At 57.4% G+C, this 57,333-nt stretch carries 58 protein-coding genes (1 of these 58 only partly in view); 34 read left to right on the top strand and 24 right to left on the bottom strand.

Translation table 11 applies throughout. From position 1 onward, the window contains the following. Positions 1-1,189, top strand: the 3' portion of a protein-coding gene (gene hutI, locus K9L28_00750; protein ID MCF7934862.1) for an imidazolonepropionase. The gene continues 59 nt to the left of window position 1, outside the view; the window shows 1,189 of its 1,248 coding nt (coding positions 60-1,248); its start codon lies off the left edge, out of view; the stop codon is at positions 1,187-1,189. A gap of 196 nt (positions 1,190-1,385) precedes the next feature. Next, positions 1,386-2,231 carry a hypothetical protein gene (locus K9L28_00745; protein ID MCF7934861.1) on the top strand — a complete coding sequence of 282 codons (846 nt, stop codon included), beginning with the start codon at positions 1,386-1,388 and terminating at the stop codon, positions 2,229-2,231. Between the two features lie 3 nt (positions 2,232-2,234). On the opposite strand, the gene K9L28_00740 is transcribed toward K9L28_00745, so the two are convergent. After that, entirely contained in the window at positions 2,235-2,960 is a 726-nt protein-coding gene (locus K9L28_00740) for a biotin--[acetyl-CoA-carboxylase] ligase (protein ID MCF7934860.1), read from the bottom strand. 54 nt (positions 2,961-3,014) lie between these two features. On the opposite strand from K9L28_00740, the gene K9L28_00735 reads away from it, so the two are divergent. From K9L28_00735 to glpX, 15 genes are all read left to right on the top strand, one after another. Then, positions 3,015-3,251, top strand: a complete 237-nt coding sequence (locus K9L28_00735; GenBank protein MCF7934859.1) for a hypothetical protein — start codon at positions 3,015-3,017, stop codon at positions 3,249-3,251. A 125-nt stretch (positions 3,252-3,376) separates the two neighbouring features. Then, positions 3,377-4,478 (top strand): peptide chain release factor 2 gene (gene prfB / locus K9L28_00730; GenBank protein MCF7934858.1). Its coding sequence is split into 2 segments (ribosomal slippage): positions 3,377-3,448 and positions 3,450-4,478, totalling 1,101 coding nucleotides; the frame shifts between segments, so codons are not numbered across the junction. A gap of 60 nt (positions 4,479-4,538) precedes the next feature. Next, complete coding sequence (locus K9L28_00725; GenBank protein MCF7934857.1) at positions 4,539-6,320, top strand: peptidase S55; 1,782 nt, start codon at positions 4,539-4,541, stop codon at positions 6,318-6,320. A gap of 26 nt (positions 6,321-6,346) precedes the next feature. Next, the gene (locus K9L28_00720; GenBank protein ID MCF7934856.1) at positions 6,347-7,135 is read left to right on the top strand and encodes an ABC transporter permease; all 789 of its coding nucleotides are present in this window, start codon (positions 6,347-6,349) and stop codon (positions 7,133-7,135) included. Continuing rightward, positions 7,135-7,911, top strand: coding sequence for an ATP-binding cassette domain-containing protein (locus tag K9L28_00715; protein ID MCF7934855.1), 777 nt, complete (start codon positions 7,135-7,137; stop codon positions 7,909-7,911). The genes K9L28_00720 and K9L28_00715 overlap by 1 nt, the downstream gene beginning before the upstream one ends. Further along, a complete protein-coding gene (locus K9L28_00710; GenBank protein ID MCF7934854.1) occupies positions 7,901-9,250 on the top strand; it encodes an MlaD family protein in 1,350 nt (449 codons plus the stop codon). Before K9L28_00715 ends, K9L28_00710 begins: the two co-directional genes overlap by 11 nt. A gap of 8 nt (positions 9,251-9,258) precedes the next feature. Further along, positions 9,259-9,906: a dTMP kinase gene (gene tmk / locus K9L28_00705; protein ID MCF7934853.1), complete on the top strand. Its 648-nt coding sequence runs from the start codon at positions 9,259-9,261 to the stop codon at positions 9,904-9,906. Beyond that, on the top strand, positions 9,903-10,334 hold the full coding sequence (locus K9L28_00700) for a DUF327 family protein (protein ID MCF7934852.1): 432 nt from the start codon (positions 9,903-9,905) through the stop codon (positions 10,332-10,334). The genes tmk and K9L28_00700 overlap by 4 nt, the downstream gene beginning before the upstream one ends. Further along, entirely contained in the window at positions 10,310-11,068 is a 759-nt protein-coding gene (locus tag K9L28_00695) for a hypothetical protein (protein MCF7934851.1), read from the top strand. The genes K9L28_00700 and K9L28_00695 overlap by 25 nt, the downstream gene beginning before the upstream one ends. 10 nt (positions 11,069-11,078) lie before the next feature. Continuing rightward, entirely contained in the window at positions 11,079-12,443 is a 1,365-nt protein-coding gene (locus tag K9L28_00690; protein MCF7934850.1) for a hypothetical protein, read from the top strand. A 6-nt stretch (positions 12,444-12,449) separates the two neighbouring features. Then, positions 12,450-13,397, top strand: coding sequence for a signal recognition particle-docking protein FtsY (gene ftsY, locus K9L28_00685; GenBank protein ID MCF7934849.1), 948 nt, complete (start codon positions 12,450-12,452; stop codon positions 13,395-13,397). After that, on the top strand, positions 13,375-14,166 hold the full coding sequence (locus tag K9L28_00680; protein MCF7934848.1) for a hypothetical protein: 792 nt from the start codon (positions 13,375-13,377) through the stop codon (positions 14,164-14,166). The genes ftsY and K9L28_00680 overlap by 23 nt, the downstream gene beginning before the upstream one ends. Then, the gene (locus K9L28_00675) at positions 14,153-14,671 is read left to right on the top strand and encodes a DUF4416 family protein (protein ID MCF7934847.1); all 519 of its coding nucleotides are present in this window, start codon (positions 14,153-14,155) and stop codon (positions 14,669-14,671) included. The genes K9L28_00680 and K9L28_00675 overlap by 14 nt, the downstream gene beginning before the upstream one ends. After that, positions 14,668-15,966: an adenylosuccinate lyase gene (gene purB / locus K9L28_00670; protein ID MCF7934846.1), complete on the top strand. Its 1,299-nt coding sequence runs from the start codon at positions 14,668-14,670 to the stop codon at positions 15,964-15,966. Before K9L28_00675 ends, purB begins: the two co-directional genes overlap by 4 nt. Positions 15,967-16,037: 71 nt before the next feature. After that, on the top strand, positions 16,038-17,033 hold the full coding sequence (gene glpX / locus K9L28_00665; protein MCF7934845.1) for a class II fructose-bisphosphatase: 996 nt from the start codon (positions 16,038-16,040) through the stop codon (positions 17,031-17,033). Positions 17,034-17,107: 74 nt separating this feature from the next. Here glpX and hypF read toward each other — a convergent pair whose 3' ends face one another. Then, positions 17,108-19,399: a carbamoyltransferase HypF gene (hypF, locus tag K9L28_00660; protein ID MCF7934844.1), complete on the bottom strand. Its 2,292-nt coding sequence runs from the start codon at positions 19,397-19,399 to the stop codon at positions 17,108-17,110. A 64-nt stretch (positions 19,400-19,463) separates the two neighbouring features. On the opposite strand from hypF, the gene K9L28_00655 reads away from it, so the two are divergent. The 3 genes from K9L28_00655 to K9L28_00645 are packed head-to-tail and all read left to right on the top strand — an operon-like array spanning position 19,464 to position 23,471. Beyond that, positions 19,464-19,994, top strand: coding sequence for a cob(I)yrinic acid a,c-diamide adenosyltransferase (locus K9L28_00655; protein MCF7934843.1), 531 nt, complete (start codon positions 19,464-19,466; stop codon positions 19,992-19,994). Then, the gene (mnmA, locus tag K9L28_00650; protein MCF7934842.1) at positions 19,994-21,064 is read left to right on the top strand and encodes a tRNA 2-thiouridine(34) synthase MnmA; all 1,071 of its coding nucleotides are present in this window, start codon (positions 19,994-19,996) and stop codon (positions 21,062-21,064) included. The genes K9L28_00655 and mnmA overlap by 1 nt, the downstream gene beginning before the upstream one ends. Further along, entirely contained in the window at positions 21,030-23,471 is a 2,442-nt protein-coding gene (locus K9L28_00645) for an AAA family ATPase (GenBank protein MCF7934841.1), read from the top strand. The genes mnmA and K9L28_00645 overlap by 35 nt, the downstream gene beginning before the upstream one ends. 101 nt (positions 23,472-23,572) lie before the next feature. Here K9L28_00645 and K9L28_00640 read toward each other — a convergent pair whose 3' ends face one another. The 3 genes from K9L28_00640 to K9L28_00630 form a co-directional block, all read right to left on the bottom strand. Further along, on the bottom strand, positions 23,573-23,872 hold the full coding sequence (locus tag K9L28_00640; GenBank protein ID MCF7934840.1) for a helix-turn-helix domain-containing protein: 300 nt from the start codon (positions 23,870-23,872) through the stop codon (positions 23,573-23,575). Between the two features lie 143 nt (positions 23,873-24,015). Further along, the gene (locus tag K9L28_00635; GenBank protein MCF7934839.1) at positions 24,016-25,092 is read right to left on the bottom strand and encodes a histidinol-phosphate aminotransferase family protein; all 1,077 of its coding nucleotides are present in this window, start codon (positions 25,090-25,092) and stop codon (positions 24,016-24,018) included. Between the two features lie 199 nt (positions 25,093-25,291). Then, positions 25,292-26,113, bottom strand: a complete 822-nt coding sequence (locus tag K9L28_00630; GenBank protein ID MCF7934838.1) for a hypothetical protein — start codon at positions 26,111-26,113, stop codon at positions 25,292-25,294. Between the two features lie 394 nt (positions 26,114-26,507). Here K9L28_00630 and K9L28_00625 point away from each other — a divergent pair, with 394 nt between their 5' ends. The 14 genes from K9L28_00625 (at position 26,508) to rsfS (ending at position 36,705) form a co-directional block, all read left to right on the top strand. After that, positions 26,508-27,716 carry an ATP phosphoribosyltransferase regulatory subunit gene (locus tag K9L28_00625; protein MCF7934837.1) on the top strand — a complete coding sequence of 403 codons (1,209 nt, stop codon included), beginning with the start codon at positions 26,508-26,510 and terminating at the stop codon, positions 27,714-27,716. Then, positions 27,710-28,357 carry an ATP phosphoribosyltransferase gene (gene hisG, locus K9L28_00620; GenBank protein ID MCF7934836.1) on the top strand — a complete coding sequence of 216 codons (648 nt, stop codon included), beginning with the start codon at positions 27,710-27,712 and terminating at the stop codon, positions 28,355-28,357. Before K9L28_00625 ends, hisG begins: the two co-directional genes overlap by 7 nt. Next, positions 28,335-28,919, top strand: a complete 585-nt coding sequence (locus K9L28_00615) for an imidazoleglycerol-phosphate dehydratase (protein MCF7934835.1) — start codon at positions 28,335-28,337, stop codon at positions 28,917-28,919. Before hisG ends, K9L28_00615 begins: the two co-directional genes overlap by 23 nt. Next, positions 28,916-29,548 (top strand): imidazole glycerol phosphate synthase subunit HisH, encoded by a 633-nt coding sequence (hisH, locus tag K9L28_00610; protein MCF7934834.1) that lies wholly within the window; start codon positions 28,916-28,918, stop codon positions 29,546-29,548. The genes K9L28_00615 and hisH overlap by 4 nt, the downstream gene beginning before the upstream one ends. A gap of 4 nt (positions 29,549-29,552) precedes the next feature. After that, on the top strand, positions 29,553-30,275 hold the full coding sequence (locus tag K9L28_00605; protein ID MCF7934833.1) for a 1-(5-phosphoribosyl)-5-[(5-phosphoribosylamino)methylideneamino] imidazole-4-carboxamide isomerase: 723 nt from the start codon (positions 29,553-29,555) through the stop codon (positions 30,273-30,275). Then, complete coding sequence (hisF, locus tag K9L28_00600) at positions 30,265-31,041, top strand: imidazole glycerol phosphate synthase subunit HisF (protein MCF7934832.1); 777 nt, start codon at positions 30,265-30,267, stop codon at positions 31,039-31,041. The genes K9L28_00605 and hisF overlap by 11 nt, the downstream gene beginning before the upstream one ends. Then, entirely contained in the window at positions 31,034-31,666 is a 633-nt protein-coding gene (gene hisIE / locus K9L28_00595) for a bifunctional phosphoribosyl-AMP cyclohydrolase/phosphoribosyl-ATP diphosphatase HisIE (protein ID MCF7934831.1), read from the top strand. The genes hisF and hisIE overlap by 8 nt, the downstream gene beginning before the upstream one ends. Positions 31,667-31,848: 182 nt before the next feature. Then, a complete protein-coding gene (gene rplU, locus K9L28_00590; protein MCF7934830.1) occupies positions 31,849-32,160 on the top strand; it encodes a 50S ribosomal protein L21 in 312 nt (103 codons plus the stop codon). Between the two features lie 27 nt (positions 32,161-32,187). Then, positions 32,188-32,508, top strand: a complete 321-nt coding sequence (locus K9L28_00585; GenBank protein ID MCF7934829.1) for a ribosomal-processing cysteine protease Prp — start codon at positions 32,188-32,190, stop codon at positions 32,506-32,508. Then, the gene (gene rpmA, locus K9L28_00580) at positions 32,505-32,783 is read left to right on the top strand and encodes a 50S ribosomal protein L27 (GenBank protein ID MCF7934828.1); all 279 of its coding nucleotides are present in this window, start codon (positions 32,505-32,507) and stop codon (positions 32,781-32,783) included. Before K9L28_00585 ends, rpmA begins: the two co-directional genes overlap by 4 nt. 86 nt (positions 32,784-32,869) lie before the next feature. Beyond that, positions 32,870-34,198, top strand: a complete 1,329-nt coding sequence (obgE, locus tag K9L28_00575) for a GTPase ObgE (GenBank protein ID MCF7934827.1) — start codon at positions 32,870-32,872, stop codon at positions 34,196-34,198. A gap of 102 nt (positions 34,199-34,300) precedes the next feature. Continuing rightward, positions 34,301-34,915 carry a nicotinate-nucleotide adenylyltransferase gene (nadD, locus tag K9L28_00570; protein MCF7934826.1) on the top strand — a complete coding sequence of 205 codons (615 nt, stop codon included), beginning with the start codon at positions 34,301-34,303 and terminating at the stop codon, positions 34,913-34,915. A gap of 39 nt (positions 34,916-34,954) precedes the next feature. After that, the gene (locus tag K9L28_00565) at positions 34,955-36,223 is read left to right on the top strand and encodes an LCP family protein (GenBank protein MCF7934825.1); all 1,269 of its coding nucleotides are present in this window, start codon (positions 34,955-34,957) and stop codon (positions 36,221-36,223) included. 50 nt (positions 36,224-36,273) lie between these two features. Next, positions 36,274-36,705, top strand: a complete 432-nt coding sequence (gene rsfS, locus K9L28_00560; GenBank protein MCF7934824.1) for a ribosome silencing factor — start codon at positions 36,274-36,276, stop codon at positions 36,703-36,705. A 437-nt stretch (positions 36,706-37,142) separates the two neighbouring features. On the opposite strand, the gene tpiA is transcribed toward rsfS, so the two are convergent. From tpiA to K9L28_00465, 19 genes are all read right to left on the bottom strand, one after another. After that, entirely contained in the window at positions 37,143-37,943 is an 801-nt protein-coding gene (tpiA, locus tag K9L28_00555) for a triose-phosphate isomerase (GenBank protein ID MCF7934823.1), read from the bottom strand. Positions 37,944-38,170: 227 nt separating this feature from the next. After that, positions 38,171-39,367 carry a phosphoglycerate kinase gene (locus K9L28_00550; GenBank protein MCF7934822.1) on the bottom strand — a complete coding sequence of 399 codons (1,197 nt, stop codon included), beginning with the start codon at positions 39,365-39,367 and terminating at the stop codon, positions 38,171-38,173. 6 nt (positions 39,368-39,373) lie between these two features. Beyond that, complete coding sequence (gene gap / locus K9L28_00545; GenBank protein ID MCF7934821.1) at positions 39,374-40,396, bottom strand: type I glyceraldehyde-3-phosphate dehydrogenase; 1,023 nt, start codon at positions 40,394-40,396, stop codon at positions 39,374-39,376. A 41-nt stretch (positions 40,397-40,437) separates the two neighbouring features. After that, positions 40,438-41,394, bottom strand: coding sequence for a DNA-binding protein WhiA (gene whiA / locus K9L28_00540; GenBank protein MCF7934820.1), 957 nt, complete (start codon positions 41,392-41,394; stop codon positions 40,438-40,440). A gap of 6 nt (positions 41,395-41,400) precedes the next feature. After that, positions 41,401-42,513: a uridine diphosphate-N-acetylglucosamine-binding protein YvcK gene (yvcK, locus tag K9L28_00535; protein MCF7934819.1), complete on the bottom strand. Its 1,113-nt coding sequence runs from the start codon at positions 42,511-42,513 to the stop codon at positions 41,401-41,403. A 62-nt stretch (positions 42,514-42,575) separates the two neighbouring features. After that, a complete protein-coding gene (locus tag K9L28_00530) occupies positions 42,576-43,403 on the bottom strand; it encodes a MogA/MoaB family molybdenum cofactor biosynthesis protein (GenBank protein ID MCF7934818.1) in 828 nt (275 codons plus the stop codon). A 2-nt stretch (positions 43,404-43,405) separates the two neighbouring features. Next, positions 43,406-43,903, bottom strand: coding sequence for a cyclic pyranopterin monophosphate synthase MoaC (gene moaC, locus K9L28_00525; GenBank protein ID MCF7934817.1), 498 nt, complete (start codon positions 43,901-43,903; stop codon positions 43,406-43,408). A 2-nt stretch (positions 43,904-43,905) separates the two neighbouring features. Continuing rightward, positions 43,906-44,886, bottom strand: coding sequence for a GTP 3',8-cyclase MoaA (gene moaA, locus K9L28_00520; protein ID MCF7934816.1), 981 nt, complete (start codon positions 44,884-44,886; stop codon positions 43,906-43,908). Then, positions 44,874-46,793: a molybdopterin biosynthesis protein MoeA gene (locus tag K9L28_00515; protein ID MCF7934815.1), complete on the bottom strand. Its 1,920-nt coding sequence runs from the start codon at positions 46,791-46,793 to the stop codon at positions 44,874-44,876. Before K9L28_00515 ends, moaA begins: the two co-directional genes overlap by 13 nt. Further along, the gene (locus K9L28_00510) at positions 46,787-48,028 is read right to left on the bottom strand and encodes a molybdopterin molybdotransferase MoeA (protein MCF7934814.1); all 1,242 of its coding nucleotides are present in this window, start codon (positions 48,026-48,028) and stop codon (positions 46,787-46,789) included. The genes K9L28_00515 and K9L28_00510 overlap by 7 nt, the downstream gene beginning before the upstream one ends. A 126-nt stretch (positions 48,029-48,154) precedes the next feature. Next, positions 48,155-48,805 carry an SPOR domain-containing protein gene (locus K9L28_00505; GenBank protein ID MCF7934813.1) on the bottom strand — a complete coding sequence of 217 codons (651 nt, stop codon included), beginning with the start codon at positions 48,803-48,805 and terminating at the stop codon, positions 48,155-48,157. Positions 48,806-48,938: 133 nt separating this feature from the next. Beyond that, positions 48,939-50,084 (bottom strand): cell division protein FtsZ, encoded by a 1,146-nt coding sequence (gene ftsZ, locus K9L28_00500; protein MCF7934812.1) that lies wholly within the window; start codon positions 50,082-50,084, stop codon positions 48,939-48,941. Positions 50,085-50,118: 34 nt separating this feature from the next. Then, positions 50,119-51,441 carry a cell division protein FtsA gene (gene ftsA, locus K9L28_00495; protein ID MCF7934811.1) on the bottom strand — a complete coding sequence of 441 codons (1,323 nt, stop codon included), beginning with the start codon at positions 51,439-51,441 and terminating at the stop codon, positions 50,119-50,121. Between the two features lie 82 nt (positions 51,442-51,523). After that, positions 51,524-52,303 (bottom strand): hypothetical protein, encoded by a 780-nt coding sequence (locus tag K9L28_00490; protein ID MCF7934810.1) that lies wholly within the window; start codon positions 52,301-52,303, stop codon positions 51,524-51,526. Further along, on the bottom strand, positions 52,287-53,204 hold the full coding sequence (gene murB, locus K9L28_00485; protein MCF7934809.1) for a UDP-N-acetylmuramate dehydrogenase: 918 nt from the start codon (positions 53,202-53,204) through the stop codon (positions 52,287-52,289). The genes K9L28_00490 and murB overlap by 17 nt, the downstream gene beginning before the upstream one ends. Continuing rightward, positions 53,182-54,621, bottom strand: coding sequence for a UDP-N-acetylmuramate--L-alanine ligase (gene murC, locus K9L28_00480; GenBank protein MCF7934808.1), 1,440 nt, complete (start codon positions 54,619-54,621; stop codon positions 53,182-53,184). The genes murB and murC overlap by 23 nt, the downstream gene beginning before the upstream one ends. Continuing rightward, complete coding sequence (locus K9L28_00475; GenBank protein MCF7934807.1) at positions 54,602-55,699, bottom strand: UDP-N-acetylglucosamine--N-acetylmuramyl-(pentapeptide) pyrophosphoryl-undecaprenol N-acetylglucosamine transferase; 1,098 nt, start codon at positions 55,697-55,699, stop codon at positions 54,602-54,604. The genes murC and K9L28_00475 overlap by 20 nt, the downstream gene beginning before the upstream one ends. A gap of 3 nt (positions 55,700-55,702) precedes the next feature. Then, a complete protein-coding gene (locus K9L28_00470) occupies positions 55,703-56,821 on the bottom strand; it encodes a putative lipid II flippase FtsW (protein MCF7934806.1) in 1,119 nt (372 codons plus the stop codon). Positions 56,822-56,837: 16 nt separating this feature from the next. Continuing rightward, positions 56,838-57,333, bottom strand: a 496-nt coding sequence (locus tag K9L28_00465; protein ID MCF7934805.1) for a UDP-N-acetylmuramoyl-L-alanine--D-glutamate ligase, incomplete at its 5' end; no start/stop codon positions are given.

Below are 57,333 nucleotides of genomic sequence, written 5' to 3'. Positions count from 1 at the left end.
TTCAGGCAGCGCCCAGAAGAACATCAGGCAATACCCAAAGGGTGCACTGCTTGTACATAATGGAGTCATTTCACAGATCGGCAACGAAGAGGAGCTCCGAAAGGAGATCGTCCGGAACGAGACAATCATCGATCAGGAGATCGACTGTTCGGGACGCTGTCTGATCCCCGGCTTTGTCGATCCCCATACGCACATGTGTTTTGCCAGGCGCCGGGAAGAGGAGTTCGCCCGGCGGCTCGGCGGTGCCTCCTACCTCGAGATCCTCGAAAAGGGCGGCGGCATCCTTTCCTCCGTCCGGTCGGTGCAAGAGGCGACGGACCGGGAGCTCATCGACAACACCGTCAGCCATGCTCTCTCCGCGCTCTCCTATGGCACCACAACAGTGGAGATGAAAAGCGGCTACGGGCTGGATGCCGATCAGGAGCTCCGGATGCTTGCGGTCATCAGTCAGGTGGCAAAGACCACCCCTCTGACTGTGGTTCCCACATTCATGGGCGCCCACGCCATCCCGCAGGAAGACAAAGAGAATCCGGACCGGTTCGTGGACAGGGTAGTGCGGGAGATGCTCCCCCAGGTAGCATCGCAAGGGATCGCCCGTTTCTGTGATGTCTTCTGCGAACAGGGGGTCTTTTCCATAGAGCAGAGCCGACGGGTTCTTGCAGCGGCCCGGGAACACGGTCTGGGACTGAAGATCCACGCCGACGAGGTCCATGATCTCGGTGGCGCCGGGCTCGCGGCGGAGATGGAAGCGACCTCCGCCGAGCATCTCCTGGCGGCCGGCGAAGAGAACCTCCGACAGATGGCCGCCAAGGGTGTGATCGGGGTGATCCTCCCGGCTACGGCATACAGTCTCAAGAAGCCCTACGCCCCGGTGCGGAAGATGATCGAGATGGATGTCCCGGTCGCCCTGGCCACAGACTGCAACCCGGGATCCAGCTACACGGAATCCATGCCCTTTATCTTTGGGCTTGCCGTAATGAACATGGATATGGATGTGGAGGAAGCACTGACTGCAGCGACACTCAATGCCGCCTATGCAATCGGAGAGGAACGCCGAAGCGGAAGCCTCGATGCGGGGAAAAATGCCGATTTCCTGCTTCTCGACGGAGCAACCCCGGCGATTCTTGCCTATCACGCCGGTGTCCCCTCGGTGCAGGCGGTCTACAAACTGGGCGAAAGGGTCGTCTAGGTCCCATCTCTGGGAAAAGAAGACTCCCCTGAGACGATTCACCCCGGGCTACGCAGCCCGGGGTCCGAAGAGAGGTTCCCATGACAGAACATCCACAGGATCGCGAGGCTCCTCAGTGAACAGGATAGGCCGTTCGGTGCTGTTCGGCTTGTTCGCAGCGTTCTTCTTCTGGATCAGTGGCTGTGGGGTCGGAGGCGTGACAACGCAGCAAAGCCCCACAGCCACAGCTGCGGAGAAGTATGCTGTCTGTGTTGCTTCCCCGTGGCTTGCCACGATGTGTTCCTTCCTCGGCGGGGTCTATATCGACACCCTGCCGCTCCGTATCGTGAACGCCAGCGGGGACATTGTGGCGAACCCCCAGGTCGATCCCGGCACGGTACGCTGCGATCTCGCGCTTGCGCTGGACAGAGAGGAACTGAAAGGGTTGGAGAAATCCCTCGGTGCGGGGAAACCCGGCCGAACCGAGGTGCTCTTTGAAGAAATGCCCTACATGAAAGGGAAAGAAGGGGTTGCCTACTACTTCGATCCCGCCTCGATGCCCTTCGTCGGTCAACGTCTTCTTGGGGCTCTTGCGTCATCCATCCCCGACAGGTACAGCTATTTCCAGCGACGTCTCGCCGAGTTCCAGTCCCGCATCCTGGGAACCGTCAATGTGGGGCGACGACTGATCGGGGCGGTCCCTCTTTTCGATGTGACCTGCTACTATCGATACTGGCTTCAGGCGGCAGCGGAGCGATACAGTGGCCCGCCCTGGAAACTGGTGGAAGCCTGGGGACGGGGGGAACAGCAGGTCTATCTGGACAAGGCCCTTGAGACCTGCCGCAAAAAGGAATGGATCGTCCTGTATAGTGTCGCCACCCCAGCCCCCCTGCGGGAGCGTCTTCAGACCCTCCCCTATGCCATGGAGCTGCCGCCTCCCCGAATCGAGAACGATGAGGGGCTCTTTCTCTTCTTTTACGACATCTATCTCTCTATCTGGAATTTCCGGAAGCACGGCGATGCGACACTCCTGGAACTGCCGACGATTGAGGAGGAGCCATGATGGTCACGTTCCGCTCTGGATTGCAGGGGCCTCCCTGATCTGAAAGACCTCCTCGGAGCGGAGGACAAGGGTTTCGCCGTTACGGTCGACAAGCAACGAGCCGTCGGGCCCGATACCCGCACCCCAGGCTTCAAAGGTCTCCGAAGCCGAACGGACCCGCAATCGCTGCCCAACGGAGCAGCAGTGCCTGGCGAAGGTCTCGAGCAGCTGTTCTCTTCCTCCCTCCTGCTGCTGCCGTTCCAGATATTGCAACAGGGAACAGAGCAGATGCACGACAATCCGTTCCCTGCAAAGGGAGGCAGTGTTCAATTCGTCCAGTGAGGCCGCCGGCAGGGCCCCCTGTTTTGGGATTCCTTCAAAGACCGCGAGGGGCCCCGTGTTCACACCGATACCAAGCAGCAGATATTGCACGGTGGACCCTGCAGTGCGGGCCTCACTCAGGATGCCGCAGAGCTTCCTTCCGTTGTAGAGCACATCGTTGGGCCACTTCAACGCAAGGGAGATCCCGCTTTCCTCCTGCAGCGACTCCCGTACGGCGAGACCGGCCGCAAGGTTCAGCAGTGGCATCAGGGCCCCGGAATCCCCCTGTCTGAGGACCACCGTGAGATAGAGGCCACCCCTCCGAGGGGAACACCAGCGGTTCCCGCGCCGGCCACGCCCCTCCGTCTGCTCTCCAGCTACGACAATCGTACCGTGCGGCGCCCCTCTGTCGGCAAGCCTCCTTGCCATCCGCTGGGTGGACGTGAGGCAATCCCAGTACAAAACCGGGGCCGAGTACCCTTTATGGAGCAGCTGGAGGGCGATCCAGCTTGGTGCAAGCGGTTCGAAAGGCTTCTCATGGACAGGGATCATCCGAACCCGCCCACCCTCCAACTGCACGAGGCCCTCTTCAGCCAGCTGCCGAAGCGACGGCACAACGACCCCACGCATCAGGCCCTCTCCTACCGCAGCGACAGGGAGGATCTCCGTTCTGCGGTCCGCCCCCAGCAAGGAGAGACGCTCCAGGACGGTGCATTTTAATGAGGATGAACCAACCACATGGGACATATGCGGCCCTCCCGTTTCTGTAGCGCTGCTTGCATGATAGAATGCATTTGTTCAGAAGACAACCCACTGATATCTTGCACTATGGAGGAGAGAGGACAATGGAACCTACAGCACAACTGAACGAATTGGAAGAACTGCGCTCGCTGGCAAACGAGCTGCAGGACAGTCTTTGACCTGCCTGCACTGGAACAGAAATCGAAAGAACTCCTAGAACTCACCGGGCAACCGGACTTCTGGTCACGCAAGGATGCGCAGGAGCTCACCAGACAGCTCTCCGCCATCGACGAAAAGAGGCAGACCTGGCAGCAAATCCGCGACGAACTGGAGGAGCTGGAAACAATCATCGAAATGCTCCAGGAGAACGAGGACCGGGAGCTCGAAGGGGAATTCGCCGAACGAGCGGCCCGGTTACGCAAAATGATAGACGAAAAACAGTTCGTCCTTCTCATGAACGATGAATACGATAACCATAATGCTATCCTCACAATACATCCAGGTGCCGGGGGGCTGGATTCCCAGGACTGGGCGGAGATGCTCCACCGTCTCTATCTCCGCTGGATGGAGAACAGCGGCTTTACCGCACGCATCCTCGAATTGGCACAGGATGAAGAAGCGGGTATCAAAAGCGCCACAACCCTGGTCCAGGGGGACTATGCCTACGGTTATCTGAAGGCGGAGCGAGGCATCCATCGTCTGGTCCGCATCTCTCCTTTCGATACAGCGAAGCGGAGACACACCAGCTTCGCTTCGGTGGAGGTAACCCCTGAGATCCCCGAGAACGAAGAGGTCGACATCAAACAGGAAGACCTGCGGATCGACACCTTCCGGGCGAGCGGAGCCGGGGGGCAGTACGTCAACATGACAGATTCCGCCGTCCGCATCACCCATCTTCCTACAGGCATGGTGGTCAGCTGCCAGAACGAGCGATCGCAACACATGAACCGCCAGATGGCGATGCAGGTCCTCCGCTCCAGGCTTTTCGAAAAGGCGAGAGAAGAACGCCAGGAACACATCGATACCCTCAAAGGGGAAATGAAGGAGATCGGGTGGGGCAATCAGATCCGCTCCTACGTTCTCCACCCGTACACCCTTGTGAAAGACCACAGAACAGGCATGGAAAAGGGGAATGTCCAAGCGGTGCTGGACGGAGACATCCAGCCGTTTATTATGGCCTTTCTTCGAGGAGAGGGGTCTGCCTGACCCGTCGGTGTATCCGTGATCGGTACGGACAACCCCCCGGAGATGGAGGAGGAACAATCGATGGCACGACACAAGCAGATCCTATGGGCCGCACTTGCTGCAATGATCCTGAGTACACTCTGGCAGGGCTATTCATTCGCCGCCCCTTCTTCATTTCCGATCAACCACGACATACTGCCTCTTGACAAAATAGAGCGAGGCATGGAGGGCAACGCCAGGACAGTATTCCAGGGGAACACCGTGGAATCCTTCCCCGTCACAGTCCTCAGTGTGCTGGAGCGCAAGAAGGCGCCGCACCACCTCATCCTGATCCGTGCTTCCGGTCCGCGGATCGAGAAGGCAGGAGGCATCGCCTCAGGGATGAGCGGAACACCGGTCTATATTCGGGGAAAACTGATCGGAGCCATTGGATACGGCTGGAACTTCAGCGACCACAAACTCGGGCTCGTGACCCCGATCAGCGAAATGTTCAATGTCTGGGAGGAACACGACAGAGAGTGGACCCTCCCCACCGTTACGATTACCGGGGATAGCGTTTCCGGGGATAGCGATCCATCGGAGACGGAGGCTGTATCAAAGGATGTCTCTATCGAACTGGAACCCCTGACCGAATCGATTGTGGTCTCGGGAGTCAGCCGCAGAGCCGCCCGGGCCCTTGAGGAGGCTCTGGGCGTAGAGGTCGTCGATACCGGAGGAAGCGGATTCGGCGAGGTGCCCTACCGCTATGATACGGCTCTCCAACCCGGGGCCGCCATCAGCTCGCTTCTCGCCTGGGGCGATGTCTCCATAGGGGCAACGGGCACCGTCACCTGCAGCAGCGAGAACGGACGCTTCCTCGCCTTTGCGCATCCGTTTCTGAATAGAGGGGCTGTCTCCTTTCCGGCGGCATCCGCCTGGGTGCATCATATTGTTCCCAGCATCAAAAGCCCCTTCAAACTAGGGACACCGCAGCAAGTCATCGGTTGCGTCACCCAGGACCGTTCCCAGGGGATCGGAGGCCGTTTCGGCTTCTTTCCCCCCGCCATCGATGTCAGTCTGTCCTTTGAAAACATGGACACGGGAACGACGAGTACCCGGAGGTTCCACCTCGCCCAGGCGCCGTTCATGCTCGAACAGCTCCTTCCCCGTGTGGTGCTGGGGCTGGTTGACAGAGAGTGGGGCCGTATCGGAGAGGGGACAGCCTTTGTCACCACCACCATTGAAGGCGGGGGGATGCCCGAGGGATGGACCTGGGAAAATGCCTTTTTTTCCAGCGAAGATGTGGTAAAGAAAGCCTTCGAAGAGACAAAAAACATTGCTGCGGTCTTTGCCGTTAACGAATTCCAGCGCATCTTTCCTTTGGGCATCCACATCGACGTCCGGATCACGCGCAGACCCCAGGTGCTGTTTGTCGAGGGAATAGAGGTATCACCGGACCGGGCGCCGCCCGGGACATCGCTCGACATCGGGGTGACATTGCGTCCCTATCGTGAGGAAACGGAGACCCACCACGTTACCCTTCAGGTGCCTGAGAATGCAGAGGGTGTCTGTGAGGTGCTGGTGCGCGGAGGAGGGATCGCCGAACCGGAGCAGAAGTCCCTGCAACAGGGATGGCGGGCCATCCAGAGTCTCAAGCAGTTTCGAGAGGAGCTGAGCGCCCGGGAAGCCAACAGTCAGCTGATTGTGGAGCTTCTCTGCAACGGGAAGCAGCCCGAAAAGGATGGGCCACCCGGTCCCCCGGAACAGCTGCTGAGCGAAATCAAGCAAAAAAGGAAGGAAGCCGGGATGCTCAAGGAATTCGGAACCGGATATTATGTTGAAGGGTTGCTCCGGGCCCTGGTGCACGTCCGCGGCAGGCAGTAACACCCGGCACACAGAGGAGAGTATCCATGCGCCTTGTCTGGTTCCTCGGGAAAATCACCATTGCGCTCAGCGAACGGCTGGGGCGTTTCGCCCTTTTCGGGGTGAAGCTGTTCCGTGCCGTTTTTTCGGGCGCATGGTGCCGGGCCAACCTCTTCGAACAGATGGAGAAAATCGGTACGGGATCGCTCTTTATGGTCCTCATCACCAGCGTCTTTGCCGGCATGGTGATGGCGGTACAGACCTTCGACCAGTTTGTCCGATTCGGTGCAACAGGCTATATTGGTGGTGTCATAGCGCTTACCATGACGCGGGAGCTTTCACCGGTCTTGACGGGACTCGTCGTTACGGGGAGAGTGGGGTCGGCGATGGCCGCCGAAATCGGCACCATGAAGGTATCAGAGCAGCTGGAGGCCCTCCGGGCTTTCGGGATCAGCGAGGTAGGATTCGTAGGCGGCCCCCGGTTGCTGGCATGCACGGTGATGCTGCCGGTATTGATCATTTTTTCCATTGCGATCAGCATCCTCGGAGGGTTTGTCTACGTGGCGAGCCAGGGTGTGCCGATGCAGCTGTTCAAACGCTCCGTCATCGAACTGGTGACGGTCAAGGATCTGCTGGGCGGACTGACCAAGGGGCTGACCTTCGGCATGATCATGGCCGTGGTCTCCTGTTCCGAGGGATTCAACGCAAAACAGGGGGCCAAGGGTGTGGGCAGAGCGACCACCAGCGCCGTCATCTGGAGCAATATGCTTATACTGATAACAAACTTCTTTCTTTCTTTTATATTTTTTGGAGGGCTCCAGCGAGGGAATATGTGATGTCTGAGGAGGCGCTTTTTCTCAACAACACGAGTCTCACCTTTGGGCACAACCTGATACTGCGCAAGGTCAGCCTCTGCATCTTCAGGGGGGAAATCGTTTCACTGATGGGACCCTCCGGGTGCGGCAAAACGACCCTGCTCCGAGTGGTGGCCGGCCTTGCGGAGGCAAAGGAAGGCGAAGGACGGCTTTTCGGGCAAACCGTGTTCCGGAACACCACCCTCCACTACACCAGGGATATCAGAAACAGGATCGGGATCGTATTCCAGGGAGGGGCACTCTTCGACTCCCTTTCGGTGGAGCAGAATGTGGCCTTCCCACTGCGGCACTGTTTCCACCAGCACTGGAAGGAGCAGGAGATCGCAGAACGAGTGCGTATCATGCTGGAACAGGTCGGCCTGGCCGGCACAGGGGAGCGGCTCCCGGAGGAGCTTTCAGGCGGTATGCGCAAGAGGGTGGCTCTGGCACGATCTCTTGTCCATCGTCCCGACTTTCTCCTGCTCGATGAACCCACAACGGGCCTGGATCCCGTAACCGCACGCCAGGTGGATGCGCTCATTGTGAAACTGGCTGAGACCTACGGAACCACCGTCCTCTCTGTAACCCATGATGTGGTCTCCGCTCTCGGCATCTCCGACCGGATGCTTCTCATGGCAGAAGGACGTATGCTCTGGGAAGGAACGGGTGAGGAATGGGAGCTTTCGTCGAACAGGCATGTACGTTCATTCAAAAGGGGCGTGGAGCCTGTGGTGGGAGGCGATCCCCTTGAGTCGTGAACTCCGCGTCGGCTTTGTCATCCTCGCCGCTCTCTGTGTATTGGGGGGGACCCTTCTCTTTGTGTCCAGCGATATCTTCCCCTGGAAGGGATACCGAATCACCGCAAGCTTCCCGGAGATCCGGGGGCTCACCAAGGGCGCCCGCGTGTATGTCTCAGGCGTCACCAGCGGGATCGTCGAGCAGATCGAGCTGACTCCGGATTCGGTGCATCTCCTGATTCGTCTGCAATCCCACATCCGTATCCCTGTGGACAGCCGTTTCGTGATTGGTTCCGAGGGGCTGCTGGGGGAACCGATTATCCGTGTTATACGCGGGAAAAGCGAACGGATGCTCAACAGTGGCGAGCAGGTTTCCGGAGAGATCGTCCCTTCACTGGATACTGTGATTGCGGAGCTGCGCAGCAACCTCGATCAGATCCATCGAACATTCGGCTACGTCAACGACATCCTTGGACCACCGGAACGCAGGGAAGAACTTGGCATGGCTCTGGAGCGTATCCCCCAGCTTTTCCGTAAGGGGGAAGACACCATAGAGGAGATAGAGATGACGGCCCAGGAGCTGCGGGAGCTTGTGGCTCAAGGCAAAGAGCGGATTACCGGTGTCTCCGAACGGATGGAACGCACCCTGGAAACAGGCGATGCCATTCTCAGGGAGAATCGCGATAGAGTGCAGGAGTCCATGCAGACGCTCAACGATATCTTGAACCGCATCGACACCTTCCTCGCAGCCTTTGACGAAGATCAGCTGGCCGGAGAGGATCTGCGGAGCACCGTAGTGGAAATCGGGCAGGCGGCTGAGGAGATCAAGCGACTCACGGCCACCGCAGACCAGGAACTCTTCCAGAGCGGCGACAATGGTCTGCCGGCAACGGTCCGGAAAATCCAGACGTTGACAGAACGGGCCGACGCGGTCTACCGTCAGGTATCGGATATAAAGATTGAAGGAGAACTGAACGCCACAGCCCCCTTGGCTGACAGGTCCGACAAGGAGCTGCTGCTGGACAGCTCGTTCTGGATAACGCCTTCCGGAGGGCGGAAGGGGGTACGGCTTGCCTTCCGAGGGGTCCCCACTGCAAATCGTGTTACCCTGGCACCCGGCATCTCGACAGCCTGGGGCCGCGTATGGGGAGGAATCGTCATGGGCCGTACGGGGATAGGTGTGCAACTGGGGAAAGCGAACAATCCCTTCCGGCTCACCACATCCTGGTGGGACGAGCAGGGCGGAGCCTGGTACACACAGGGGAACATCGCCTTGAACAAGCGGATGGGCCTCTTCTTTCGATACGGCGAAACCGGCGCTACACCTCAGCGTTCCGTCGGATTGAGTTACACCTTTTGATAGCTGGGATGGGACGGATCAGACCATTGCTGATAACCTTTGAAGGTATCGACGGCTCCGGGAAAACCACCGTGGCACGTGCGACACAGGAGCGGATGCGTACCGTCTTTCCGGAACTGGAGGTTCTCCGCACACGAGAACCAGGAGGATGGGACAATGGCGGGGCCATGGTTCGAAGGCTGCTTCTGCAGCATGACCCTCTGCAGAGCGCTACAGAGCTCTTCCTGTTTCTGGCGGACAGGACCGAACATGTCCATCGTGTCATCAAACCGGCTCTGAAGAGGAAGGCCCTGGTCCTGTGTGAACGATACAGCGACTCCACAAGGGCCTATCAGATCTGGGGACGCGGCTGCCCCCGGTCCTTCCTGGAGCAGGCCTACGACACCGCAGCCTTTCCCATACCGGATGTCACCTTTTTGCTTGATATCCCGCTGGAGTGTGCAATCGAACGGATACGCAAACGGGGGAGCCCTGACCGGATGGAACAGGAAAGAGCGTTCCTTGACCGTGTCCGGCAGGGATATCAAAGCCTAGCCAGGGAGTACCCGGAGCGGATTGTCGTTCTTGATGGAACCCAGCCGACACCAACGACAGTCGGTGTCGTCGAAGAGAGGCTCGTTTCGCTCACTGCAGAGGACGCGAAAGGATTGCCATGAGAGTCACGAAAAAACAGAGTGAACAAGCCGCACGAAAACAGAGCATTTTTTCGGGGCATAAAACAAGCGGTAAGGCGGCACCGCAGAAGCAACCTGGTTTTGAGGCCTCTTTGGAAGGACAAGAGGTACAGCTTCTGCTGAGCGAGATGGATGAGATCGCCGAACAGCTCTTCCGTTTCCCCTCGCGGAAGCTTCTACAGCACTACCGGCTTCTCACCGGCAAGATCATGTACCTGGCAGAGCAGAAATACCATATCAACAGAAAGTTCAACTGGAAGCGCGGCGGGAACACCGTTATGGTTACCATAGAAAAAACAGAGTCCCTTCTCGACGAGCTCGAGGTCATCCTGACTCGCGAAGGAGAACGGACACGGCTGTACGAGGTTCTGGAGGAAATCAAAGGATGCGTGATCTCCCTTTTTCTTTAGAGGAGCACAACAGCTGGAAAGAGATGCGCACCATGGCGGCACAGGGGAGGCTTCCGCAATCCCTGGGAGTGCTTACTGTGGAAAGCTGCTTCGTCCCCCTGGCCGAACGATTCGGGCAGATCTACCTGTCCGGACGACAGGATGCCGCCACACAAGAGGACAGCGAAGCGAACCATCCAGACCTCCTGTTCGCCGCCGAACCCGGGAAGCCACCAGGCATCCGCCAGTGCCGTCAACTGGCGGCCGAGCTCACCCTCCAGCCCGTTGCCACCTCCTGCAGGGTAGGTGTTATCTTCCACGCCGACCGGCTTTCTCCGGCTGCGGCCAACAGCCTTCTCAAGCTGCTTGAAGAACCCCCTCCCAAGGCCCGTCTGCTTCTTTTCATGGAGACAGAAGCAACGCTACCGACGATCATCAGTCGCCTGTGGACTCTGCGCATCAAGCCGGAGATACACCGAAACCGTTCATCGCTTCCTCAAAACGATCATGAGTGGGTTGAGTGGTTTCGGGGAATGGCGCAGAGCACCAAAGAGGATGCAAGGCTTTCTACTGAACTGGACGGCCTTGTGACGGCCTCCATCGCCTGCCGACGCTATGAGACCGCACGGCGCCTCGAGACGCTGCGGCGCCTCGCGGAGAACGGCAGGCTTTCGCAATCCATGCTTATGGATCTGGCCTGTCTTGCTGTCAAGGAGGAATACCCTATTGAACACGTATTTGACAATTTTTGGTAAACCCCGCTATATGGGGGTACTCGAAACAGAGGAAACCACATTCCAGCGGGGCATATGGATACTTGCCAAGACCTCACGCGGCGAAGAACTGGCCCTTGTGGCCGGTCCTCTCAACAATGAACAGATAGAAAAATACAAAAAAAAGAACAAAGAAGAACAAAAAAACGGATCATCCCGCGGCAACGATCCTCAATTGCAAGATGTAGAGTTTGTACGCCTGGCCGACGAGCATGACTTGGACATCCGCAGCTCTACCGCCGCCGAGGAAGACGAAGCCCTGTTGAAGGCCCGGGAGATTCTCCGTTCTCACAACCTGGACATGAAACTGGTGGACGTAGAGTTCCTCTTTCACAAGAAAAAGATGTTTCTTTACTTCACCTCCGAACAACGGGTGGATTTCCGTTCCTACGTACGCGATCTCGCAAGGGAATTCCGGACACGTATCGAATTGCGCCAGATTGGCGTACGGGACGAGGCGAAGGTCGGCGGCGGTCTCGGCCCCTGCGGAATGCCCTGCTGCTGCAGCTATTGGCTCAATCGCTTCTCACCCATTTGTATCCGAATGGTGAAAGAACAGAATCTTGCCTTAAATCCCACAAAGATTTCGGGCATATGCGGTCGGCTTATGTGCTGTATGGGATTCGAACACGACATGTACCATCGTCTCTGGGAGCAGCTTCCCAACCCGGGATCGAAAGTACGGGGACCGCAGAAAACCTATGTACTCGCCGGTGTGGACATCCATACACACACCGTCCGGATCGTCAGCAACGAAGGGAAACACCTCGAGCTCCCCATCACCTCCTTCGAGGAGTTCAGGGAGGCCGTGAAAAACGGTACCGACGATGCCTTTCTGGACCGACTGGCCCCCGCCTCCCTCCCTTCGTCATCGGAACGGAACGTGGAGCAGGCGATGCATCCATCGCCTTCGCCCCCGAGAGGAACAGCACAACAGAAGGAACAGGGCGGGAGAAAAGATTCGAAACGGAATCAGCGCGATTCCAGGAGTGCAAAGGATACAGGCGCCTCCTCAAAAGAATCGAAGAGCCAGGAGGAACAGCGGAACCAGACAAGCACAAAAAAGAAATCCAAAAAACGACGCCGTCGGCGCCCGAAAAAGAAGCAGGGGAGCGAGACAACCGGTGGCGCCGCCAACACACAAGAGAAGGCAAAACAGGGCAGCTCCAACAAGGACAATAAAGAGAAGAAGGATCAATCCCAGCAGAAAGGCTCCGCGAAAAACCAAAGCAATGCCCCATCGAAACGAAAAAAACGGCGTGGCAGCGGTTCTTCCCGGGGGGGCAGGACCAATCAGGCACCCCGGCAAAACACTGCTGATAAGACATCCTCTTCAGCAAGCCACGGAAAGGAATGAACGCACATGTCGCTGGTTCGCTCCCTGCAGGAGAAACTCAAAGGTGTGACAAGAAGCTGGAGCGGTGGCATCACCCGAATCTTCAGCGGCGGCCCCCTGGATGACACGTTTTGGGAGGAGCTGGAGGAGCAGCTGATCTCCGGCGATGTGGGTGTTGACCTCAGCGAGGAGCTTCTGGAAAGGCTGAACGAAACAGCAAACCGAAAAAGGATCAAGACCAGAGAAGAGCTCTATCAGGTATTTTCCGAGATGCTTGTAGACATGCTGACAGCCCTTGAGGTGCCTCCAGAACAAAGAATCACAGCCGATCCACCTTCAGCGGTCCTTCTCGTGGGCGTCAACGGCAGCGGGAAGACCACCACCGCAGGGAAGCTTGCGCAAAGGATGCAGAATAACGGCAAGAGCGCACTGCTTGCTGCAGGAGACACCTACCGGGCTGCAGCCATTGAACAGCTGCAGCTCTGGGGCAAACGGGCGAATGTCAGGGTCGTTTCGCAAGCCCCGGGAAGCGACGCCGCTGCGGTACTCTACGATGCGCTGCACGCTGCAATCTCGACGCAGACCGATTGTGTCCTGGCAGATACGGCGGGAAGACTGCACACACGACACAACCTTATGCAGGAACTCCACAAGGTGTACCGTGTTGCGTGCAGGGAGGTCGGAGAGGATGCGGTGGAGGTGTGGCTCGTTCTGGATACCGTTATGGGCCAGAACGGGCTCCAGCAGGCAAAACGTTTCAACGAAACACTCCCGATCTCCGGTCTGGTATTGACAAAATACGACAACACGGCAAAGGGGGGCATCCTCCTCGCCATTGCGCAAGAGCTCCATCTCCCCGTTCAGTATATCGGCATCGGAGAACAGGTCGACGACCTGCAGCCCTTTGTGGCGAGGCCCTTTGTAGAAGCATTACTCGGGAGGGAAACAGCGCATGGAGAAACAGCAGAGAACTAGTACCCTGAACCTCGATTCGTCTTTGCAGGAAGCACTCCGGCAGATGTTTCTACATAAAGCGGAAGCTGTTTTCTTTCATTCAGAAGGTCTCTTTGTCTGCAAAGAACACCTGATCGCCATGCTTGAAAAGGGATGGGGCTCCCTGACACTGCGCAATCTGCCGCGACAGTACCGTTCCCTCTATGACATCGGCAACGGCGCCGTCGCCCCTCCCTCCGGAACCGTCATCAGCCTCCATGAATACGGAAGCACCATCGGAACGGGTGAAAAAAGCCTCCGGGAAGCCGTCGAACCACCCCCCTGGTGGCAGGTCCCGCTCCCCCTGCTCAGCCTCCGCGGAGAATCGGTGTCGCTGAATCGGGAAGCCGCCCGCATCACCGGAGAGATATCGATGACCGTCCGGCAGATTCGGAATGCCCTGAAAACACACAATGGCTGCCTCACACTCGCCACAGGCAAGCATCCTCAGATGTTTCTGCTCACGGAACTGGAGCGGGATATCTATCTCCTTGAAGATGTCAGTCAGGAGGCTACCGTTGCCGAAGATGTGCTCGCATGGGCGGCAATCGGCAAAGGACTGCGGAAATTCCTCCTCGACCACGGCTTTGAGCTTTCCTTTACCGCAGAGGGGGATCATGCCGCAGCATCTCAGCCGGAACGGGGAGACACAACTCTTGTCTGCTGCTGGGAGGAGACGCCGGTGGGCAGGATCACCTTGAACTATCCCGAATCGTGGGAAACAGAACAGGACAGCGATGATCCCTGTTAAACTCTTCGTGGCCACACTCACCCCAAGCGAACCCTGGTGGCAGTGGGCTTTGGAGAGAATGCGCGAACGCTGGGGGCCACCGGAACAGATCAGCGAGGCCTATTCGTTCCAGTGGACCCGCTACTACGACGCTATCGGTACCGAACTGACCAGGCGCCTTCTTTCTTTCCAGGGCCTCTGGGACGGTGAACAGCTTGCCCAATGGAAAACCACCGCCGTCGCCATCGAGGAGGAAAGCGGCGCAACACAGCGGAGGGTCAACATCGACCCCGGTTTTATCGATGGAGCCCGCCTTATACTTGCCTCCACAAAGGACAGAGCGCAACGTATTCCGATAGGTAACGGGCTGTTTGCAGAGGTGACGCTGCGGTACCGCTCGGGGAAGTGGGCGCCCTTTGACTACACCTTCCCGGATTTCGCCTCCGGGATCTACGCACCCTTTCTTTCCGAGATACGCGCAAGGTGGGTACGCAAACACCGGCAAAACGGAGGTCATGCACCGTGATAGAACGTTACGAGACAGAAGCGATGGCGGCAATATGGTCCGAAACGCAGAAATACATGTCCTGGCTCGACGTAGAGCTGGCAGCCTGTGAAGCATGGAATGAGGAAGGGGTCCTCCCCGATGAGACCCTTTCGGTGATCAAGGAACGGGCGGGGTTTACCGTTGAACGGATCAGGGAAATCGAAGAGAACACCCATCACGATGTGATCGCCTTCGTTTCCTGTGTTGCCGAGACAATCGGTCCCGAAGGCCGCTATATCCACCTGGGGCTGACCAGCAGCGACATTCTGGATACCGCCAGCTCCCTGCGTATCAATACGTCGATGGAGATCCTCCTCGGCTCCCTGGCTGCGCTGAAAAAAAGCCTTCTGCACCAGGCGCAAAGATACCGTTATACCCCCTGCGTAGGAAGAACCCACGGCATCCACGCCGAACCGATGACCTTCGGCTTGAAACTGCTGAACTGGTACGACCAGCTACATCGTGACACACGACGACTGGAAGACGCTAAAGAGGCATGTCGAATCGGCAAGATATCCGGTGCCGTGGGGACCTACGCCCACTGCCCTCCCTCTGTCGAAAAGCGGGTATGCCAATTGCTGGGACTGCGTCCCGCCAGGATCTCCACCCAGGTGATCCCAAGGGATATCCATGCTCAGCTCGTAACGGCGCTCTCTCTTTTCGGAGCGGGGATAGAGCGCATTGCCACAGAGATACGGCACCTCCAGCGGACGGAAGTACTGGAAGCCCTGGAGCCCTTCGGCAACAAACAGAAAGGATCTTCGGCCATGCCTCACAAGAAAAACCCGATCATTGCCGAACGCCTCTGTGGGATGGCCCGACTGCTCCGCGGCTATACGGTGACAGCAACAGAAAACATCGCTCTCTGGCACGAGCGGGATATCAGCCACTCATCGGCGGAGCGCATCATATGGCCCGATGCCTTTCATCTTGCCCATTACATGATAGAAAAAACGCACGCCCTGACAGCGGACCTCACCGTCAACGAGGATGCCATGCTCGCCAATCTCGATCTCACAAAGGGACTGGTGTACAGCCAGAGAGTGCTCCTGGCACTTGTGGAGGATGCGGGTATGCCCCGCGATGACGCCTACAGGGCGGTCCAGAGTGCGGCCATGCGATGCTGGAACGGCAACGGGACATTCCAGCAGATGCTCGAGCAGGAGGAAACGGTCCAGAGGGCCCTTTCCACAGAGACTCTGCAGTCCCTGTTCCACCCCGATTACTATTTTCGTTTTGTAGACGAAATATTCTCCCGATTCGATGAGGAGTAATGGTGTTAAGATGTGGGCAGAGATGTGTCGCAGCAGGTGCGTTGCATAGAATAACCTAGGAGGTGCAGTGCATGAATGTCCCTGACAGAAACATGGCTCTCGAGTTGGTGCGTTCCACCGAGGCAGCGGCGATGGCAGGCGGACGCTGGTTGGGAAGAGGCAACAAAAACGGCGCCGATGGGGCCGCCGTCAACGCAATGCGCTATCTTCTCAATACGGTCTGTATGGACGGTCTGGTGGTTATCGGTGAAGGGGAGAAAGACCAGGCCCCGATGCTGTACAACGGAGAACACCTTGGGTCCGGGGATCCTCCCCAGGTGGACATCGCTGTCGACCCGATCGACGGCACCACACTCACTGCCAAGGGGCGCCTGAACGCCATCTCCGTGGTTGCCGTTGCAGAACGAGACAGCATGTATAACCCTCACCATATCTTCTATATGAACAAGATTGCCAGCGGCCCGGAAGCAGCCCCGTTTATCGACATCAATGCACCTGTATCGGAAAACATCCGTCGCGTAGCCAAGGCTAAAGGTCTGGCCACCGATGATGTGACCGTTGTCGTCCTCGACAGACCGCGCCACGACGATCTCGTTTCCCAAATCCGTCAAACCGGCGCACGGATCCGGCTGATACCGGACGGCGACGTAGGTGGGGCCCTCATGACCTGCCGTGCCGAAAGCGGCATCGACCTGCTGATGGGGATCGGAGGATCGCCTGAAGCGGTGATCTCCGCCTGCGCCCTCAAATGCGTCGGCGGAGGGTTTCAGTGCAAGCTGTGGCCACGGAACGACGAAGAACGCAACAAGTGTACGGAGCAGGGCATGGACCTGGAACAGGTGCTGGAAATCAACGATCTGGTGGGCGGGGACAATGTCTTCTTCTCCGCCACCGGCGTGAGCGATGGAGAGCTTCTCAAGGGCGTCAGGTATTCCGGCGACAAGATCACCACGCAATCAATGGTGATGCGTTCGAAGAGCGGAACCATCCGGTACGTGGAAGGGGTACACAGCCTCAAAAAGCTCCAGAACCTGAGCACTAACGTCGATTACGGCCGGCGTCCATAGTCCTTAGACGGAGGTGAAACCGCATAACCGAGGCCCGGGGAGCAGGAGGACGGCCGTCCCCCCCGGGACCTCGGTTACGCGTAGGCCCCCTTCTTTTCCAGATACCTTGCGCCGATGACCGCCTGCCCGACAGCGACACATTCGTCGTTCGGAGGCAATCGCTTGTGGAGGAGCGGAGTCCATCCCTTCTCGCGTATGCCCTCCGCTACCTCGTCCGAAAGCAGACGATTCTGCCATACCCCCCCTGAAAGCACCACCGTCGACAGGCCGCAACGACAGTGGAGCAGTGCAACCGCCTGGACCAGAGCCGCCGCCAGACCCCGGTGGAACGCCGCTGCACTGCGGGAAAGGGTGTCGTTCCTATGGCTCACAAGCCAACGGACAGCTGGTTTCCAGTCCAGGGAAATCAGTCCTTCGCTGTCGTGGTATACCAGAAATGGCATGATGGCATCACAGGATTCATCAACAGCCCCTTCAAGGAGCATCGGGGCCTCCCCGTCGAAACTGACCGTTGCGCAGCATCCAAGAAGCGCCGCCACACCGTCAAAGAGTCTCCCACAGGAGGTGGTGACCGGAAACAGATGGTAGGCGTCAAACAGCTGTTCGACGGTCTCGGTCCTCTGGGGCCACAATTCCTTCGCTATGCTGCGGGCTCCATCCCACCCCAGGGCTTCAACGAGCAGGGAAAGCGCCGATCTCCAGGGTTCCGCAACGGCTCTGTCGCCGCCCACAAGGCGAAAGGGCGCGAGATGCCCCTCCCGCCTGTAGCCATCGACATCTCCTACCAGCAATTCGCCCCCCCAAATGGTGCCGTCCGCGCCGTAACCTGTCCCATCCAGGATCAGTCCGATCGCCGGCCCATCCTTCTCGTGTTCGGCAAGACAGGCGGCAAGGTGGGCGTGATGGTGCTGAACCGCCAGTTCCTCCAGCCGGCCTTCTGTCTCCTCCCTGGCTGTGGCCGTGGAAAGAAACTGGGGGTGCATATCGCACACCAGAAAGGCGGGATCGATACGAAACAGGAACCGGTAGTGCCGAAGCGCCTCCTTGTACAGCCCCACCGTCGCGATATCCTTGAGGTCACCGAGATACTGGCTGGGGAAGATACACCGCCCCTGGGTCAGCGCAAAGGTTGATTTCATCTCGGCACCGGCAGCCAGCAGCTCCGGCAGCTCCTGCGGTACAAAGAGAGGAGACGGAACAAACCCGCGGGCGCGGCGCACCATGATCGGCCCTTCCGAAGCGTCGATCGCAACCGAGTCGTCAATGCGGCGAAAGATCGGCCGGTTATGCCGAAGGAAGGCATCGGCGATCCCTCCAAGCTTCTCCAGTGCCTCCCGATCATCTGCAATCAGGGGTTCGTCGCTCAGGTTGGCGCTGGTCATGACCAGGACCTCGAAGTGTTCCATCAAAAGCCAGTGCAGCGGGGTATAGGGCAGCATGACACCGATGCTGTTCTGACCGGGGGCTACCGAGGGGGCAAGACAGGGTCTCCTGGTCTTGCCGATACAGATAGGTGCTCGGGGTGATTGGAGAAAATCCATGGATTCCTCCGAAAGAACGAGCAGCCGCTCCGCCTGCTCCCGGTCTGCCACCATTACAGCAAAGGGCTTCATGGGCCTCATCTTGCGTTCCCGCAGACGCGAAACAGACGTTTCGTTGAAGGCATCACAGGCCAGATGATATCCCCCGAGCCCTTTGATGGCCACGATCTCTCCTCCCTGCAGGGATTCCACCGCTTTCTGAAGGGCCTCCTCGCCGTACCAGGAGGCATCAGCGCTCTCCCGTGCCGTAATGAATTCCAATTGTGGACCGCACAGGGGACAGGCAATGGGCTGTGCGTGGTACCGTCTGTCAAAGGGATCTTCATATTCCTTTTGACAAGCGTCACACATCGCAAAGGAATGCATCGTCGTGAAGGGACGATCGTAGGGCAGCCGCTCGATAATGGAGTATCTTGGACCACAGTTTGTACAATTGGTGAAGGGATAGCGGTAGCGTCGTTCCCCGGGGGTTCGCACCTCTTCGAGGCACTCCGGACAGGTCGCCACATCAGGGGGGATCAGCACACGCTGTCTACGCTGCGTGAGGCTTTTTTCTATCGTAAACGAGCCGGAGGGAGCCCTGACCTGCCCCACAGACTCCACCTGGATATCACTCACCACAGCAAGTGGGGGATGTTCCCTGGAGAGAAGCTCCATATAGGATTCGATAAGGTGAGCAGGCCCCTCCAGCGTGATGCGCACTCCTTCGGAGGTATTCTGTACAGAACCGCTCAGATCGAGTCGTTTGGCAAGCCGGGCACAGAAGGGGCGAAATCCTACGCCCTGAACGATACCGGTGACAAGAAGCTTGAATTGTGAAACCATAGAGACCTCCCATGGCCCTTGGGGGGCGGAATAGTAGACACCGATTCGGCGAGGAGGAAAAGAGATGCATCTGCACGAACAGGGTATCGTACATGTCTATACGGGAAATGGCAAGGGAAAAACGACGGCGGCGCTTGGAATGGTCCTCCGAACCGCGGGACACGGCGGCAGCTCTGCAGTCATCCAATTCTGCAAAGGCTGGGAACACTATGGCGAGATCAAGACGGTTTCCTCCCTTCCACAGGTGACCTTCCTGCAAACCGGGACCCCCGATTTCGTCGATCCCCGACAGCCCTATCCCATTGATTTCGAGGAAGCACAACGAGGACTCCAAAGCGCCCGCAGCATCCTCAATGACGGCGAGATCGACCTGCTGGTGCTCGACGAGATCAACATCGCCATTGCCTTCGGTCTGCTTGCCTGGAATGACGTCAAGCAGCTGCTCCAGAACCGCCCCCCTTACATTGAGGTGGTCATGACGGGACGCAACGCCCCCGAAGCCGTGATCTCCTTCGCCGACCTGGTGACGGAATTCCGGGAGATACGACACCCCTTCCAGCAAGGATTCCAGCCGCAACGGGGTCGGGAGTACTGATGCCGCAACCGACCATCCTTATTGGTATCAGCGGAGGCCTGGACAGCGCGGTCTCGGCTCTTCTCCTGCAGCGACGGGGCTTTGCCGTCACGGCGCTGATGCTTGCGATGCATGGCGGCAAGAAGGAGAAAGAGAGCTACCACAGGGCCCGGTCGGTATGTACGCAGCTCGGCATCCCTCTCTGGTATCATGATATTCGAGACAAATTTCACACCAGGATAAAACAGTACAGTCAACAGGAACTTCTCATGGGACGCACGCCAAACCCCTGCATTCGCTGTAACGAAACAATCAAATTCCGAAGGCTTCTGTCGTTCGCAAGGTACCGCGGCATCGGCACAATAGCTACCGGGCACTACGCGTGCACCGGCCGACAGCAGGGCAGGGCAGGGCTGTGGAAGGCAGCCGACAGAAGAAAAGACCAAAGCTATGTTCTCTACCGTCTCGGCCCCTTCGTTCTGACACGTGCCATCCTCCCCCTCTGCCGGTACACGAAAGAGGAGGTGGAACAGCTGGGGAAGGAATCCTTCCCCGGCCTCTTCGAGGGGATACCCTCCTCGCAGGACCTCTGTTTCTCCCGGCACATCCATGGCACTGCCGGCAGTGGAGACTTTCGCGACAAGCAAGGGAGGTTGCTCGGTAGACACGGCGGGTTTTTTCAGTTTACCATAGGCCAACGGAAAGGCCTGGGGCTTCCAGACGGTCCGTGGTACGTCACCGACATCCATCCCGCCACAAATACGGTGGTAGTCGGATCACGGGAGGAGGTCTCGGCACATCGCATCCTGTGCAGGGATGCCGTGGTGTACGGCACAAACCACCTTGAGGGAGCCGAGCTCTCGGCGCTGATCCGGTACAGGGCACGGCCCGTAACCGTACGGATAGAAGAGCTCCACCGGGAGGACCGCCGTTTTACCGTCCATGCCGATGAGCCCTTTACGGCGCCCACACCGGGACAGTCGCTTGTTCTGTACGATGGTACAATGGTTGTCGGCGGTGGGATCATCGCAAACACAGAGAGGAGAATGTCTGCTGATGACAGCACAGAATACGAAGGAACTCCAGATTGAGCAGCTCCGACGGATAACGGAGCCATCCATACTCGGTTTTGAAACGACAGAGGAATGCTGCGCTCTCGAAGGACTGATCGGACAGGAACGAGCCAACCGTTCCATGAAATTCGGTCTCGGTGTACGGAGCCGCGGATACAACATCTTTGTCGTCGGCAACCCGGGTAGCGGGCGCACCACCTACACCCTCCAGCAGCTGCACAGGGAAGCGGAACAGCAAGAAGCCCCGGATGACTGGATCTATGTCTACAATTTTAACGACCCAAGCCGCCCACTGGCTATCAATCTCCCGGCCGGCAACGGGGAAAAACTCTCCGAAAAACTCGCCGAGTTGGTAGAGGACCTGAAGATCATCCTGAATAAAGCCTTTGAGGACAGCAATTACGAGGATCAGAAAGCGCAAATGGTGAAGGAATTTCAGGAAAAGGTCAACGAATTGATGGAACAGATCAGGGCGGAAGCCGCGGAAAAGGGATTCGCAGTCAAACGCACTCCCCAGGGTTTTGTCAACATCCCCATGAAAGAAGAGGAAAACGAAGAGGGGGAAATCGAAAAGCGGGAGATGCAGCAGGAGGAATTCGAGCAACTGGATGAAGAGCAGCAGAAGCAGATGAAAGACCGGTCGGAACAGATTTCCCAGCAAACATTGGCTGTACTGCGCAAAATCCGTTCGCTGGAAAAAGAGCTGAAGGACCAAATCAAGGAGCTGGAGGCCGAAATCAGCCGTAACGCCATCACCCCTGCCCTGGATGAGCTGCGCGGCAGCTTTGGCGAAGGAGACAAGCTCAGTGAATGGATCAACTCGTTGACAGAGGACATCATCGCCAACGCCAACATGTTCGTCGCCGCCGCCAGGGACGAAAACGCCGAAATCGACTTTTCCCGCTATAACGTCAATATATTTGTCAGTAACGACCCGGAAGATGGGGCTCCGGTCATCTTTGAAACCAACCCCAACTATTACAACACAGTGGGGAAAGTGGAGTACGAAAGCAAACAGGGCTATCTCTCTACGGATTTCCAGAAGATCCAGGCCGGCGCGATGCACAAAGCCAACGGCGGATACCTGCTCTTACAGGCCGAGGATCTGTTCAGGCAATTCATGTCCTGGGAAGCGATCAAAAGAGTGCTGAAAACAGGCGAGATAGCCATTGAAAACCTGGGTGAGCAACTGGGGTTGGTCCCCGTCTCCTCACTGCGCCCGGAACCGGTTCCCATTAAGCTCAAAGTGGTGATCATCGGCACACGCTGGATCTACTATCTTCTCCATATGTACGACCACGAATTCCCCAAGTTCTTCAAGATCAAGGCCGACTTCGACGTGGATATGCGACGCGACGCAGATTCCGAGCGGGATCTTGGCAAGTTCGTCGCCGGTTTCACACAGAAAGAAAGCCTCCTGCCCTTCTCCAGCGGAGCGGTGGCGGAAATCATCGAATGGTCCTCCCGACTCTCCGGTAACAGAAACAAGATGTCGACACAATTCAACAAGATCTCGGAGATTCTGGTAGAAGCCTCCTCCTGGGCACGGATGGACGATCTCCAGACGGTTTCGAGAGAAAGCATCCGCAAGGCTATCGACGAGAAACAGTACCGCACAAACCTGATCGAAGAACGCATCCAGGACCTCTTTGCCGAGGGGACACTGCACATCGCCACCAGAGGCCGGGAGATTGGCCAGGTGAATGGCTTGACTGTGCTGGATACCAGGGATCACGTCTTCGGCAAACCGGTACGGATCACCGCCAATGTATTCATGGGTCGGGAAGGGGTGGTCAATCTCGAGCGGGAGGTGAAGATGACAGGTCCGATCCACAATAAAGGCCTCCTCACCCTGGAAAGCTACCTGGGCCGAACCTACGCCAAGGATCTCCCGCTTTCGCTTTCCGCCAAGATCGCCTTCGAGCAAACCTACGAAGAGATTGAAGGAGACAGCGCCTCTTCCACCGAGCTCTACTGTCTTCTTTCGGCTCTGGCGGAACGCCCTCTCCGACAGGATATCGCCGTCACGGGTTCCGTCGATCAATTCGGCAATATCCAGCCCATCGGGGGCGTGAACGAGAAGATCGAAGGGTACTTCAAATACTGCAAGCTCGCCGGCCTCACCGGCGATCAGGGTGTTCTGGTGCCCTCGGCGAATATGGTCAATCTCATGCTGCACCACGAGGTCCTGGACGCCGTCCGCGAAGGGACCTTCCATATCTGGGCGATCGATACGATTGAAGAGGGGATAGCACTCCTTACCGGGATCCCGGCTGTATCGGCCGAGGAAGGAGAGGAGAGTATCCGGGGACTTGTGGCCGCAAAGCTGTGGTACTGGGTGAAACGCAACGCAGAGATCAAGAAACAGTTCGAGGGTAACGGCGAACAGAACAACGAGGCAACGCCTGAACCGAAGGACAAGTAAGGGACAGGATCAGATCCGACATGCGAAGAGGGGAGAGGGGCTTTGCCACAAAGCCCCTCTCCCCTTATGCGCTGCGCATCTCTTCGTATCAGAATGCCTTGCTACTCGGATTCCTGGGCGGCAATCTTCTCCAAGACCACCTTGTAGCCATCCGCCCCGTATTCGAGAAATTTCTTGACCCTGCTGATCGTCGCAGTACTTGCGCCTGTCTGTTGCGCAATCTGAGGATAGGTGTACCCCTCCCGCAGGAGTCGGGCGACCTCCAGCCTCTGGGCGAGCGCTCGTATCTCGCCGATTGTCGCGACATCTTCCAGAAAATTGTAGACCTCCTCTTCCGTTTCCAGCGCTATGATAGCTTTACACAACTGGTCAGTAAGGCGATCCTTCCACTTTTCAGCCATAGTTTCATCCCCCCATGGAACATATTTAACGTTGTTATGCGATGCATTGTTCAGAGAGAGTATACCATAGATTTTCGGAGGCCTCAAGCTTTACAGGAATGAAGTCATCATCCGTGATGAGCCCGCCCCTTCCTGTCCTATGGCTATGCAGAGATCTCCAACCGCTCCTGTGTCTGCCGCCGTTCGCTCTGTTCAGACAATCCCTGAAAGACATCCAACACACGTCGCATTTCCTCTTCCCTGCCTACAGCAACGCGTCTCCAGGTTCCTTCCCAGGGGAGGTCATCAACCCTCCGCAGGGCTACAGATGCACTGGAGCAGGCCTCGTCCAATACCTGTTCCGGCACGGAGGAGCGAACCAGCGTAAAGTTGGCCTCACTGGGAAAGGCCCGGAAACCGGAAATGCGATTGACGGTATCGATGAACTGCTTCCTGAGATACCGCACACTGTACACCCTGCTTTCCATCCATTCCTGATAGGAGAGGGCGATCCCCGCCACAGACTGCGTTAGACCGCCGACATTGTAGGGGCTCCGCACTGCTTCAAGATCTGCAATCAGATCGGGCGGACCGACAGCGTACCCCAAACGCAATCCCGCCATCCCCCAGGCTTTAGAAAGTGTACGCAGAATGAGCATATTCTTTTGCTGCAGTGAAAACCGATCCAGCATTGATGATGACGCAAACTCCGCATAGGCCTCGTCGACCACAACAGGACAGGGAGAGAGATCGGCAAGCTCCTCGAGTTGTCCGCAGTCGATGGAGAGACCTGTCGGGTTGTTGGGATTGTCGATCAGGACCAGATCCGGCGAATTCCCCGCTATGACGTCAAGCAGCGCCGCGTAGTCTACGTGGAACCGATCCGCTTCCAGGGTGAGGGGCACCTTCCGTTCGTCTGCAGAGAAAACCCGTGCGAGACGTTGATACTCCGTGAAGCTCGGATAGAGCCGAACAAGCCTCCGAGATCCCCTGTTCAGATAGCTGAGAAAGAGGTACTGGAGGATCTCGTCACTCCCGTTACCGACAAAGATGCACTGTTCCGGAACCCCTGTTCGTTCGGAAAGCATCCTTTTGACGGCCCTGCAATCCGGATCGGGGTACCTGTTGAAATCCAGACTGCACAACAGCTCGCGGAGTTCCTCTCGGGGAGCGGGCGGCAATGAATAGGGGCTTTCATTCTTGTCCAGCCAGGCCGTGGTCCCATCTTCGTTCCAGTTCATGGATGCTCGAGCTCCAAATTTACCCATCTCTGCATATCCTCCCAAATAGTGTGATATCACACTAAAAAATTCAGACACAACGGGGACAGTTTACCATGCTAGTAGAGACGGGTCAATGCCGGATTTGTTTTTTGAACTAGATTTAGAATATAAGTACGGAATTACCAACATTCCTCCGGAGGCTGTACCGTGTGTGGCCCTATTGCAGCCCGGCCGCCACCAGTGCCGCCTGGAGACTGGGCATGGTTGGACGATAGACCTGCCGCAAAGGGGCACCCACACCGATAAAGGCCCCTGAAGCGAATCCCCGCCAGGCCATGAGATCACTCGTTGCATCACCGATGAAGAGCAGGCGGGTGGTTTCAAAGCGTTTGCTCAAGAGGGATAGCCCCTCCGGTGAGGGTTTTGCCGGGCCAGAGTCAGGGGTGACGGCATGGGAAAACGGGAAATCTTCCCAGCCGATCTGTTGCAGCGCCAGCTCCAGTTCCTCCCTGGGGCGACCGGTGTAGATCCCTACGGGAAGCCTGAAAGAACGCCAATGTCGGAATATCTGAGGACGCTCCAGGCGATAGTAGCCTTTTCCATTACTATATTGGGGGGAGAGGCCGCGTAACCGCCGGAACTGTTCTCCCATATACAGCTCCTCACAGATACGACGTACATATCGCCGTTCTACCCTGGAGCCAAAGGCCTCGGGAATCCAGCGCTCAAGGGAGATGTCCTGAGGTATCGAGGCCAGTACCTCCCGCCACTCCTCGAGTGAGGGGAATTCTCCTCTGAAGATACCCTTCGCCGCTGCACACAGGGCAAGCCAGGCGATATCGTAGTCATCGTTGCAGGCCCCATGCCCTTTGCATGCATTGAAATAGGACACATCAAAGCTGTGCGTTCCCAGGGGACGCCCTGTCGCAGCAGGCCATCCTATCCTGACTGCTTCCGCAACAACCTTGGGGTAAGAGTTCTGCACATCAACAAGCACGCCGTCAACATCAAACACAATTGCTTCAATCGAACCGTACATCTCCCTCGTCAGCCTCCTTCACATATACAATCCAGTTGGTTTGACCGTTCTTCCTGCTCTGCCTTTACGCGGCACAGGGAAGATGATATCATGCCTCAGTCATCGACACCTAACGCATCATTGGATTAAATCAGGAAAGAGGTGTGTTCATGCACTATGTCGGCAACAGGGCTCTCTGGAGCACCTTTCCTTTCCGGAAAGCCCCCACTGTGGGAAGCAGCGCGGCAGAGCACCCCAAACGACCTGTTCATCAGGCAACCTGTCCACCACAGGCAAGGGTAACCATGCATCCTCCCGCCGCTCGCAGGAGACATCCCGGATTGGAACAGAACGGTCCACAGCACCACCGTATCTACAGTACGGATTGCGGCGTTTGCGCTGAGGGTGGCACTCTATGACTGGGTCACCCCGAGGGTGCAGCTATTGGGGTGGAGAAGCGGCCGCCGCCCTCCTGCACCTCCAGAACACATTCCTCTCCCGGTTCAAACGCTTTGGATACCAGCAGTTCTGGCCCTCGGGACTGCAGACAATGGAAACCGCCTGGAGACGGCTCCCCGAGGAATTCCACAACCGACTTGTCGCCATCACCACCCCCTATGGTGAGCTGTGCTGCCTGCGCGGTGACCTGACCCTCTCGGCGATCTCCTATCTCGCCGGGCACCATGCACCGGAAGAACGCCCCTTGCGACTCTGTTACGCAGAACGGGTGTACAGGGCTCCGGAAGGTCCTGTCACGGAGATGGAGCGCCTGCAGGTCGGCGCGGAACTTCTTGGATGGGACGGAAAAGGCGCCGATGTAGAGCTTCTCTGGCTTCTTCTTTCGGCTCTTCAAGAGGCCGGGGCGGGGCACTGCATGCTTGTACTGGGGGATATCCGCATCCTGGAAGGCCTCCTGACCGGCACTGAACCGCGATATCTGCGGCAATTCCACGACGCCCTCCTGGCTGACTCCCTGCCACGTTACCTGGATGTCATCGAAAGGGCGCCGCTGGATCCGGAAACCAAGCGGATGTTACGAGCCCTGCCGCACCTCAAGGGCCACCCGGAGGTCCTCCAGAAGGCCCGGTGTGTCCTCGGTGATTCAACGGTGCTGCAGGAACTCCGGGAGATTCTCGATGCTCTTGAAGCACTGGGATTCGGCGATTCCCTCTTTGTCGACCTCTCTCTCGTTCGCGAACTGGATTATTATAACGGCCCCATCTTCGAGGTATACACCCCGACATCGGGCATGTCGATAGGTGGGGGAGGCCGGTACGACGGTCTGCTGGCCAAATACAACCTGTTGGGGCAAGCTTTGGGATTCGGCCTCGACATGGAGCAGCTTGCCCGCGAATGCCGCCAGTCGCTACCGGGGAAACCGGCCGTTCTCCTGTGGTCCGGCGGGCTCGCACCGCAGGAAAGCATCAGGTACGCCAACACCCTCACAGCAGCAGGAGCCGTCGTGGAGTTCAGCTGGGAACACGACCGCCGCACCTCGCAGCATCTCGGCGCTCTCCGCCGCTACCGCTGGTGGGCCCGGGCGGGGGAAAACAGGATCCTCGATCTGGAAACGCAAGACGACATGGACATCAGAGACTGGAAGGAGCGGTACGGGGAATGCTGACCTTTGCTCTTCCCACAGGAAGGATTCTCGATGAGGCGATCACCATTCTCCACAAGGCGGGACTGCCCGTGGAAGCACTCCAAAGGAAAGGGCGAAACCTTGTGGTGGAGGATCGTGACATCCAATACATTCTCGCCAAACCGATGGACGTACCGTTGTATGTGCACTACGGCGTAGCGCAGCTGGGGTTAGCCGGCAGCGATGTGCTCTGGGAACGGAACACCTCTGTCATGGAGCTTCAGAACACGGGGATAGGACGATGCCGGCTCGCCATCGCCGGCCACCCACGTTTGCGGCAGCGGTTTCTCAGTCATGAGAGCTCTATCATGGGACTGCGTGTGGCCACCAAGTATCCCAGGGTTGCGGAGGACCACTTTGCAAAACGGGGAGTGCAGGTCGAGATCCTCGCCTTGCAAGGTTCGATAGAGCTTGCACCACGCCTGGGGCTTGCCGACTGTATCCTCGACATCGTCCAGTCAGGCGAAACATTAACAGCCAATGGACTCATTGTGCTGGAAGAGGTCGCTCAGGTATCCGCCAGGCTTGTGGCGAGCAAGAAGGCGGCACGCCTCCTCTGGCCCCAGTTGCACCGCATAATCGAAGCGATAGAAAGGGGACATGAAACTGGTGCTGCAGATTGAACGTAACACTGCAGAAACAGAGGTGCGGCTTGCCCTTGATCTGCACTCCGGAAAACCGGAATGCCTGATCTCCACCTCCGTAGGATTCCTCGACCATATGCTCACACTGCTGGGCCACCATGCCCAATGGGTTCTCAAGGTGTCTGCGCAGGGCGACAGCGCGGTGGATGACCACCATCTGGTTGAAGACGTGGGCATCCTGCTGGGGAAGGCTCTCCGTGAAGCTGCCGCTGCAATCGGAACAATAGGCCGGTACGCATCCCTCACGCTGCCGATGGACGGCAGTCTGGTCCTTGTCTCCGTAGATGTGAGCGGCAGGGGAGGGGCGTACCTGGATCTCCCGTTTCCCACCCAGAAGTGCGGTTCCTTCGACACGGAACTGGTCGCCGAATTCTGGAAGGCTCTGGCACGCGAGGGAGGCATCACCCTCCATCTTCGCACGTTGGCAGTGGATAACAGCCATCATCTCGCCGAAGCCACCTTTAAAGGTGTGGGACGCGCCTTGAAAGATGCCTGCACCGCAACACAGGCGCCCCCGTCAACAAAAGGAGTGTTACTATGATTGGCGTTATAGATTATGGAGCAGGCAACATCGGCAATGTGCTGCGTGCATGCCAACGGATCGGCGCAGAGGCAAGGTTCCTCCACACCCCATGGGAGGCAAAAGCATGCGATCTCCTCATTCTGCCCGGTGTCGGCGCCTTCCCGCCGGCAATGGAGCGATTGCAGAGGGCGAAGTGGTCCGGTTTCCTTACCCAATGGGCTCACAGCGGGAACCCCCTGGTGGGCATCTGCCTCGGCATGCAGCTGCTCTGTGAATGCAGCCACGAAGGCGATCAAACCACCGCAGGCCTGGGGCTTATCGAGGGCAGCGTGTCCCCCCTTCGGCAGCTCAGCCGGCTGCCCCATATGGGGTGGAACACCGTGAGCTTCTCCAGACTCCCTGTGCAGGCCCAGGAACTGCGGCAATTCAACAGCAGCTACTTCTATTTCGTCCACAGCTATGCTCTGGATGACTCCAGCGCCGCCGTCGCCTCAACAACCGTAGAGGGGACACGCTTCGTCTCCGCCGTACAGCTGGACAATATCTGGGCCTTCCAGTTCCACCCCGAACGGAGCGGTGCGGAAGGCCTTTCCTTCCTCCGCCACGTCATTCAGATGCTTGGCAAACCAACCTCGGTGGGGGTGTAGAATCGTGCTGCTCTTTCCTGCTATCGACCTGTACGACCAACAGATTGTCCGCCTCCGCCAGGGCGACTTCGCCCAACGGCAGGTCTACGGCAAGGACCCCTTTGCCCTGGCCGAAATCATTCGAGACACAGGATTCACCCACCTGCACGTTGTAGATCTCCAGGGAGCCAGGGAAGGAACACCCAGGCACCTCGCTCTGCTGAACCGCATCGCAGCTCTGGGATTGCATGTCCAGTACGGCGGCGGCCTCAGAACCACAGAGGCCATACAGAATGCCGTCGACGCAGGGGCCTGGCGGGTCATGCTGGGAAGCGTTCTTCTGTCTGGAAACAACCGATGCCGCCAAATCGTCGCTCGCTTTGGGGAGCGCATCCTCCCGTCACTGGACGTGAAGGGAGAGCTGATCGCAACAGAAGGGTGGCGCAAGGATACGAAAACGAGGCTTACCGAGGTAATCCCCGAATTCCTGGACCTCGGCACCTCCTCCTTCCTGATCACCTCGATCCTCCACGACGGCATGCGTTCCGGACCGAATGTCGAACTCTACAAAAGAACTCTGGAGCAATACAGCAACATCAATATTGTTGCAGCTGGAGGCATTCATACAGACAGCGATCTCGCCCGCCTCAGGGAAACCGGGGTTTTGGGGGCCGTAGCGGGCACAGCCCTCTTTGAAGGAACCATCACCTCATTCAAAACAATACGGAGAATGTTTAATGCTGACTAAACGAATTATCCCCTGCCTTGACGTTAAAGAAGGACGTGTCGTCAAGGGCAGACAGTTTGTTGGACTCCGCGATGCCGGTGACCCGGCAGAGCTGGCCGCTCTGTACATGGCTCAGGGAGCAGATGAAATCGTTTTCCTCGACATCAGCGCTTCAGGCCAACAGAGAAAGACCGAGGCATCCTGGGTCAACACCGTGGCCGGGAACCTGTTTATCCCCTTTACCGTGGGCGGGGGCATCACCAACCTCGACGAAGCCGTCGCTCTCGTCACGCTCGGCGCCGACAAGATCTCCCTCAACACGGCGGCTGTCCGTAGGCCTGCGCTGATCCAGGAATGCGCCCGCATCCTTGGTTCGCAAGCCGTTGTCGTCGCTGTCGACGCCCGACGAACCCAGGACTCCTGGGAGGTTGTGGTGAAAGGGGGAACCGAAGAGACAGGAATCGACGTGCAGGACTGGGTGGAGCAGGCCACCCGGCTTGGAGCCGGTGAGATCCTCCTTACCTCCATGGACAGAGACGGGACAAATATGGGGTACGATCTGGCGCTCCTGCGATCCGTAGCCGACCGCGTGCGGGTCCCGCTGATCGCATCAGGCGGCGCCGGCACTGCACAATCCATTGCCGACGCCTTGGCCGCAGGCGCCGATGCGGCTCTCGCCGCTTCGATCTTCCACTTTGCCGAAACAACGGTGGATCGGGTCAAAGAGCACCTCACCGCACAGGGTATCCCCGTACGCACACTCAAGAAGGGAGAACAGGATGAGTGACATCAGCACAGCATTACCTGAAGTTCGCTTTGATGAAAAGGGGCTCGTTCCGGTCATCGCGCAAAACGCGGCCAACGGCGAGGTGCTCATGCTGGCCTACGCCAACCGGCAGGCCCTGGACAAAACCATTGCTACCGGTGAATTGCATCTCTTCAGCCGCAGCCGCCGGCAGCTCTGGAAAAAGGGCGAAACCAGCGGCAACATCATGTACGTACGGGATATCCGCATCGACTGCGATGAAGACAGCCTCCTGGTACTGGTGGAACCGAGTGGCCCCGCATGCCATACGGGGCACCGAAGCTGTTTCTACCGCCTCTATTCGGATGCCGGCGAAGGAGACATCACCTTTCTCTCCGAACTGCAGGAGGTCATCGGCAAACGGAAAACAGAAGGTCCGGAAGGAAGCTACACCCACAGGCTACTCACCGGAACCCCAAGAAGGATCGCCCAGAAGATCGGCGAGGAGGGGGTCGAGGTAGCCTTGGCCCTGGCAAGCGGAGACCGCCCCAACCTCACCGAGGAGAGCGCAGACCTTCTGTACCATCTACTGGTTGGTTGGGAGCAGATCGGATTACCTCTGCAGGATATCTGGTCCACGTTAGAGCTGCGGCATCGTAAGCCTTGACAACCTGCACCGGCACCCGTGCATTCTCTTTTAGTACGCATAGTCACGACAATGATCTCATATTGACAACTTGACGCCCCCGTTCCAGACGCGTACACTACCTTAGATATCAATATGCGCTTGGTTCGGGCTGCCAAATCCCTGAGGGATGCCCGCATAACCAGCGGAAGGAGTGTCAGGCAATGTTTGCAGTTGTTGAAACAGGCGGAAAACAGTACAGAGTCGCCCCGGGAGATGTCATCAAGGTGGAACGACTCCCGGAGGAAGAGGGACAGTCCATTACCCTTTCCAAGGTGCACCTTCTCTCAAATGATGGCGGTGTGCAGGTCGGGAATCCCCTGGTAGAAGGGGCCTCGGTTTCCGCAACCGTCCTCCAGCAGGGGAGAAACAAGAAGGTTAATGTCTTTAAATATAAAAGCAAAAAGAAATACCGGAGAATGCGCGGACATCGCCAACCCTTTACAGAGCTTCGCATAGATGAGATAAACGCTTAGGCTACCCGAAGTAGAGCTCGGTTGGCAATGACCAGCATCACCCTGTACAGACACGGCGGGCATCTGCAAAGGATCGTTGCTTCCGGACATGCAGGCTACGGCACCCACGGAACGGATATCGTCTGTTCAGCCGTCTCCGCCTTGATGCAGTGTCTCCTGGTGGGATTGGACGACGTCGCCGGCGTGTCCCCCAGCGTCATCTGGAACCGGGAAAAGGAAACGATGGACATATCCTGGAACCCCGGAGAGGAAGCAGTGGGATTGCTCACGGAGAGTATAGGACTGAGTCTTAAAAATATTGCACTAACATACGGGGAATACATTTCCATCAAGGAGGTACAGCAATGAGAGGCTTTGATCTGCAGTTTTTTGCACATAAAAAGGGGCAGGGAAGCAGTGCGAACGGTCGGGATTCGATCAGCAAGAGGCTTGGAGTGAAAAAACACGACGGGCAAAACGTAAAAGCAGGGAATATTCTCGTCCGGCAGCGGGGCACAAAGATACACCCGAGCCGTAATGTCGGCATCGGCAAGGACGATACACTGTTTGCGCTCAAGGAAGGACTTGTGCATTACCAGACAAAGGCAGGTCGCAAATACGTTTCCATTGAGTCCACAATATAGCAGAACGTGGAGAGGCATTGTTTGTTGCCGAGACGACGGGGCCACAGGTAGGTGTGGCCCCGCTTTTGCCGTGAGGAGAACCATCGATGCGATTTCTGGATCAAGCAACCATTAAAGTCAAAGCAGGACGAGGAGGGAACGGCTGCCTCAGTTTCCGCCGGGAAAAGTACGTGCCTAAAGGTGGACCGGACGGCGGAAACGGTGGCCACGGCGGCAGCGTCATACTGCAGGGAAACCGCGGATTGCTGACCCTGGCCGATTTTTCCCATGCCACACTCTTTTCGGCTGAACATGGGGGGAACGGAAGGGGCAAGAAACAGCACGGGAAACAGGGCGAGGATGCGGTGATTGAGGTCCCCTGCGGCACATCTGTCTACGATAAGGAATCGGGTTCCTTGCTCGCCGACATTGTAGAACATCACGAGCAAGTCTGTGTCGCCCTGGGAGGTCGGGGAGGGCGGGGGAATGCACATTTCGCCAACTCGATCCGCAAAACGCCACGCTTCTCAGAGAAGGGGGAACCAGGCCAGGAACGGGGGCTGCAGCTGGAATTGCACCTCATCGCAGACATCGGCCTTCTCGGCGTACCGAATGTAGGAAAATCCAGCCTACTCGCTGCCATATCCAATGCACACCCAAAGATCGGTTCCTATCCCTTTACCACGCTGACGCCAAATCTGGGGGTCCTGGAAACGGAGGAACGAAGGGTCACCGTTGCCGATCTCCCCGGACTTGTGGAAAAGGCGCACGACGATGTCGGACTGGGGCTCCGTTTTCTCAGGCATATCAGCCGCACAAAGATCCTCCTGTATGTTGTCGACATCAGTCTCCCCACCCCGGAAGAGGTGGTGGAGCAGTGGCGCACCGTACAGCAGGAGTGCCACACCTACGATTCCGCTCTGGGCAACAGACCGAGTGTTGTCGTGGCCAACAAATTCGATGCGGCCCCAAGCGCCACACACGTACAGAAGGTCCTGGACGCCTTTGACGGACTCGAGCAGCCGGCACTCACCGTAAGCGCCTGGACAGGATACGGCCTGGCCGATCTCTCGGAAGCCCTCGTCAGCCTGGCGGCCCAGTACACACAGACACCGGCGTCTCCAGGACATCGCCCTGACGCAACCAAAGCCGGGGCCGGGACCCTCCGGCACCATGCCCATGAGGCAGAGGCGGTCTCCATTGAGCCCTGCCCGGAGGGATACCGCGTACGCCATCATTACCTGGAGCGAATAGTGCAGCGCTACGATTTTGAACAGGATGAAGCGGTTTTCCGCTTCAATAAGCTGCTAAAAAAACATAAGGTCGAAGAAAAACTGCGGGAAAACGGCGCTGTGCCTGGCGAGACGATCATGATCGGAGACGTTTCCTTTGCATTCCAACCGGAAGGAAGCTATACCCCAGATGCAAAGGGGTAGGTAATGTTCCCAGGAAGCACGGGAGACACCCGATAGGCATATCCAACGGGAAATAGCGAACGCCGGAACAGGGGGAGTACCGTGCCTTCAAGCAAGCATACAATGCGGCGTCAGCGGATCGGCATCATGGGTGGTACCTTTGACCCTATCCATTACGGACATCTCGTGGTAGCTGAAGAGGCCTACTTTTCGCTCCGGCTTTCGGAGGTCATCTTTGTCCCTACGGGGTTGCCTCCGCACAAGCGGGAGATGGATATCTCCCCTGCAGAGGATCGCCACACCATGACGCTTCTGGCGACATTGGACAACCCGCATTTCGTGCTCTCCCGCGTCGAAATCGACCGCGAGGCCGCAAGCCACACTGTCACCACGCTCAGGGAAATGCGTCACTGGTTCCCGCCCGACAGCGTCACCTTTTTCTTTATCACCGGGATGGACGCCGTCCTGGATATCCAGACCTGGAAAGAGCCCTATGCCTTGACGGAACTCTGTACGTTGGTCGCCGCGGGACGACCGGGATACAATAGAGCCGAGCTCGACAAGCTCCCGGAGCGTATCCGGCAATCTATATTCCCTCTGGAAATCCCCCTCCTCGCTATTTCAAGCACGGAGATACGACGACGGGTTGAGTCGGGGCGAAGTATCCGGTATCTTGTGCCTTGGTCGGTGGAACATTATATCTACAAAAAAGGCCTCTATTTTCGCAGTGGGCGGTGAAAACTCGTGCACAAATCGAAACTTCTTCTGGCGCTCCTGCTGGCCCTGCTTTCGGCAACGGTTGGGGTCGCCTATCGTCTCCACGGTGTGGTGACACCCGAAGCGGAGGACATTAAAACAAGCTTTGCCGGCAATGGTGAATCCACAACAATAGACACGCTCCACGTGCTGCTGGTGGGTGTGGATGAAACCGAAGGAAGCCATCGGGCCGACACGATCGCCGTGGCGAAGATCGACATCGACCGGAAGATGGTCAAGCTGCTCTCTCTGCCGCGGGATACAAGGGTCCGTGTCCCCGAACACGGATGGCAGAAGATCAACCATGCCTACGCCTACGGTGGGGTAGAGCTTCTCGAAGAAACGGTGGTCAACTACCTCGGAATCCCCATTGAGCGGTACATCGTTTTGAACTATACGACCTTCCCCGAGCTTGTCGATATGGTGGGCGGTGTCGACATTACCGTTAAAAAACGCTTGCACTATGTAGATAGAGCAGGGGATTTGTACATCGATATCCCGGAAGGAAAACAGCATCTGGATGGGGAAACCGCCCTGGAGTATGTGCGGTTTCGCAACGACGCCATGGGGGATATCGGCAGGGTAGAGCGGCAGCAGAAACTCGTGATGGCGTTGCTGGCAAAACTCAAACGCCCCGGCATGCTTCCGAAGCTTCCCACCATCGCCAAAAAAACCATCGATATGCTTGACACGGATCTTACGGTAACACAGGCGGTGCAGCTCGCCAGTTATCTCAAAGACCTCTCCCTGAACGAGATCAACTTCGCCACGCTTCCGGGCAACCCCGCGTACATCTCCGGTGTCAGCTACTGGCTGGGGGATCTCAACGCTGCCTCGAAGTTTCTGACCGCCAGTGGAGATAGCGACATACCAGGCGACGAGGACCCCGAGGCAGAAGAATCCTACGCATCCAGAACGGATGAACCTACCATACCTGAGGAGCAAGCCGAACGGCTGCTGCAGGAGATCCGTTCACCCATAGCTGTGCTGAATGGAGACGGGACCAAGGGATTGGGAAGAAAAACAGCGACAGCACTGCAGAAGCTCGGCATCGATGTCGCCCACATAGGGAATGCCAAGCACTACGATTATCACTTCAGTAATATCTATTTTCCGCCAGAGGAGCAGCAGGCCATCAAAGGCACAGCCAACTCCCTTGGCAACCTGTGCGGGATAGAAAAAGGCCTGGTGCGTTCAGGGGATCAGGCGGCGTATGTTCAGCTCATCGTGGGCCACGACTACGAACGCATTCTGTCCCGTCTCGGGGGAATACATATCGACAACGACTAAGGGATATTTTTTAATAAAAATCTGCAAAAAAGAGCAGTGGAGGTGGAATTTTGAGAGAAAATGAAAAATTTTACGGTTTCGAAGAAACGCTTTACCGGTTAGACCAAAAGCATGCCGAGGATATTGCAATACTTGATCTACGCGAATCGACAGCTATAGCTGATTTCTTCATTATCGTAACAGCAAATTCGAAGACCCACATGAAGACCCTTCAGGAAACGGCAGAGGAGTCGCTGGAACAGGCGGGGATAGAGTGCCATCTGGAAGGGCGAGAAAGCGACCGGTGGCGCCTTGTCGACGGCATCTCGGTGGTGGTGCACATCTTCAGCCGTGAAGGCCGTTCATTCTACAGTCTGGAACGCATCTGGGGAGATGTACCGACATCTCTCTATTCCCAAAATATGCCCGAACAGCCGGCACAGGCGCGGCAGAACCAGCAGTTTGAGCAGCTTCGTCAGGCAGGTTTTTCCCGCAACGAGTAGATTTCCTGTCTGGTTTGCCGGTTTTGATTACTGTGTACCAGAACGGCTACCGTACCATGCTGTTCCCATAAGAACCGAGCGATCATGCATGCATGTCCGGAAACGGACATCCCTTCAGGCAGAGGGATGTCCGTTTTTTGTTGGCTTGCTATGCAGTATAGGGCGGCCTCAAAGGAGCTCCCTGTGTCCACCTTCGGAACACAGCAGCAGGTAAGCGCAAGCACACACCAAAGAAGCAGAACGAGGAGAGCGGAGCGCTTCTTTTTGTGTCCTATAATATATCTTATGTTAGGTACGGGGCACCGACAGAATGCCATGCCAACCGATTTTCGATTCTTGATTTATATTATGTGATATGTGAAATTAGTAACGATATGCCCGGGAATACCGGGTCAGGACACACACCAATACGCATAGCAAACAAAGGATCCAAAGATCTAGGCGATCTCCATGGCTATACGGATCACCTCGGCAAAGGTGTCGGCTTTCAGGGAGGCCCCCCCGATCAGTGCGCCGTCCACATCGGGGCGTTCCAGGATCGCCTGGGCATTCCCGGGTTTGACGCTGCCGCCATAGAGGATGCGGGTTTTGGGGGCGACCCTGTGCCCAAAACGCTCTGCAATCAGCCGGCGGATAAACTGACACGCCTCCTGTGCGTCCTCAGGCGATGCATTCCGCCCGGTTCCAATAGCCCAGACAGGCTCGTAGGCGATCTGTATCCATGAGGCCACCTCTTCTGGTGTCTGGTGGGCTATAGCGGTAAGCACCTGCTTCTCCAGGACATCAAAGGTGTCGCCCTTCTGCCGCTCTTCAAGGGTCTCGCCGACGCAGAGCATGACCTGGAGATCCGCGCTCAGCACACGGGAGACCTTCCGGGCAATAAGATCCGTCGATTCGGCAAAGATATGCCTCCGCTCGCTATGGCCAACGAGAACCTGTCGCGCACCGAGCTCTTTGACCATATCAGCGGAAATCTCCCCGGTATACGCCCCACTTGCTTCGCAGTAGGCATTCTGTGCTCCATAGACAACAGGCATATCCCGAGCGCTCTCGGAAAAGACGTGCAAAGAGGTGAATGGAGGGAACAGCGAGACATCTACCCCTCGGCTCTCAAAGGATTCTTGATCGAAGGATAGTGCCGCAAATTGCCCTTTCAGTTCATCCAGATACCCCTTTGACTGCCGAGGCCCGAGGTTCATCTTCCAGTTCCCGGAGATATGCATCCTTCTTGGTTCCACAAAAAGCCCTCCTCTTTTTTATTTTCATTTTTTCATTGTATTGCTTTCAGCTGTCGCGCGCCGGAGGTCTGGTTGCTCTTCTCGGACGCTTCTGCGGCCCGACGCCACTTCCAAATAGATGCAAGGGCGCTAAAAAGCGCCCCTACATTGTTGCTTCCTATTCACTGTCTTCGGTTCTTCGGCCCGGCTCGCCGACATCCATACAGCTGTACCGGGCACAGCCTGAACTACTCTTCTTTGAGGAGGGGAGCCACACCGGGGAGCATCCTGCCTTCAAAGAACTCCAGGCTCGCCCCTCCGCCTGTGGAAACATGAGAGACCTCGGCGGCATATCCGAACTGTGCCACCGCCGCTGCGCTGTCTCCTCCTCCAACCACAGTCATCGCACCTTGTTCTGTCGCTCCGGCCAGTGACGCGGCCACCGATCTCGTTCCCTCCGCAAAAGGAGGAAGCTCAAACACGCCCATTGGCCCGTTCCACAGCACCGTTTTGGAAGCAGCGATCACCTCCGAAAACGCCCGACTTGTCTCCGGACCGATATCGACACCCATCATGTCATCAGGAATAGCATCCGGGCGAACGGTAGTAACGTTGCTCGTTTCCTTGATCTCGCGGGTGCAGACAACATCCGACGGCAGGTGGAGCCGCACATTCTGCTGCGCTGCCCGGTCCAGAAGGTCCCTGGCGAGCTCCACGTAGTCCTCCTCGCAGAGGGATTGGCCTATCCCGTACCCCTGGGCCTTGAAGAAGGTAAACATCATACCGCCCCCCACAAGGATGGAATCCACCTTGCCGAGCATGTTCTCGATAACGCCGATCTTGTCGGATACCTTGGCGCCACCGAGGATGAGCGTATAGGGAGAGGCGGGGTTGTCGCGCACCTTCCCCAGGTAGGATATCTCACGCTCCATCAGCCGGCCTGCATAAGCGGGGAGGTACCTGGTAACACCCTCTGTGGATGCATGCGCTCTGTGCGCGGCACTGAAGGCGTCCATCACGCACAGGTCAAAGGGAGCCGCGAGTTCCCGCGCAAAGGAAGGATCGTTGGCTTCTTCTCCAGGGGAAAAACGCACGTTCTCAAGCAGAAGCAGCGTCCCAGGTTCCAGTTCCTTGAGCGCAGTCTCTACCTCCGTTCCCGATGTGGCAGGGCAAAACGTCACCTTCCACCCCATCTTCTCACGAAGATAGTCCGCTACCGGCTCCAGGGACAGGTCCTGACGCCGCTTCCCCTTTGGCCGTCCAAGATGGGACACCAGGGCGACCTTTGCTCCCTTTTCCAGCAGCTCGCCGATTGTCTGACGATGCGCCCGAATCCGGGTATCATCCGCAACCTGTCCTTTATCGTCAAGGGGAACATTGAAATCAACCCGCACCAGTATTGGTTTTCCCTTTATGTCCTCTGCGGGCATTGTGCGGAGGAACATCATCGGTCAAACCCCCTTTGAAACCATGTAATCGACAAAATCATTGATCCGGCAGCTGTACCCCCATTCGTTGTCATACCAGCCGAGGACCTTGACGAGATTGCCGATCACCATGGTGTGCTGGGGGATAAAGATGGCCGAATGGCTGTCCCCCACAAAATCAGCCGACACAAGATCCTCCTCTTCATAGGCGAGGATACCCCGCAAGGGTCCTTCGGCCGCTGCTTTCATCGCGGCGTTGACGGCGTCTCTGTCGGTATCACGGCTCACCTCGACGGAAAGGTCGACAATGGAGACATCCGGCGTCGGTACCCGCATCGCCATTCCGGTCATCTTCCCCTGCATCTCCGGCATGACCTTCCCGATCGCCTTGGCCGCCCCTGTTGTAGTGGGGATAATGGAAAGGGCCGCCGCTCTGCCACGGGTGTATTTGGAATGGGGGAAATCCAGAATCTTCTGGTCATTGGTGTAGGAGTGGGCTGTCGTCATGACTCCCTTCTCCACCCCGAAGCTGTCGTGCAGAACCTTGACTAACGGGGCGAGGCAGTTCGTTGTGCAGGAAGCATTGGAGACAATCCTGTGCTGACTCGGATCGTAGTGCTCCTCGTTGACGCCGAGCACGACGGTCAGATCCTCCTGTTTGGCCGGAGCCGAAATAAGGACCTTCTTCGCGCCGGCATCGAGATGTGCCTTCGCTTTGTCGGCCTCCACAAAACGGCCTGTGGACTCCACAACGATGTCAACCCCCATCTCCTTCCACGGAAGCTTGGAGGGATCGGGTTCGGCCAGCACCTTGACGCGCTTCCCGTTGATGACCATCTCGTCGCCGCTACTCTCTACGCTTCCGCCAAAACGGCGATGCACGGAGTCGTATTTGAACAGGTAGGTCAGATTGTCCGGTGAGGTCAAGTCGTTGATGGCGACAACCTCGAAATTTCTCCCTTCCGGCGAACCTTCCTCGAAAAACGAACGCAGCGTCAGACGTCCTATTCTCCCAAATCCATTAATGGCGACCCTTGTCTTTTCCATGTTTCCTTCCCCCTTTCAAAATACGCAACTCGCGATTAGCGTTACTCCTTGCGATACTGATTCGTTTTTGGGGCACCCTCTGCGCCGGCCTCCGGCGCAGGATCTTCAAAGGTGTCCCCCAACATGAGCTCTGCATATTGACGTATCTTGTTCCATCGGTATTCCACGGTGCTCTTACTGACAGGTTGTGACAACTGCTGCCCCAGCTCCTTGAGGGAAATGCTCGGGTACTGTCTCCTGAGTTCCACCAGCTCCCGCAATTTCGGCGCAAGTTCTCCAAGCCCCACCCGCTCTTCCAGCGCATTGATCAGAGCGATCTGTCTGTACGCGGTCTCCAGTGACTTCCTGATATTCGCAGCGTCGCAGTTCACCTGTTTGTTGGCATGGTCACGGAGTGCACGCATTCTCCCCTTTTCCTGTAAGGCCTGTGCTGTGTATGGAAGATGCATACTCTCCAAAAACATAACAATGGTTTTCTTGTTACGCAAGAGGTATTCGGTGACGGTCCCCCGTCTTCGGAACCCCACGGTCACACCGAGCCTCTGCAGCACTCTCGCCAGTATCTGTTCCTCGTTCTTCTGCTTTTCGACACGGAAGAGGAGATAGTACCCCGATTTGGGAATATAGAACGCTCCTGTGGTTCCCCATACACCCCGTATCCAGGCCCAGCTGCCGGAAGCGCTCCTCTGTGGCGGAGCACGGAGCTGCGAAAACAGCTCTCCCGGGACGCGGAGCCCCACCTTCCCCCGCCGTTTCTGGGGAATCACCAGCAGCGAACCAAGCTCGTACTGCCCGGCAAACTGGGAATTCGGCCATAGTTTGCGAAGACGCCGAAAAATGCGCAACCGCCCTCCGGACAACAGGAATGTCTCCTCCTCCATCCGTGGCGCGGCGAACCCCCACAGGATTCCCCGGATCTCCTCGTTCACACAGGCACTGCCGCCGGGTGTCGGCCCCGAAAGCCACTCCTCCCAGAGGGTGTCGACCAATCTTTCCATGCCTACCTACTCCTGCGCTTCACGGGCGATGCGGATCAGCGTTTCCGCCAATCTGTATCCATGATGGCGAACAACAAGCTCATCGGCCATCTGCAGAAAGTCGCCGGATATGACCTGGACATGTCGTTCGCTGGTCAGATAGTCCCGTTCTCTTTCGTCGATCCGAAGCGGCGTAGCACCGGCTTCTTCGTAATGATCCCGTATCTCCGGCGGAACAGCGGTTTCATTGAGCACCATGTGCGTGGGAGGCTGCCCCAAAACGTGTTCCACCCAGTCCAGGTGGTCAATGAGCGAAAATCCTTCCGTCTCTCCCGGTTGGGTCATGAGGTTGGCCACATAGACAATCGGCACCCTGGTGATATGCAGCATAGCGGCTACTTCGGAGATCAACAGGTTCGGAAGGACACTCGTGAACAGACTTCCCGGCCCCAACACGAGCATCTCGGCGTCCTTGACGGCATCAAGGACATCCTTTACCGGGGCTGCGCCCCTCGGCTCAAGCCATATATCCTGGAGCTCCCTCCCGTGCCGGGAAACCTCCAGCTCCCCACGAACCAGCCGTCCTTCCGTGGTTCTCCCGTGGAGGACCACGGATTCCGTCGTCAGCGGGAGGACCTGCCCCCGTATCGCAAGGAGCGAATTCATCTCCTCTACAGCCAGACGGAAATCACCTGTCAGCTCCGTCGCCGCCAGCAGAAGGAGATTCCCGAGGCTGTGCCCTGACAGATCCCCTTTATCAAAACGGAAATTCAGCAGCCGATTGAGTGCGCTGTCATCCTCGGCAAGGGCGACGATACAGTTCCGCACATCACCTGGAGGGAGAACACCCCATTCCTTCCGCAGCCTTCCCGAACTGCCTCCTTCGTCGGTGACGGTCACCACAGCGGAGATGTTTTTGGTAAACCCCTTCAATCCCTTAAGAAGGGTTGAGAGACCGGTCCCCCCTCCGAAGGCCACGATCTTCGGCCCCATCGCAAGGCGTATACTCACGGCATTGTGGATGGTTTCCCCTCGGGTCGGCGTCCGCCTTTCCCTGATACGGTGTCCGAGCAGCGTCGCCAACGACAGAAGGGTTCCTCCGGTGATCACACCGAGGACAAAATCCTCCCAAGAAGGCATATCTCGTAATCCCCTTTATATGAAGACCCCTTATGTACCTGTGATGCCTGCCGATGCTTCCCTCAATGTCCGCAGTCCTCTGTCCAGCCCCCTATTGTCTCGATCCCGTGGCGCAACGCAGGAGCTACGGCATCGAAACACTCCAGGGCTCCTCGTTTGCTGCCCGGAAGGGAAACCACAAGCGTTGGCCCCACGGTGACGGCGACACCGCGGGAGAGGATGGAATGCATTGTTGAAAACGTCCCTTTCCAGCGCATGTATTCACCTATTCCGGGAATAACCCTCTCCCCCATCTGGGAGAGAACATCAGGGGTAATGTCCCTGTCGGAAAGGCCGGTACCCCCCGTTATCAGTATCAAATGGAGGGCATCCTTCTCGGTCCACCCCCGCAGTGCATCGGTGATCGCGTTTTTCTCATCGGGGACAATCCTCTGGGCTTCCACAGAACAGCCTATTGTTCTCGCTCGCTGCGCAAGCGCCGGCCCCGAGGTGTCCTGCCGTTCACCTCTGCTTCCCCTGTCACTGACGGTAAGGATCCCAGTCCGCAATGGAGCGACAGCGGAAACCCTCTGTGATAGCGTGAGGAAGGCCTGTTGCACTACTTCAAGAGGGACCGCCCCGTTCACAGGTGAGCCCACGGAAAGAACGCACCCATCATCTTCGGTCGCGAGAAACCGTCCCGGTTGTAATTGCTCGAAATCCTCGACAGTGACGAGAAGAGCGTCCTGTTCCGCATCCCCCACCGCCTGTATGTCGCGGCCCGGGGGAACGGCCCATATCGTCTTGGGGATGCCATTCACCATTGGGGACCCATCTTCATTACTGTGAACAAACATGACGAAGGCATCACATATATCAGGGTAGTGAAGCAAACGAAGTATGCGTGCCATGGCTACACAGCTCCTTCCGGTCTCTCCTCCATCAGGTAGGAACCGCTCTTACCCCCCGATTTACGAACCAGTCGTATCGGACCAATTGTCATCCCTTTGTCGATGCCTTTGCACATATCGTATATCGTCAAGGCAGCCACGGATACGCCGGTCAACGCTTCCATTTCAACCCCCGTGACCTCTCTGGCGGCAACGGTACAGGAGATATGAACAACTCGTCTGTCCCGATCAAGCGTGCAGTGAAGCTGCACCGAGTTCAAATTGATGTTATGACAGAGCGGAACGAGCTCGGGCGTCCTCTTTGCCCCCATGATTCCGGCCGTCTCTGCAATCGTCAGCACATCGCCTTTTTCCGCGGTCCTGTCCAGCAAGGCCTGCATGATGGCTTCGGTGAGCGAGACATACCCTTCCGCCTCCGCGGTCCGGTCTGTGGTCGATTTCCCGCCCACATCGACCATTTGAGGGCTACCTTCCGTATCAATATGAGTTAACGACAAAATGTCTATCCCCCAATTCGTGACATATGGCTGTTGTTCCGCTCTCCGGCGGATTCCCGCCAATCAATCGGTTTCTCCTTGACTGCGCTTTCGATACGGCGTCTGACTGCCTGATGGTCTCCCTTTCGCAGCAGCTCCCGCAATGGAGCGCCGGTTTCGCTAAAGAGACAGGTTCTGAGCTCCCCGGTGGCCGTCAGGCGGAGTCGATTACAGGTGGCACAGAAGTGGTGGGACACCGCCGCGATGATCCCGAGCCTCTGGCCAGTTCGGCTGTTTTGGTAATACACCGCCGGTCCCGCCGTCTTGTCCTTTCCGGGAAGCCGTTTCCACTGATCCTGTTGAGGAAGACGAGTAAAGATTTCATCACTGGAAATAAACCGTTCTCGATTCCATACGGATTCGTCAAGAGGCATGAACTCGATCAGACGCAGAACGGCACGGTGTTCCGAAGCGAAGTCAATCAGATCCTCAACCTCACCATCGTTGAACCCCCGGATCAGGACTGTGTTGAGCTTGAGGGGGATATCGGCATGGTGTGCCAGAGCGTCGATGCCACGCCTCACATTCTCCAGTCGGCCGATGCGTGTCATATGGTGGAACCTTTCGGGGTCCAGCGTGTCCATGCTGACGTTGATCCCCGCCAAGCTGGACTGGCGGATCTCCCGGATATGTGGCTCAATCAGGGAACCGTTGGTTGTCAGCACCACCTTCATCCGGGGCAGACAATCATGGAGGGTCTTGATAAAGGAGAAAAGGCCCTTCCTGACAAGGGGCTCTCCGCCGGTGAGCCGGATCTTTCTGATTCCCATTTCCCAAAAAATAGAGAAGAGAGAAAGCAGCTCCTCGTAGCTGAGAATCTCATCGTGGGCGATCCATGGAATGCCCTCTTCCGGCATACAGTACCGGCAACGGAAGTTACAACGATCCGTAACGGAGACCCGCATGTAGTTCAGCTGTCTACCATGGGTATCTATCAGCTCGGCCATCGGTAGCCTCCCATCTCTTCGATCTCCTTCCTCCAATCCTGTTCCTGTTCTATGGTCTCCAGGAGGGCCTGAATCGGAACCGTCTGGATATAGCGATCGGGGATCACCAGTTCATAGGGCTCTTCACGGATCGGGATGAACGCCAATCCAAAGGCATCGGCGGCTGCCTTGATACCCAGCGTCACATCGGCAGTCCCCGCCGCTACCTTGGCAGCTGCATCAAGATGGGTCAAACTCTGGTTCTCATACCCCGGAATGCCGGCAGGCGGGATACCCTCTTCCTCCAGCATGGTGTCCAGCAAGACACGGGTCCCCGCCCCGGGCTGCCGGTTGACAAAACGCAGCTGCTCTTCGGCGAGGGTGCCTATCCCCTGTACGCTCCCCGCCATAGAAGGTTTCACAATCAGGCCCTGTTGCCGGTAGTAGACAATCCGTCGATGCCACTTCGAATCGGCAAGACGTCTGATGTAGGATTCGTTGTAGATCCCGGTTTCCGGGTCAAGGAGATGGCTGGCAGACAGGTGCGCTTCGCCTCTCCGAAGCGCCGTAAGCCCTCCAAGGCTGCCTGTATTCCTGATGAGCAGCTGGCTGCCGTGCTTCCGTGCATAGGGGATACTGCGTTCCAGGCCGGGATCGTTCGATCCCTGGAGCAGTATCCGCTGGTCCCACTCGACGGTCCGCCGGAACCAAACGGTAACCCTCCAGTCCTTTGGTGCATCCAGCAATTCGGATGGCAGCAATACAAGCCCATCAGCCTCTGCCAGAGACCAGAGGACACTCGAACCGGAGGGGAGAGGCCAGACATATCTCCTGCCTTCGATATCAACCCCCTTGACCCGAAGCCACTCCTGCTGGCCCTGTACCGAGGCATGAGGCATGAGAAGGCGGCATTCCTGCTTGTCTACCGTGCCCACTGCCTGTTCCAGCATTCGATCGCCACTTTCGGGAAAGGTGCCGTCTCGAAGGAAAGAGAGGATCGGATAGAGCACCGACCAGGCAACCACAGCCGTGGACATGGGAAAGCCCGGGAGGGAAACAACCGGTTTGCCTTCTGCGATTCCTACCATTGCCGGTCGGCCCGGACGCATCAAAAGCCCCCGGAACAGCACCTCACCCAGTTCGCAGAGGACCTCATAGGAGTGGTCGCGATCCCCCTTTGCTGTCCCCCCCGACAAAAGCAGCACATCACAATGCGGCAACGCCTGACGTATGGCATTCCGCAACGCTTCGGGCTCGTCGGGCACCAACGCTCTCTTAAAAAAGGGGAATCCCCACTGCCGCAGGAAACCGTGGAGCAGCGTGGAGTTGGATTCCACAACCTGCCCGGCCTTCCCTGTGCCCCGAAACCACTCCTCCTGGGAGAGGATTTCATCACCTGTGGGGATAAAGTGGACAGACGGCGGAGCATATGCGGGAAGCTGTTCCAGTCCCGCCGCTACGCAGAGCGAGGCCAGGGCGGGAGAGACCGGGTCGCCGGCACACCCCACAAGCTGTCCTTTCATGACATCCTCGCCTACAGCCCGCACATTCTGCCCCAGCTGTACAGCACGAGAGACCTGGAGCGTGCCCGTCTCTCTGTCCAGAGAGGTGTCCTCAACCATCACCACGGCGTCCCAGGGCGCGGGGACATGATTCCCGGTGTTAACCCACTGGAACTGCCCCTGTTCAAACGTTACGGGTGTCGCTGCAGAAGCCTTGCGGGAATCCTGAGCCCGGAGCGCATATCCATCTACGGCCGACGCGTTGAAATGAGGCACATTCCGCCTGGAGTAGAGGCTCCCGGCAAGGTGGCCGCCCAACGCCTGATCAGGCTGCAGAAATTTGACGGGCCGTTCCACAGAGCCCGCCAGTTTCTCGCGAAGGATCCTCCAGCATTCTGCAAGCGACACATTCTTTTGTACTACCATTCGAAAACCTCCACCATCTCACCTTGCCGTTTCGTTTCCTCGTTTTCAGCAAGACGGATAAAACCGCCACATCGCTGGAGCACGCCGATATACCCCGATTTCGATGGCTCCGGGACGACATCACCTGAGGGCCCATAGGAACAGGGGACAAACTCCTCCACTCCGGTTTGCCCCGCGAGGTCACGGGCCAGCGCACCCCGTTTCACCTTCCAATAGTCCCGTGCCCCGCTCCACCCCAGGCTCGAGAAGAGAACAGGGACAACCACAAAAAGGCTTACGGCAACACAGGAGAGGGGGTGTCCGGGAAGACCCGCCACCAGCCTTCGCTCCCCTTTGTTCCCACCAAGGAGGGTGGGTTTGCCGGGGCTCATGTTGACCCCCTGAACCACCAGTCCGGGATGACCGAGATGAGCAAAAAGATCCTCCGTATAGTCCCGGACACTGACAGAGGAGCCCCCGCTCACCAAAACAACATCGCTTTCCTCATAGGCCTTTGCGAAAAGCGCTTCGATCCGCTGCGGGTCATCGGGGGCGATACCATAACGGGACACGGAACAGCCCAACTCCGTGAACAGCGCCATCAACATCCAGGCGTTGACATCCCGGAAGGTCCCCGGCGGGAGGGGGTCCGTCTCGGCCGGAACGATCTCGTCCCCGGTGCTGATAATGCCGATCCGCGGACGCAAACAGGGGACCTTGGTCACACCCAGGCTCGACAGTAGGCCACTGTTCGTAAAGGAGATCCTCGACCCTCTGGGGACAACGATGTCGCCCTTGTCGATCTCTTCGCCCTTCTGGATCACATTCTCCCCAGCCTGGATACTCTTGCGGATTTCGATCAGCTCATCGGTCCTCTCCGTATCCTCAAGCATGACCACGGCATCGTACCCATCGGGGAGGACACCTCCCGTATGGATTTCCTGTGCACAAAAGGCGGAACCCTTTTGCTCGGGCAGTCCGCCCATAGGCACGCTGCCGTTATAATGCAGGAATGCAGGGAGGGCGGCAGACGCACCACTCACATCACGGCTGCGGACGGCATAGCCGTCACGGAGACTCCTCGTAAAGGGAGGAATCTCCGAAGATGCGGCGACATCCGTAGCGATGATGCGTCCGATCGCCTGTTCAACTGGGGTCGTGGAATAGGGGAACTCCCAAGGAAAGCCCAGTGCCGCGGAAAGGGCCGCAGGCACCTCATTGCGGGGAAGTAACGTACGTGCTTTGCTCTTGTTCATGGATCTCCCTTCAAGACTGTCGCGCACTCTATTGAACCACACCTTGCCCTGATGCTGCCGATCTGCTGCAAGCGCACAGCTGCCGCACTGTTGAAGCTTTCGGGGGAATGCTTCGTTTGCCCACGCTCACTGCAACCGGACAATCAGTGTCGGATATCCCAACTCCTGCAGTCTTGTTTCGATCTGCCTGGATTCTTCTCTCGAATCACCGGCAACGACCCTGACTCGATAGTACTGTGTTCCGTTAACCACAGCGCTCATGATGCGTGTGCTGAAGCCTTCGCTACGCGCCTCCCGAGCGACATTCTTCGCCTGTTCGTTGGTCTTGAAGGCCCCGATCTGGACACCCCAGGTGCCGTTTTGCGGTGTCGATCCCTGGTCTTCCTGGGTGGCATCCGCCGCTCCCTGGTCGCCGGTGGAACCTCCCGTGCCGCCGCCGGCTCCAGCATCCGGTTCATCGCCCACAGGCACCGCAACGATGTCGTCTCCGCCGTCGGTGTCGTGCTCGGTCTGTCCGTTCGCCGGGGCGCCCGCGTCGTCCCCGCCGCTCTGCGATGGACCTTGTGATTCCTCTTCCATCGTCACAGCCGGCGTGGCCGTTACATCCTGCCCGCTGCCGGCCGTCGTTTGCTGTTGTGTTCCGGGGCTATGATCCGGCCCGCCATCACTCGAAGTGGGTAGGAAAAAGAGCTTCACACCCACAATAAGCAGGCCTATTGCAACGATGCCGACAATCGGCAGCATAAGCTGTCCAAAGGCGAACATCGGCCGCTTCATCTTATACCGTCTACTTCTTCGGCTGTTCATCTAGTCACCCCCACTCACACTCCGAAATGCCTGAGGGATACTGCTGCCCGAGTGGTCATGGCCGTTCCCAAAAAGCAAAGCGCGACATCGGCATCCATACTAACTACTTGTCGTTTTCCTTGTTCCGTCTCCGGACAACGGAAGGGATATCCAATGGGCTCTCCGGATTATTGGGGATATGAAAGAGGTCGTCTTCAGTGGTGTGGACCTCGGATTCCTCAAGCTCCATCCTGCCTCTTTGCCTACCGCGGCTCGGACTTCTCGACTCTGTCTGCACCAGCGAAAAACCGGTTGCGATCACCGTTATCTTGATCGAATCGTCCATTGAGGTATCGAGGGTATGTCCCCAGATGATCGTGGCGTCCTCGTCAGCGGCCTCGGTAATGATCTGCGCCGCTTCCTGGATTTCCATAATGCCCATATCCGGGCCGCCGGTAACGTTAAAGAGCACACCCTTCGCCCCGTTCATGGGGCACTCCATAAGCGGACTGTTGATCGATGTCTTTGCGGCAGTCGCCGCCCGACCTTCTCCATGACCTTCCCCAATGCCCATAATGGCGGATCCCGCATTGCTCATGACGGTCCGCACATCGGCAAAGTCCACGTTGACCAGCCCCGGACGAAGGATAAGATCCGTCACGCCCTGTACGGCCTGACGCAACACCTCGTCGGCAAGCTTGAAGGCATCGTAGAGCGGCGTGTTCTTATCGGCGATCTGGAGCAATCGGTCATTGGGAATCACGATAAGGGCGTCGACCTTATCGGTGAGATTCTGTATGCCTTCGTTGGCCTGGTTCGCCCGTTTCTTGCCTTCAAAGGAAAAGGGCCTCGTCACGACAGCGACCACCAGCGCCCCCGATTCTTTTGCCGTCTCCGCCAGGACAGGGGTCGCACCAGTGCCTGTTCCCCCACCCATGCCTGCCGTGAGAAATACCATATCCGATCCCTGCAGCGCCTGCTTCAGGTCCTCACTGGACTCCTTTGCAGCATTGAATCCGATCTGTGGGTCCGCACCGGCCCCCAGACCTCGAGTCAGTTCCGTACCAAGGGCTACCTTGGTATCCGCCTCCGAGCGTTCAAGGTGAGCGATATCGGTATTGGCAGCGATAAACTCCACACCTGTAATCCCACTCCTGATGATATGGTTCAGTGCATTGTTGCCGCCACCACCCACACCGACAACCTTTATCCGTTCCCGGTACTGCCGGTGCATGCGGTCAATCTCAAAAACGTCCCCTTGTCTGTTCATCGCCGAACTCCTCCAGTGCGAGCCGTTTGCCTCGCTAAAAAAGCTCCTTTAGGGTTTTTTTTAGTGAATCCACAAGACTCCCCACAGAGACCTTCGTCGCCGAAGAGGACCTCACACTCTTACGTTTCTTTCTCGTCGTTCTCGATACATCGACGTACTCGCTCCGGCCCAGATCTTCACGGGGTGGTTCGATATATTTGAATGGATTGCGCTCTTTTTCGACAATATACCGGATGATACCGGCAGCGGCGCTGTATTCCACCCCATTCCGCTGCGGAGGCATCCGCTGGATATCGAGAGGAGGAGCAACCCTGGCAGGCATATCCAAAAGCTCGGAGACCAGGTGCTCGATTCCGCTCATTCGGGCGACACCACCGGTTAAGATAACGCCTCCGGGCAACAAGGGGATCTTTGCCGTCTGCAGTTCTTTGCTCACAAGGGTCCCGAAGAGCTCTTCAAGTCTGCAGGTAATGACATCAACAACCTCACGAACCGTGCAGGTGCACTGCTTTCCCCGTGTTTCGAACTCAAGGATATCCGAGAGACTCTCCTCTGCTTCATCAAGAGAAACCTCTTTTTTGAGTGCTTCGGCTTTACCGATGGGAATGCGAAGCACAGCTGCAAGATCATTGGTAATGTGATCCCCGCCCACCGGGATCACGGAAAGACGTTTTGGCTTTCCGTCGGCATAGACCGCCACACTGGTCGCACCGCCGCCAACGTCAATGATGACTGCGCCGACCGAGACATCCTCGGAGGTCAGGACCCCAAGGGCACTGGCCAGAGGTTTGATAATCAAACCACGGACCTGAATGCCCGCCCGTTCGATACAGGTGATGACATTCTGTACCACCGCTGTGGACAGGATGAGCGATTGCAGCTCTATCTCCAACCGAACGCCCGTCATTCCCAATGGATCGTCTATACCGCTGTTACCGTCAATAGAGTATTCAACCGGAATGGTGTGCAGGACACAGAGATTGGAAGCCACATTCACTTCGGTTTGGGCCGCCTCGATAACGCGCTCGATGTCCTCGACGGTAATCTGGCGCGGCACGCGCCCCAGGGACACCATACCCCGGGAGGTGACGCTCTTCACCCCACTCCCGCCGAAGGCAACCGTGGCTTCATCGAGGGGCAAGCCGACCATCTGCCTGGCATCATCAAGAGCTTGTTCCACGGAACGAACAGCTTGCTCGAGATTGACGATCAGACCCTTCCGTATCCCCATGGAACGGGCCTGGCCAACACCAATAATCAGTGCCTCTCCGCTCTGTTCGTCACGCTCGGCAACAACGACTACAACCTTACTTGCTCCAATATCCAGACCAACAAGGAGCTCAGGTTCAGTAACCACTATTCATTCGCTCCTTTCCCTCTGCCAGGCATGTTCTGCATCGTAGCCACCCCTTAGCGCGTAAACTGCGGAACCGCTGCACTCACTCATACAGTTGGCGGAGAACAATGCGGTCTTTGTAGGTGGCATCAAGGAGAAATTTCCCTTCCTCTGCCTCTATCCGACGAACGATTGAATCGATAGCCCTCGCGGTCTGCTCCCAGCTTTGAGGCACATCCTTGAGGATAACAGTAACGCGATTTCCTTCAAGGGGCAGCGTGATCCGCACCACTGCTTCGCCTGTCTTCCTGCTTAACGTCCAGGATTGCATCGACTGGAGCCAGTGCAGCTCTTGCAGGGTTTGCATGTACCTGTTCACCCTCTTTGCGGCAAAACGGGACATGTACACCTGATCGCGAGAGATCGTCTCAATCGGTAGCTGTCTCTCTATTTCCCAATGCAAGACGGGAATGCTGTCGGCATCCTCCGTATCTATCAGCGCATTCCATGGATGTTCCATCGCCCAGAGGTGCCCTTCCGTTCCAAGATACCAGCTCTTCTCCTTATATTGTATCGCAATGATGGGTCTGTGCGGCTCCATGGTACACACCGGATGCAGAGACCATCTCCCGGAAAAGGTGCATCGGATCGGGAACCGTGCCGAGAGCTTCTCTGCGAGAGAGTGCGAAACAAAACCGAACAGAAGTCCGAACCGTTCAACCTCCGGCGGGAGGCCTTCCCAGATTGCGGTTGCCGGGAACCGCTCGGAAGGCTGCATTTCGATAGTACGGAGACGCAGGAACTGTGCGTGTTCCTCCAGATGATACAGACATCCCAACAAGATGGCACCAAGCAGAAGAACGCCGCTACGCCGGACACCCATCACCACATTCCCCGAGCAGTTGAACCTCCAGGCCTACATCAATATGCTTCTCCGCACGAAGCCGCCGTTGGCATATGCCGATGAGTTCCAGGATATCCTTCGAGGCGGCATTCTCTATATTTTCGATAAAATTGCAGTGTGACGGCGAGACCCTGGCTCCGCCGATCCGCAATCCCTTGCATCCACACTCCTCGAGCAACCTTCCCGCACTCATTCCATCAGGATTTTTAAACACACAGCCTGCCGTTTTCCTGCCCTGGGGTTGCCGGGACCGATCCTTCAGGCACTCCCGGATCCTCCTGCGCACCGTAGCCGGGACAGACGGTTCAAGCTCGAGGGCAACCCTGTAGACAAACCCCCTGAGGGAGCAGTGTCGGTAGCTCCAGGCAAACTCTTCGTTGGAATAGCGACGGACTGCTTCGTCGCTCTCAATCACGTCTACCCATCGTAGTCGTTGGCAGATGCTCTGCATCTTCGTTCCGGAATTGCAAAAGACCGCGCCTCCCAGTGAGCCCGGGATTCCCGCCATGAATTCCAACCCGGTCCATCCTTCGGCGCTGCATCGAGCCAGGAGTCGATGAAGGGGCACACCGCTTTCTGCGATAAGTGTTACGCACGCGCCTCTCTCTTCCACCCACTGTTGCTGCAGATTCGCCGTGTGCAGGAGCACGCCGGGCAGCCCCCTGTCCGGCACAAGCACATTACTTCCGCCCCCCAGGGCCCATATGGGGAACCCATACCGATTGCGAAGACGGTACAGCGCAACGATATCCTCTATCAACGCGGGGGAGACAAAGGCCTCCACCGGTCCTCCTGTCCCCCAGGTCGTATGGTGATGCAGGGGAACATGCCGCCTGCACTGGCATGTCAGTTCTTCCTCAAGCGCTGACAACCAGGGCATTGGACACTTCCTCCCGACGGAGGACGTCAAAGAGGCGTTCACCAACCATGTTGATATCTCCCGCTCCAAGCGTCAAAACAAGGTCACCCGGGAGCAGGGCACGGCGGATCGCCTGGACGGCATCGTCCTTGTCCCGGAGGAGTTGGCTATGCTCACCCCTGTTGGTCATCTCGTCCACAATCATACCCGACGTGACACCCTCTCGCGCCTTCTCGTCCGCTGCAAAAATGGGAAGCAGATACGTTTTGTGTGAGAGTGACAGCACCTTGGCGAAATCACGGTACATTGCGACGGTCCTCGTATACCGATGAGGCTGAAAGATCGTGAGCAGCCTCCGATCGGGAAATATGTTCCTGACAGCGTCGATGGTGGCGCGGATTTCCCGTGGGTGGTGTCCATAGTCGTCATAGATAGTGACACCCCCGACAGAGCCGACCAGCTGGAGGCGCCGCTTCGCTCCACGGAAAAGGCGCAGGGCCTTCCGGCAGGTCTCAAAGGGAACACCCACCATCTGTGCCACCGCACAGGCCGCCAGAGCATTGAGCGCGTTGTGCTCCCCGGATATACCCAGACGCAGGGTCCCCATCGGTTTCCCCCTCTGAAAGACCGAGAAGACAATCCCGCCGCCGGGGACATGCTGGAGATCCGTGGCGCCCCAATGCCATCCCCTGCCCCACCCATAGGTGACCAGCTGGTGGGAAGGCAGTCTCGTCATCATATCCGCCGCACCGAGATCCTCGGCGCACATCACGTAGGAGCAGTCACGTTTTGCTTTGCCCAGAAATTCGGAAAAGGCCCTGTGCATACTCGCCATGTCGGGATACTGGTCGACATGGTCCCAGTCGATATTGGTCACCACCGCGATGGAGGACTCGAACAACGTGAAGGAACCATCACTTTCGTCCAGTTCAGCCACCATATGTTCACCGGAACCAAGCTTCGCATTGCCTCCGATATCGCACAGCTCGCCACCGATAGCAGCCGTGGGCTCGTAGTCGGCCATCTCCAGAATCAGCGCTATCATGGAAGATGTGGTGGTCTTCCCGTGTGTTCCGGCGATACCGATACCCTTTCTGTTATTGAAGAGCCAGCTCAGGACCTCCGCCCGGCTGGCTATGGGTATACGGCGGTCCCGGGCCGCCCGAAGCTCCTCATTCGAAGCGGCAATGGCACTGCTGTATACGAGCAACTCCGGGGAAAATTGTTCCAAATGACCGACATCGTGACCAATCGCCACCGGGATTCCCCGTTGCCTCACCTTCTCCTGGTAGGGAGTGCTGAGCACATCACATCCCGACACCTCACACCCTATTTCATCGAGAAGGACCGCTAGGCCGCTCATGCCAGCTCCTCCGATACCCATCAGGTGAACACGGTGCGTATTCTCAAATATGGAATTATCGACCAAGCGGGCCATCCCCTTTCATGCTTTCACTACCCAATAAATAATTACACAATGCTAGATTTACGCTCTCTTCAAAAAAATCAGCGCGCCCCTCGTCACACAGCTGTTCCAATCCGGCATGCTCCCGGTACAGGAAAAGAAGCCGCTCTTCGAGCTCATCATCAGACATGCTTTCGTACCAGAGTGCTCCCTTTCCACACGCCAAAAAAGCCCGGGCGTTTGCGTCCTGATGACTGTCGGTCGCAGCGAGCCATGGCACCACCACTGCAGGCATATTCCATGCCGCCATTTCGGAAAGCGTTGATGCGCCCCCTCTGACAACAGCAATGTCCGCCACACTCAAGAGAGGATTGATATCCCACTGCAGCGGCAGATGGTATATCTGCTCAGACGGTGCTTCCCGCCGCCCCTTGGCACCCACAAGGAGGAATCGCCAGCCCCGCAGAGATCTTCGCCTGCTGAGCCGCGACAAACGCTCTTCAAGCGATGCGCTACCCAATGACCCTCCCATGACAACAACAATGGGCCCATCGGGACAGGGTGCCTCGGGAACCAGTGTATGCCAAGCGATTTGCTTGCGCAATCTCTCCGGCCGGCGGACCGGCACCCCAACGTACCGGTACGTCCCAACAGGCAAGGGTTCACATCGGGGCCATCCTGATGCAATCGACATGCCGAGTCGTCGCGCCAATCGTGTTGCCTTTCCGGCCCTGGCATTCTGCTCGTGCAGAACCGTCCTGGATCCCGCAAAACAGAGGTGGATCAAAAACGGCACGGAGAGATAGCCGCCGAACAGGAGCACCCGGTGCGGGCGAAGGGATCGCAGAATGCGTCTCGCCTGAACAAGGCTCTGCAGGACCGCCTTCCACCGACGGAGAGACCGGATGCCCGAAACCCCCAGCGGCGACCCTTCAATGTCGAGTCGCACCGGATCTATGCCGGCCTCGGCAAGAATCGCATACTCCAGAGGCCTCGAACCGGTCACAAGGCATGTCGTCCACTCGGTATTAGCGTCAATCCATCTTTTGAATGCGATCGCAGGCCAGAGATGCCCTCCCGTTCCACCTGCGACAAGCAACAGTGTGGACACCGCTTATCGCGACTCCAGCGTCGCATACCTTGTCAGTCTTACGATGATTCCAACCTTCATCCACGCCATCACCATTGCACTGCCTCCATAGCTCAAAAACGGTAGAACCACACCGGTTAATGGAAGCAATTTCAGTTCTCCCCCTATGTTGACTATCACCGGCAGCACCACCGAAAGTGTCGCTCCCCACAACAGCGTAGCAAGGAAAGGATCCCGGAGCCGACGTTCTTCCCTCCATATGGCAATGACCCAGACCGTGAACGCCGCCAGCACCCCCAGTGTCCCAACCAAACCGACCTCCTCCCCGAGCGTCGCAAAGATAAAGTCCGTGTGCGCCGCGGGGAGATAGGCCATCTTTTGAAGCCCCTTGCCGACCCCCTGCCCCCAGAGACCTCCACTGGCAAAGGCTATGAGGCCCTGGATGGCCTGAAACCCCGCATCCAGCGGATCCGACCATGGATCATAACAGGCAAGTATCCGGCGCAATCGGTAGCTCTTCATCATCACCAGCGGCGGTACCGCCGTCACCAGGACAACGAATGATCCCAAAAGAGGATAGAACCACCCGCGCCGGGCGGCGAAGACCCCCACGGTCAGGACGAACACAATCACGGCTCCCCCGAAATCCGGCTGCATCAGCAAAAGAAACGAGGAGGAAAGGGCTATCGCCATACAGCGAAGAAAGAGACGAAGCGTCGACACGTCTTCTTCATTCGCCTTTCTGGCCGCATGGAGGACCACCGCAAAGGAAAGAACCTCGGAGGTCTGCAGGGTTACGGGCCCAAGGGCAAGCCAGCGGGATGCACCCCCAGCATGCACACCCAGACCGGGAATAAGGGTAAGCCCCACAAGGATCAGCGCGCCCCCCCACATCAACCCGCTGCCTCGCCTCCAGAAGTTCACCGGCATAACATAGACAACGAGCATCATCACAAAGCCTGCAACGACCCAGCAGGCCTGCTTGTATCCCCAAACCAGCGCCTCGCCGGAGATTGTCAAGGAACTACCGCTCGTCGCGGACGCAACCATCAGGACGCTGAGCCCGCACAGGAGCAGTGGTATCACCCAGATTATGGATTGTACAGTGACCTTGTTTTCAGCCCGACCCCAACCCTTATTCATTGTTGTGCTGTATGAGCTATGCAAAGCCGCCGCTGGTTCGCCCGGAACGAACCCGTTCGCATACGAGCGCCTGGAAGTGGTCGCCCCGTTCTCCAAAATTGTGGTACATATCCCAACTGGTACAAGCCGGAGAAAGGAGAACCACGTCGCCCGGTCCCGATCTGCACAGAGCGGCCTCGACGGCCTCTTCCATGCTCGCTACGCTCACGTAGGACCTGTAACCCAAGGCATCGAGACTCCGGGCAATCCGGTACCGCTCTTCCCCCAGCAGGACAGCGAACCGCACCCGCTCCGCAACGGTTTCGGCCAACTCGGTGTAGTCCTCACCCTTTCCCTTGCCTCCGAGGAGCACGATCAGACCCTCCTCAAATGATCTGATCGCCGTCTTTGTAGCGGCCACATTTGTACCCTTGGAGTCGTCGATAAAGGTACAGCCGTTGACCTCACAGAAGGGTTGACATCTGTGCGCAAGCCCCTGAAAACCCTGGAGCAGGGGCCCCACATCTCGAGGA

Source organism: Synergistales bacterium (assembly GCA_021736445.1).
Classification (GTDB): Bacteria; Synergistota; Synergistia; order Synergistales; family Aminiphilaceae; genus JAIPGA01.
Note: the sequence above shows the minus strand (reverse complement) of the source record. Positions and strands in the feature narration are given on the sequence as shown.

What these genes read in the sequence shown, in the direction of transcription:
- K9L28_00690 (MCF7934850.1), top strand. Translation starts at nt 11,079, where the DNA reads ATGGGGGTACTCGAAACAGAGGAAACCACATTCCAGCGGGGCATATGG.
- hisH (MCF7934834.1), top strand. Translation starts at nt 28,916, where the DNA reads ATGATTGGCGTTATAGATTATGGAGCAGGCAACATCGGCAATGTGCTG.
- mnmA (MCF7934842.1), top strand. Translation starts at nt 19,994, where the DNA reads ATGCCGCAACCGACCATCCTTATTGGTATCAGCGGAGGCCTGGACAGC.
- K9L28_00725 (MCF7934857.1), top strand. Translation starts at nt 4,539, where the DNA reads ATGGCACGACACAAGCAGATCCTATGGGCCGCACTTGCTGCAATGATC.
- K9L28_00635 (MCF7934839.1), bottom strand. Translation starts at nt 25,092, where the DNA reads ATGAACTGGAACGAAGATGGGACCACGGCCTGGCTGGACAAGAATGAA.
- K9L28_00695 (MCF7934851.1), top strand. Translation starts at nt 10,310, where the DNA reads ATGCGTGATCTCCCTTTTTCTTTAGAGGAGCACAACAGCTGGAAAGAG.
- hisG (MCF7934836.1), top strand. Translation starts at nt 27,710, where the DNA reads ATGCTGACCTTTGCTCTTCCCACAGGAAGGATTCTCGATGAGGCGATC.
- gap (MCF7934821.1), bottom strand. Translation starts at nt 40,396, where the DNA reads ATGGAAAAGACAAGGGTCGCCATTAATGGATTTGGGAGAATAGGACGT.
- glpX (MCF7934845.1), top strand. Translation starts at nt 16,038, where the DNA reads ATGAATGTCCCTGACAGAAACATGGCTCTCGAGTTGGTGCGTTCCACC.
- hypF (MCF7934844.1), bottom strand. Translation starts at nt 19,399, where the DNA reads ATGGTTTCACAATTCAAGCTTCTTGTCACCGGTATCGTTCAGGGCGTA.
- K9L28_00640 (MCF7934840.1), bottom strand. Translation starts at nt 23,872, where the DNA reads ATGGCTGAAAAGTGGAAGGATCGCCTTACTGACCAGTTGTGTAAAGCT.
- K9L28_00735 (MCF7934859.1), top strand. Translation starts at nt 3,015, where the DNA reads ATGGAGCAGCTGGAGGGCGATCCAGCTTGGTGCAAGCGGTTCGAAAGG.
- K9L28_00490 (MCF7934810.1), bottom strand. Translation starts at nt 52,303, where the DNA reads ATGGGTGTCCGGCGTAGCGGCGTTCTTCTGCTTGGTGCCATCTTGTTG.
- hisF (MCF7934832.1), top strand. Translation starts at nt 30,265, where the DNA reads ATGCTGACTAAACGAATTATCCCCTGCCTTGACGTTAAAGAAGGACGT.
- K9L28_00740 (MCF7934860.1), bottom strand. Translation starts at nt 2,960, where the DNA reads ATGGCAAGGAGGCTTGCCGACAGAGGGGCGCCGCACGGTACGATTGTC.
- K9L28_00530 (MCF7934818.1), bottom strand. Translation starts at nt 43,403, where the DNA reads ATGGCACGCATACTTCGTTTGCTTCACTACCCTGATATATGTGATGCC.
- K9L28_00550 (MCF7934822.1), bottom strand. Translation starts at nt 39,367, where the DNA reads ATGTTCCTCCGCACAATGCCCGCAGAGGACATAAAGGGAAAACCAATA.
- hisIE (MCF7934831.1), top strand. Translation starts at nt 31,034, where the DNA reads ATGAGTGACATCAGCACAGCATTACCTGAAGTTCGCTTTGATGAAAAG.
- murC (MCF7934808.1), bottom strand. Translation starts at nt 54,621, where the DNA reads ATGGCCCGCTTGGTCGATAATTCCATATTTGAGAATACGCACCGTGTT.
- K9L28_00655 (MCF7934843.1), top strand. Translation starts at nt 19,464, where the DNA reads ATGCATCTGCACGAACAGGGTATCGTACATGTCTATACGGGAAATGGC.
- K9L28_00645 (MCF7934841.1), top strand. Translation starts at nt 21,030, where the DNA reads ATGACAGCACAGAATACGAAGGAACTCCAGATTGAGCAGCTCCGACGG.
- ftsZ (MCF7934812.1), bottom strand. Translation starts at nt 50,084, where the DNA reads ATGAACAGACAAGGGGACGTTTTTGAGATTGACCGCATGCACCGGCAG.
- ftsY (MCF7934849.1), top strand. Translation starts at nt 12,450, where the DNA reads ATGTCGCTGGTTCGCTCCCTGCAGGAGAAACTCAAAGGTGTGACAAGA.
- rpmA (MCF7934828.1), top strand. Translation starts at nt 32,505, where the DNA reads ATGAGAGGCTTTGATCTGCAGTTTTTTGCACATAAAAAGGGGCAGGGA.
- yvcK (MCF7934819.1), bottom strand. Translation starts at nt 42,513, where the DNA reads ATGCCTTCTTGGGAGGATTTTGTCCTCGGTGTGATCACCGGAGGAACC.
- nadD (MCF7934826.1), top strand. Translation starts at nt 34,301, where the DNA reads ATGCGGCGTCAGCGGATCGGCATCATGGGTGGTACCTTTGACCCTATC.
- K9L28_00630 (MCF7934838.1), bottom strand. Translation starts at nt 26,113, where the DNA reads ATGTACGGTTCGATTGAAGCAATTGTGTTTGATGTTGACGGCGTGCTT.
- K9L28_00715 (MCF7934855.1), top strand. Translation starts at nt 7,135, where the DNA reads ATGTCTGAGGAGGCGCTTTTTCTCAACAACACGAGTCTCACCTTTGGG.
- murB (MCF7934809.1), bottom strand. Translation starts at nt 53,204, where the DNA reads ATGCCCTGGTTGTCAGCGCTTGAGGAAGAACTGACATGCCAGTGCAGG.
- K9L28_00675 (MCF7934847.1), top strand. Translation starts at nt 14,153, where the DNA reads ATGATCCCTGTTAAACTCTTCGTGGCCACACTCACCCCAAGCGAACCC.
- K9L28_00585 (MCF7934829.1), top strand. Translation starts at nt 32,188, where the DNA reads ATGACCAGCATCACCCTGTACAGACACGGCGGGCATCTGCAAAGGATC.
- rplU (MCF7934830.1), top strand. Translation starts at nt 31,849, where the DNA reads ATGTTTGCAGTTGTTGAAACAGGCGGAAAACAGTACAGAGTCGCCCCG.
- obgE (MCF7934827.1), top strand. Translation starts at nt 32,870, where the DNA reads ATGCGATTTCTGGATCAAGCAACCATTAAAGTCAAAGCAGGACGAGGA.
- tmk (MCF7934853.1), top strand. Translation starts at nt 9,259, where the DNA reads ATGGGACGGATCAGACCATTGCTGATAACCTTTGAAGGTATCGACGGC.
- K9L28_00470 (MCF7934806.1), bottom strand. Translation starts at nt 56,821, where the DNA reads ATGAATAAGGGTTGGGGTCGGGCTGAAAACAAGGTCACTGTACAATCC.
- moaA (MCF7934816.1), bottom strand. Translation starts at nt 44,886, where the DNA reads ATGGCCGAGCTGATAGATACCCATGGTAGACAGCTGAACTACATGCGG.
- whiA (MCF7934820.1), bottom strand. Translation starts at nt 41,394, where the DNA reads ATGGAAAGATTGGTCGACACCCTCTGGGAGGAGTGGCTTTCGGGGCCG.
- K9L28_00700 (MCF7934852.1), top strand. Translation starts at nt 9,903, where the DNA reads ATGAGAGTCACGAAAAAACAGAGTGAACAAGCCGCACGAAAACAGAGC.
- K9L28_00510 (MCF7934814.1), bottom strand. Translation starts at nt 48,028, where the DNA reads ATGAACAAGAGCAAAGCACGTACGTTACTTCCCCGCAATGAGGTGCCT.
- K9L28_00680 (MCF7934848.1), top strand. Translation starts at nt 13,375, where the DNA reads ATGGAGAAACAGCAGAGAACTAGTACCCTGAACCTCGATTCGTCTTTG.
- K9L28_00515 (MCF7934815.1), bottom strand. Translation starts at nt 46,793, where the DNA reads ATGGTAGTACAAAAGAATGTGTCGCTTGCAGAATGCTGGAGGATCCTT.
- K9L28_00720 (MCF7934856.1), top strand. Translation starts at nt 6,347, where the DNA reads ATGCGCCTTGTCTGGTTCCTCGGGAAAATCACCATTGCGCTCAGCGAA.
- K9L28_00505 (MCF7934813.1), bottom strand. Translation starts at nt 48,805, where the DNA reads ATGAAGCGGCCGATGTTCGCCTTTGGACAGCTTATGCTGCCGATTGTC.
- K9L28_00625 (MCF7934837.1), top strand. Translation starts at nt 26,508, where the DNA reads ATGACTGGGTCACCCCGAGGGTGCAGCTATTGGGGTGGAGAAGCGGCC.
- K9L28_00615 (MCF7934835.1), top strand. Translation starts at nt 28,335, where the DNA reads ATGAAACTGGTGCTGCAGATTGAACGTAACACTGCAGAAACAGAGGTG.